The following is a 56,586-nucleotide window of genomic DNA, read 5'->3' on the forward strand; positions in this document are numbered from 1 at the left end:
GCGCCATAGTAGCTGCCATACCCCATGCCGACACTGGCGCCGGGGCTGGTATTGCTGCAACCACCCAGGCCGAGGGCGGCCAGGATGAGCATGAGGGAAGGGGAAACGCGCATGAGAGCTCCTTGTCATGGACAGGCGAGGGCGAATCGTCAGCCGGGCACAGATCCGGGTGCACAGTGGGATGGGAGCCATGCATGCTGCGCCGCAGCCCACTCAATGAGCCACTATAAGCCAAATCCCGGGCGGGGGGCAGCCCCGGCTGGCCCTGCATGCAGCAGCATTGCGAGCCACTACTGTATGAACGTACAATAGCTTATCTTCCCTTTGTCCCTTGCCTCGACCATGACTCCAGCGCTCGCTCCCACCGACGGTTTTATCCTGACTCGCCACAGCCGGGACGTGCGCGGGCGCGGCAACGGGCGCGATGGCACCGAGATCGTGTTCTGGCTATGGAGTGAGCAGGGGCCGGTGCGGCTGGTGGTGGCAGATCAGGAGCCACTCTTCTTCCTGCCCCAGGCGAAGATGGAGGAGGCAGTGACCCTGTTCAAGGGAGCCGGGGTGCGTGGCCGCTTTCGTCGTCTGCCCATGCACACCTTCGATGGGGAGGCGGTGGTTGGCTGTTATTTTTCCACCCTGAGCGCCTATCACAGGGCCATCGAGCTGCTGCTCATCCGTGGCCTGGCGCACTTCGAATCGGATATTCGCCTGCCCGAGCGTTACTTGATGGAGCGCTTCATCACGGCGGGCATGCGCTTTGGCGGCAAGACGGTCAAACGCGGTGATCACTGGTCAGTCAGCGAGGCACGCTGCGCGCCCCAGGCCGTGACACCGACCCTCTCCTGGGTCTCCCTCGATGTGGAGTGCGCCATGGACGGCGCCCTCTTCTCCATAGGGCTCTATAGCGAGCAAGATGCCCGGGTCATCATGATAGGGACGGCCCCCGATGACGCCGCGTCCTGGGAGACCCAGGTCGAGTGGGTGGCGGATGAGCCCGCGCTGCTTGGCGCCCTCGAGAGCTGGTTTGTGCGCCATGACCCGGATCTGGTGCTCGGCTGGAACGTGGTCAACTTCGACTTTCGCCTGCTGCTGCGTCGGGCCGAGCTGCACAAGCGGCGATTGCGGCTCGGCCGTGGCCGTGAACTGGCATTCTGGCGCGCCTCCCGGGGCGATCCCCAGACCGGCAGCGTCATCTTGCCGGGGCGCATGGTGCTCGACGGCATCGACACCCTCAAGAGTGCGACCTGGCAGTTTGCCAGTTACAGCCTGGATGCGGTGGCGAGCGAGCTGCTTGGCCGTGGCAAAGACATTGAAGACGTGGCGAACCGGGGTGAGAAGATCACCGAGCTGTTTCACTCCGACAAAGAGGCGCTGGCCCGCTACAACCTCGAAGATTGCAAGCTGGTGTGGGAGATAGTCGAACACTGCGCCCTGATCCCCTTTGCCATCGAGCGAGCCAATCTCACCGGGCTGGAGCTTGACCGGGTCGGCGGCTCGGTGGCGGCCTTCACCAATCTCTATCTGCCGCGCTTGCACCGCGGCGGCTATGTGGCTCCCAACCTGCCCGCCGATGGGGGGCTGGCGAGCCCCGGCGGCTATGTGATGGACTCCAAGCCCGGCCTCTATCGCCAGGTGCTGGTACTGGACTTCAAGAGCCTCTATCCCAGCATCATTCGCACCTTCTGCATCGATCCCATGGGACTGATCGAAGGGCTCAAGGCCCCCGATGACGCCATTCCCGGTTATCGCGGTGCCTTCTTCTCCCGGGACAAGCACTTCCTGCCAGATCTTATCGCCACCCTGTGGGCGGCGCGGGACAGGGCCAAGGCGGCCAATAACAAGGCGCTCTCCCAGGCCATCAAGATCATCATGAACTCCTTTTATGGGGTGCTGGGCTCGGGGGGCTGCCGCTTCTACGATCCCAGGCTGGCCTCCTCCATCACACTGCGCGGTCACAGCATCATGCAGCAGACCCGGGAGTGGATAGAGGCGCGGGGCTACAGCGTCATCTACGGGGATACCGACTCTACCTTCGTGCATCTGCCCGAAGAGATGAGTCCGGCCCAGGCGGACGAGATAGGCCGCTCACTGGCCCAGGAGATCAACCACAACTGGACCCAGTTGATCAGGGCGGAGTTTGATTTGCCCTGTCACCTCGAGATCGAATACGAGACCCACTACCGCCGTTTCCTGATGCCCACCATCCGCGGCCTGGAGAAGGGCAGCAAGAAGCGTTACGCCGGGCTGGTGGGGCAGGGGGAGTCGGAGCATCTGGTGTTCAAGGGGCTGGAGACGGTTCGCACCGACTGGACCATGCTGGCCAAGCAGTTCCAGACCCGGCTCTACGAGCTGGTGTTCCACGATGAGGATCCTTGCGACTATGTGCGCACCATGGTGGATGAGACCCGCAGCGGGCGCCACGACGAGCTGCTCATCTATCGCAAGCGCCTGCGCCAGAAGCTGGAGGAGTACCAGAAGAATGTGCCACCCCATGTGCGGGCGGCGCGCCTCGCCGATGAGGAGAACCTGCGCCGCGGCTTGCCTCAGCGTTACCAGCATCGCGGCAGCATTGCTTATCTAATGACGCTCGCAGGCCCGGAACCCCTCGAATACAGGCGCAGTGCCATCGACTATGAGCACTACATCGACAAGCAGCTCAAACCCATTGCCGATGCCATCTTGCCCTTCATCGGTGAATCTTTCGAGCGGATCTGCGGCCAGCAACTGGATCTCTTCTAACCGCTCTGCCGCCGGGCCCTGTGCCATCCTTAAGGTCCTTGAAACCGGTGCGGCGCTCAATGTGCCGCCCTTCCTACGCTGGAGGCCTTATGGCTTTGACGCTTCGAGAGGTGACCCTGGTGGCCGCCATGGTACTGAGTAGTGGGGCCCTGGCCCATACCCTGAAACCCGGTTTATGGGAAATGCAGACCAAGATGGAGGCCGGATCCGGCGAGTTGGGCCAGGCCATGGCCGCCATGCAACAACAGTTGGCGGCCCTGCCCGAGGGACAGCGCAAGATGATGGAGGAGATGTTGGCAAAGCAGGGTGTTGGCATTCAGGGCCTGGACGCCGCCGGGGTGCGAGTGCGTCACTGCCTCAGTGCGCAGATGGTGGCCCAGGATAGGCTGCCTTTCGAGAAAGGCGAGGGCTGCCAGCGTCAGTTACGCAAGCGCAGCGAGACCTTGATGCAGTTCACCTTCAGTTGCAGCGACCCCAAGGCCCAGGGGGAAGGTGAGGTGAACTTTATCAGCCCCACCGCCTATCACAGCCGCTTTAGCCTCGACATCGAACATGAGGGCAAGATGGAAAAACTCACCGGCACCAGTCAGAGCCAGTGGTTGAGCGACGACTGCGGCGATATCAAGGCGGTGGAATAAGAGGCCAGCGCAGCACTGAGCGCCTGGTTCCCAATCAGCGGCACAAACCAACGAGGAAACATGGCCAGACAGAGGACGCTGGATAACGCCATGGGCGATCTGTTCGAGCAGGAGACGCAGTCTCGCTGGCTGGCCCCCGGCGCCCTGCATCTGCCAGGGGGCCTCGATAGCCTGGGGCCTGGGTCAGCCTGGTTATTGGCCTGGATTGGGGCGGTAAGCAGCCAGGCACCCTTTCGCCACCTCAGGACGCCGGGAGGGCAGAGCATGTCGGTGGCCATGACCAATGCCGGTCCCTGTGGCTGGGTGTCGGATCGGCGTGGCTACCGCTATAGTCCCCTCGACCCCCTCAGTCAGCAGCCCTGGCCCCCCTTGCCGAGGGAGCTGCTCACCCTGGCCAGCGACGCGGCACAGGCGGCAGGTTTCGCGGATTTTGAACCCGATGCCTGCCTCATCAACCGTTACCTCCCCGGGGCGCGCATGTCCCTGCATCAGGACAGGGATGAGGCCAGTTTTGCCCATCCGATCGTCTCTGTCTCTCTGGGATTGGCCGCCGAATTTCAGCTGGGGGGGCTGACGCGAGGGGATACGGTGCAGCGGCAGAGGTTGCGCAGCGGCGATCTGCTGGTATTGGGCGGCGAGGCGCGACTGCGTTTTCATGGGGTGGCCCCCGTCAAAGCGGGCGCCGAAGGTGAGCTGCGTTTCAATCTCACCCTGAGACGGGCCCAGTGAACCTTGGAGTCTGGAGGCAGGCGAGTGGGCCGGATTGCCGGTTTGCATGAACCGCCATTGTCTGCGCAGCACACATAAAAAACCCTCCGGCTGGAGGGTTTTTTTCAGATAACGGCTGTCATCAGAACAGGGTGGTGGAGAGGTCGTACAGCTCCTGATTGAAGGGGCGCTTCAGATTCTCGATGCAGTCGATGATGTCGTGGTGCACCATCTCGTTGCCCTGGATACCGACGCAGCGGCCACCTTGACCGGCCAGCAACTGCTCAACGGCGAAGGCGCCCATGCGGCTGGACATGATGCGATCACGGGCGGTCGGCGAGCCGCCGCGCTGGATGTGACCCAGGATGGTGGCGCGGGTCTCGCGGCCCGTCATGGCTTCAATGTCCTTGGCCAGGGCGTTGACGTCGGTGACGTGCTCACAGATGGTGATGATGGCGTGCTTCTTGCCCTTGGCTTCGCCTTCCCGGATCTGGGTCAGCAGCTTCTCTTTGTCAAACGCCACTTCCGGCACTATCACGTACTCGGCGCCACCGGCCACGGCGGCCGACATGGCCAGATCGCCACAGTGGCGACCCATGATCTCGACCACAGAGATACGGTGGTGGGAGCTGCAGGTGTCGCGCAGACGGTCAATGGCATCCACCACCACGTTCAGGGCGGTATCAAAGCCGATGGTAAAATCGGTGCCGGCGATGTCGTTGTCGATGGTGCCCGGCAGACCTATGCAGGGGAAACCCTCTTCGGTCAGCTTCTTGGCGCCCATGTAGGAGCCGTCACCGCCGATCACCACCAGGGCGTCGATGCCGTGGGACTTGAGATTCTCAATCGCCTCGGCGCGTACCTTGGGATCTTTGAAGGCCGGGAAACGGGCGGAGCCCAGGAAGGTGCCGCCGCGGTTCACCACGTCGGAGACGCTGTGACGCTCGAGTTTGACGATACGATTCTGGTGCAGACCGAGGTAGCCATCATAGATGCCATAGACTTCCAGGCCATGGTGCAGACCGGCGCGCACCACGGCGCGAATGGCTGCGTTCATACCCGGTGCATCGCCACCACTGGTCAAAACACCAATACGTTTGATTTGCTTGGTCATGAGTGCCTCTGGATCTCAAGTTATCGAATGGATAAGCCTGTTTGACTATATCGGCTTTCGTATCGGCTTGTTGGTACCGCCAAGGGTTCGCCATACGAAAACCGGCAAAGGAGGGGGCCTGGGGCCCCCTCTGGGCTCATTACTTGGCAGCGCCAGCAATGATCTGGGAGAAGTCGTCCACTTTCAGGGACGCGCCACCCACCAGGCCACCGTCGATGTCCGGCTGACCGAACAGATCGCTGGCGGTCGCGCCAGTGACGGAACCACCGTACAGGATCTGTACCTTGGCAGCCACAGCGCCATCAAATCCGGCCAGGTACTGGCGGATGTGGGCGTGAACGGCCTGGGCGATTTCCGGGGTAGCAGTCTTGCCGGTGCCGATGGCCCATACCGGCTCATAGGCAACGACGGCGTTTTCGAAGGAGGCGATGCCACAACGGTCGATGACCGCTTTGAGCTGAGTCTCGACCACGTTCTTGGTCACGCCAGCTTCGAACTGCGCCAGGGTCTCACCGATGCAGAGTACGGGGATGAGGCCCGCTTTCTGGATGACTTCGTACTTGGCAGCCACCAGGTCGTCGGTCTCGGCGTGCAGGGTACGGCGCTCGCTGTGGCCGACCAGGGAGTAGGTGCAACCGAAGGCTTTGAGCATGGAGGGGGCGTTCTCGCCGGTGAAGGCGCCAGACTCGTGCAGATCGGCGTTCTGGGCACCGTAAGCAATCTTGCTGCCGGCAGTCAGCTGCTCAACTTGACCCAAAAAGATAACCGGTGGGCAGACGGCGACTTGAACGGAAGGGTGCGCGGCGGCAGCCGGGATCAGACCCTTGATCAGCGCTTCGACAGAAGCTTTGGTGCCGTTCAGTTTCCAGTTACCCATTACCAGGTGCTGTCTCATCTTTTAATACTCCTAGGCGTTTGATTGCGCGTCATTATATGAATTGAACCGAGCCCAAGATAGCTGACCCGGCGGCAAATGACGTAATTTTTTTTCCCTTTCCTGATCCAAATCAGGAAAGCTCCTCCCGACTGTTCACTCGTTGACCTGACCACGCAGCCGGGCCCAGAGCTGACCTATCCACTCGTGGATGGCCGCTTCCGAGTACATCAGGTAGCGCCCCTTGGGCAGGTAGCTATAGAGCGGCTGAGGCTGCTGGCTCTGCTTGGCGGTGTAGTCGGTGGGGGCGGGCAGCGCATTCAGGCCCTGCTGGCGATAGAGTGCCAGGGCCCGGGGCAAATGGGTGGCCGAGCTCACCAGCGCCACCCGCTTGCCCTTAAGGTGGGCACTGATGCTGACCGCCTCGTCATGGGTGTCTTTGTTGTTTTCAAACAACGTCATTCGGGATCTCGCTATCCCCAGGCTCGCCGCCATGCGGGCGTTGACCTCGGCATTGGACAGGGGATCCCCGGACACATAACCGGAGAAGATGAGCTCCGCTTCTGGGTAGGCCTGGGCCAGCCGCACCCCTTCCAGGGTGCGGGCGAGGGCTATGTTGTTCTGCCAGGAACGCTCGGGCACCGCCGGATCGCTGACATGGCCGTTGCCGAGCACCACTATGGCCTTGATGCCCGGATGTTGGCTCACGTCGAAGGGCGGATAAGTCTGCTCCAAGCCTCTGGCCAGCTCATAGCTCACCGGCCGCATCCCCATCAGGGCGATGAGCAGCAGCGAGCAGGTCGCCAGCAGCTTGCCGCTTTTTTGAAAACGGGTGAACCAGAGCAGCAAGAGAGCCAGCAGCAAGAGGGAGAGAGAGAAGGGGAGCGGCATCAGCAACTGGCCCAGCCACTTTTTGAGTTCAAACATGGAGTTCTCCAATTTTTCCTGACACAGAGGCAAGTGACGCTGAGAGTAAGGGGGGCGGGGCAAATTGCCAAATGATGCCGAACTCGCACAGGCCACAGCATGCTGGAGAGAGCGGTTATTCGAGCCACTTGCGTAGCGCCAGCGACGCCAGATCAATGAAAGCTCGCAATCTGGGAGGCATAAAACGTTGCCGTGGGTAGACGATGTGGATGGGATCCGCCTTGCCATGCCATTCGGGCAGGACAGGCACCAGTTTCCCCTCTTCGCAGGCCTGGCGACACAGGTAGGAGGGCAACAGTGCCACTCCGCCGCCCGCCTGCACCATGGTCATGATCAGGCCGACATCGTTGATCAGTGTCTGCCGGCCCAGAGAGACAGTCACACTGTTGGCGGCCCCGTCGTGGAGTACCCAGGCCTCCTTGCCCAGGGGCGTAAACTGCAGGCAGGCATGCTGCCGCAGCGTATGAGGTGCTTCTGGCACCCCGGCGCTGGCGAGGTAATCCGGGCTGGCAAACAGGGCCCAGCGCGCGATGCCCACCTGCTTGGCGATCAGGGTCGAGTCCTTGAGAGGGCCGGTACGAATGGCGACATCGACCCCCTCGGCGACCAGATCCACATAGCGGTTCATCAGCACCAGCTCCACATCGACCTTGGGCCACTGGCTGCGCATCTGCCCCAGGATGGACGACAGGATCTGGTTGCCGACATCCACCGGAGCCGTGATGCGCAGCAGCCCGCAGGGCTCTTCCCGCGCCTCGGTCACCGCCGCCTCGGCGTCAAGCACATGCACCAGGCCGGCCGAGGCGTGGTCGTAATAGATCTGTCCGGCATCGGTCAGGTGCAACCTGCGGGTGGTCCGCTGCAAGAGGGTGACGCCCAGACGCTTCTCCAGCATGGCCACCCGATGGCTGACGGTGGAGGTCGGCAAGCCCAGCAGACGCGCCGCCGCGCTGAAACTGCCCGCTTGCACGACCTTGACGAATACCACGACCTGATTGAAGTCCATCTTCCAACTCATTAGAAAGTGTTTTCTTATTTAACCATCTAGTCCGGTAAATGACTACTTTCTACACTGTCTCCATTGATTCAACGGAGGCATTGAGATGAAAGAACTGGCATTTATCAAGCGCAGCAACGAGAGGCACTGGGTCGGCGATGGCTTCCCGGTCAGGAGCATCTTCTCCTATCAGGATATCGCGGAGGAGATGTCCCCCTTCCTGCTGATGGATCATGCGGGCCCGGCCAATTTCCCGGCCACCTCCCATCAACTCGGCGTCGGCCAGCACCCTCACCGCGGGTTCGAAACCGTGACCATCGTCTATGAGGGCGGCGTCTCCCACAGAGACTCCTCGGGGGGCGGCGGCACCATAGGTCCGGGTGACGTGCAGTGGATGACGGCCGCATCCGGCCTTATCCACGAGGAGTACCACAGCCCGGCATTTGCCAGGACGGGCGGCGCCTTCGAGATGGTGCAGCTGTGGGTGAACTTGCCCGCCAAAGAGAAGATGACGGCCCCTGGCTACCAGGGCATCACCGCCGACGAGATCCCTCGGGTGGCACTGCCAGAGGGCGCAGGGGAGGCTCGCATCATCGCCGGGCAGCTCGGCGATACCCGCGGCCCTGCCCGCACCTTCACCCCGATGAACGTCTGGGACATGCGTCTGAAGGCCCATCACCGGGTGACGCTCGAACTGCCGGAAGGACACACCACGGCGCTGTTTGTGCTCAAAGGCGCCATTCGCCTCGGCAACCGCCACCCTGTCCGCACCGCCGAACTGGCAGTCATGGAGCGCCGCGGCAGCCAGCTGGTGATCGATGTCGAGGAAGATACGAAGCTGCTGCTGCTCAATGGCGCCCCCCTCGATGAACCCATCGTCGGTCACGGCCCCTTCGTGATGAACACCCAGGAAGAGATAGTGCAGGCTATCAATGACTACAACAGTGGCCGTTTCGGCCAGATAGGACGCTGAACCTCAGCCCCAACAAATGGAGAAAATCATGAGCAACCCAGCCAATTTCGACGGCGCCAGACCCGTCCTCAACCCAGATGACGTAGCTATGCTGCTGATCGACCACCAGAGCGGCCTGTTCCAGACAGTGGGCGACATGCCGATGCCGGAACTGCGCCTGCGCGCGGCCGCCCTCGCCAGCATGGCGACGCTGGCCAATATTCCGGTGATCACCACGGCATCTGTCCCGCAAGGACCGAATGGCCCGCTGATACCGGAGATCCACGAGAATGCGCCGCACGCACAGTATGTGGCGCGCAAGGGCGAGATCAACGCCTGGGACAACCCCGATTTCGTCGCGGCGGTCAACGCCACCGGCAAGAAGCAACTGATCATCGCAGGCACCATCACCAGCGTCTGCATGGCCTTCCCTGCCATCAGCGCGGTCAACGCGGGCTATCAGGTGTTTGCGGTTGTCGATGCCTCGGGCACCTACTCCAAGATGGCCCAGGAGATCACCCTGGCTCGCGTGGTTCAGGCGGGCGTGGTTCCCATGGACACTGCGGCAGTGGCTTCCGAGCTGCAAGGCAGCTGGAACCGGGCAGATGCGATGGAGTGGGCGGCTATCTACACCAAGATCTTCCCCGCCTACCAGTTGCTGATCGAGAGCTACGGCAAGGCACAAGCCGTGGCGAAAAACAACGAAGTGCTGGATTCCCAGCGCTGATACCCGCAACAACCAAGGAGAACCATCATGGCTAAACCCTACGTCAAACTCGACAAGCACAACGCGGCAGTACTGCTGGTGGATCACCAGGCAGGGCTCTCTTCGCTGGTGCGTGACATAGAGCCGGACAAGTTTCGCAACAACGTGCTGGCGCTGGCCGCGCTGGCCAAGTACTTCGAGCTGCCGACCATACTGACCACCAGTTTCGAAAACGGGCCCAACGGCCCGCTGATGACAGAGCTCAAGGAGACCTTCCCGGACGCCCCTTACATTGCCCGCCCAGGACAGATCAACGCCTGGGATAACGAGGAGTTCGTCAAGGCGGTCAAGGCTACCGGCAAGAAGCAGCTGATCATCGCCGGCATCGTCACCGAGGTGTGCGTGGCCTTCCCGACCCTGTCCGCCCTCGAGGAGGGGTACGAGGTGTTTGTCATCACCGATGCCTCGGGGACCTTCAATGAGATCACCCGTCACTCGGCCTGGGATCGGATGTCATCCGCCGGGGCGCAGCTGATGACCTGGTTTGGGGCCGCCTGTGAGCTGCACCGCGACTGGCGCAATGATGTGGAGGGCCTGGGTACCCTGTTCGCCAACCACATCCCCGACTATCGCAATCTGATCAACAGCTACACCACAGTCCAGAGCAGCAAGTAACCTGAACCAGCAACCTGAATAAGACCCCGGGCAACCGGGGTCTTCTGCTTGACGCCATCCATCATCCCTCCCGTTAAATGGCTCCCCACCGCGCTTCTCAGAGTGGTTTGCTCGCGCGAGTAGTTCTGGCATCCCCATCCAAGAGGTGCAGGGGTCGGGCTCTTGTCTGCGACAGGTCGAGCAAACCGGAGTTGCAACAAGGTGTGGTGACCCGATCCAGGCTGCCACGACACTCTTCCTTGAGTTTTCAGGCAATCCGGGATGTGACAGAATACCCCTCTTTTTTTCGTATGGCCCATCCCAGAGTGGCCCATGCCTGTATCGACAAGGCTGAGTTTGTCTTGAAGCAAGATCAGAGTTTTGACGGCCGCGCCGACAAGTTTGCCCGCAACATTTATGACTCCAGCAAGGGGCGCATTCGCACCACTGTGGTGTGGAGCGACATCGAAGCCTGCCTGGCCCGACTCGGCAATCGGCCCTTGCGCATTCTGGATGCCGGTGGCGGCTTCGGTTATTTCGCCCAGAAGCTGGCGGCCATGGGCCATCAGGTGGAATTGTGCGATCTCTCCGAGGAGATGCTGGCCCTGGCCCGGGTTCAGATCGCCGAGAAGGGGCTGGAAGACAGAATTCGTCTCATCCAGTGCCCCATTCAGGATCTCAAGGCCCATGTGAGCGGCAGCTTCGATCTGGTGCTCTGTCACGCCGTGTTAGAGTGGCTGGCCGAGCCACGTCAGACCCTGTTAGGTCTGTTTCCTTTCGTCCATGCAGGGGGCATACTGTCGCTGCTTTTTTACAACCGTCATGGCTTGCTGTTCCAGAGTCTGGTGGTCGGCAATTTCGACTATGTGCGCCAGGGGCTGAACAAGAAGCGTCAGACCGCCTTGACCCCCACCAATCCACAGTTGCCTGAGCAGGTCTATGACTGGATTGGGCGAGGGGGGCTCAAGATCATCGGCAAGACCGGGGTGCGAGTCATTCATGACTACATGCGCCACAAGCAGGATCAGGTCGAGAAGTTTGACGATCTGCTGGCCATGGAGCAGCACTATTGCCGCCAGGAGCCCTTCGTCGCCCTCGGCCGTTACATCCATGTGATGGCGCAAAAGCCAGCCAGTTGATGTCAGTTTTTATGCTAGCGGGATCTAGCCGCCCGGGGTCATCCACAGTGCCCCGTGGCCCATACCACAGCGAGGGAGTGCGCCATGCACCAGGTGCAGGTCGCTCCCTCGGATATAACAACGAGATGATAACGTCATGATGAGTACATCCCGTACCCTGCCGGAAACGGTGGCATGGGTCAGGCAGGAGGGATTGGCCTTGAGCCTGCCCACCGACAGGTTGGCCTTTCTGATTGCGATAAAAACCTTGTCCGAAGATGAGTCGGACTTGTCGGAAGCGGCGCTGCACGATGCCTTTGGCTATGTGAGCAACGCCTTCGGTCAGATGGATGAGACCCTGACCGGTCGCGCCAACAATGCCATCAACGATCTCATTCGCCAGCAACTGCTGTCGCGTTTCAACACCGACATGGTGGCCGGCGAGAGCCTCTATCGCCTGTCGCGCCTTGGCATGAGCATCGTCGACTTCTTCCTCGACCAGCGTCAGGTCGATAGCATCAAGCTCTCCATCCTGCTCGAACACCTGGCATCCGAGCTCGACACTGCCCGCAAGGCGGCCCTCGAACTCGATACCCGTGAACAGTGGGATGCCGAGGTGCTGCCCAGGCTGAGTTTCTCTTTGGAAGAGACCCTGGGGCGCATCGACCTGACCCAGCGCGCCATGGATGAGCAGCAGAATCAGGTCAAGAGCGAGATAGCCGCGCTGCTGACCCAGAACTGGATCGATGCCATTCACAACTGTGAAAAGCTGCTGCGCGAGACGGGCCAGACCCTGCGCGAGCTGCAAGACACCCTGGACGCCGCCGGCCACCGCCTGCAGGCGGGGCTGCTCAATATTCAAGAGGCCGCTCAGGGGAGGGACGACTTGTTCCACGTCGAGGAGCTGACCCACGCCCTGCAGGGGCGGCTCGATGTCATTACCAGCTGGGGTCAGCAGTGCATCGAGCTCTGGTCCCGCTACGACAGACATGTTCACAAGTTCATCCGCAACGCCATCGACATGGACAAGAACCGTGCCTTCAGTCAGCGACTGCGCGAATCCATCCGCAACTTCGAGCAGCACAACTTCTTGCTCAGAGTCGCCGAGGAGCCCCGTCTGCTGGAGCTGCGCGACGAAACCATCACCATCCATGACGATGATGTGACCGGTGAAGTGCCGCTCGAGATGGAGTACATGGAGATGGTGGACATCAACCAGGCGCTGGCCGAGCGCATCGAGCGCTATCTTGCCCGTTATCCCGAACAGGGCCATCAGCTGGACTTGGCCGATGTGCTGCGGGAATATCTGCTCGATTTCCCGGCCCACGCCCACTTCGACGTGGCGCGTCTTCTGATCGACCAGGCCGTGCGCCTGGGCCATGCCAGCGGTGAGCACATGCTGCACCGTCAACCCGCATGGAAACCCATTAACCAAGCTGGATCCAAGGTTCAGGCCTATGTCATTGATCAATTCTGAGTTTCCTTTGCCGCTGCGGCTCGCAGAGGCCATCGCCAACCCCTTGTTTCCGCGCATCGATACCGCCTTGCGATCGGGTCGTCACCTCAGTGCCGATGAGTTCGAACAGCACGCCATGCTGGTGGAGTTTCACGGCGAGCTGGAGAATTTCTACGGCCGCTATCAGGTCGAGCTCATCAAGGCGCCGGAAGGCTTCTTCTACCTGCGGCCACGGCCCAGTGCCGACATCGGCACCACAGTGCTCTCCGAGCTCGATATGCTGGTGGGCAAGGTGCTCTGTTATCTGTTCCTGAGCCCGGACCGCCTCGCCTCGGAGGGGGTGTTCACCATGAGCGAACTGCAGGAGGAGGTGCTGAGTCTGGCGGACGAGAAGCAGCTGCTGCGCATGGTCAACAGCCGCTCCGGTGGCACCGATCTGGACAAGAAGAAGCTGCTGGAAAAAATTCGTACCGCCATGCGCCGTCTCAAGCGTTTGGGGATGGTGAGCTCCCTGGGTAACAGCGACAAATTCCGGGTCAACGAGACCGTGTTTCGCTTCGCCGCCGATGTGCGCTCCGACGAGGATCCCCGGGCCGTGCAGCTGCGCATGATCCAGGAGGGAGAGGCCATCTTCCACGACGACGAGATGCCAAGCAGCGATTCGTTGTTCGAGGATGTCGAGGGGGATCTCGACGAAGAGCAGCTTGAGCTGGAGGTGGAAGATGATCTGCAATCCTAAATTCCGGGCTCTGACGGAGCCTGCCGGTGTGATGGTGCTTATTGGTGTGATGGAGCGTGTGGCGTGAGAGGCAAATTCAAATCCCTGACCATGGTCAACTGGAACGGCTTCTTCGCCCGCACCTTCGATCTCGACCAGCTGGTGACCACCCTCTCCGGCGGCAACGGGGCGGGCAAGTCCACCACCATGGCGGCCTTTATCGCGGCCCTCATTCCGGATCAATCCCTGCTCCATTTCCGCAACACCACGGAAGCGGGCTCCAGCAGCGCCTCCCGTGACAAGGGGCTCTACGGCAAGCTGCAGCGCGGTCACTGTTATTCGCTGCTGGAAGTGATGAACAGCCGCGAGCAGCGGATCTGGGTCGGCGTCCACCTGGAGCAGGTGGCGAATCGCGACAACAAGGTCAACATCACCCCCTTCGCGCTGGTGGATGTGCCGGAGCAGCTGCAACCCACCGATCTGCTGCTGGAGAAACTCGAGGATGGCAAGGGACGGGTGCGCGCCTTTGCCGATCTGAAGGGGGCCGCCGCCGAACTTGGGGCCATGAAGGTCGCCAAGTTCAATACGGTGACCGACTATCACAACTTCATGTTCGAGTTCGGCATCACCCCGAAAAAACTGCGCGACCAGAAGGATCGCGGCAAGTTCTATCGGCTGATCGAGGCCTCGTTGTATGGCGGCATCTCTTCGTCCATCAGCCGATCCCTGCGGGAATACCTGCTGCCGGAGAACTCAGGGGTGCGCAAGGCGTTCCAGGACATGGAGGCGGCCATCTACGAGAACCGCCGCACCCTGGAAGCTATTAAGGAGACCCAGGGGCAGCGGGATCTGTTCAAGAACCTCATTACCGAGACCACCCACTATGTGGCGGCCGAGTATGTGCGGGGCGCCGCCGAGAAGAGCCGTCTCTCCGAGCTGGCCCTCAAGGCGCGCGCCGAGCTGGCCGGCAAGCGTCGCCTCTTGGCCGAAGAGAAGCAGCGCGCCATCTATCTGGCGGACGAGGCGGAGCAGCTCACCCACCGCGAAAAATTGCTGACCGACGAGCTGGAGTCCGCCGCCGAGCACCTGGCCAAGGTGATGGCTGCGGTCAGTTTGCAAAAGAAAATCGATGTGTATCGCGCCGATCTGGCGGAGCTGGTCGACAAGCTTGAGCAACAGCAAGCGATTGTGGAGGAGATCCACGGCCAACTGCTGGAAGTGGAAGAGCGCAAGGAGCTGGCCCAGGGGGAGGTTGACAGCCTCAAGACCCAGCTCGCCGACTATCAGCAGGCGCTGGATATCCAGCAGACCCGCGCCATCCAGTACCGTCAGGCGGTGCAGGCGCTGGACAATGCCCGCACGCAGTGCGAACTGCCCGAGTTGACCATGGAGCAGGCGAATGAAAGCCTGCATCAGTTCCGCGCCGCCGAGCAGAGCTTAACCCGCCGAGTGCTGGGGGCCGAGCAGCAGCTGGCGCTGGCCAAGGCGGCGGTGGCCGAGCATCAGGCCGCGCTGACGCTGCTTTTGAGCATTGCCCCCGAGACCGCCCGCGAGGCCGCCTGGCCCACGGCCCAGGCGCTGCTCAAGCGTCATATCGAAGACAAGGCCCGCATTGCGCAGGGGCAGGGGCTGCGCGCCGCCCTGGCTCGCCTCGAGAAAGAGCGCGACAGCCAGCAGGCACTGCTGCGCTTGCGTGACGAGCTGGCCCAGATTTGCGGCCAGCAGATCGCGAGCCAGGACGAGCTGGAGCTGTTTCTTGAAGCCCAGCGCAACCGTCAGGAGGAGCTCGCCGATCAGCAGGCGGAGGCGAACCAGCGCCGCGCCAGCCTGGAGCATCAGGGCGTCCAGCTCGGCCGCGATATCAGCGATCTCACCAAGCTGGCGCCGCGCTGGCTGAAATCCTTCGAGAAGCTCGAACAACTGCGCGAGCAGAGCGGATTGCCCCTCGCTACCGCCGAGGAACTCTCGGCCGGCATGCAGACAGTGCTCGACAAGGAGCGGGAGTTCGAGCAGCAGAGCAACCGCATCCAGGGCCAGAAGCAGGCCCTGGAGCTGCAAATTCGTAACTTGCAGCTGGGGGCCGGCGAGGCGGATCCGCGTCTGGCCCGCGTCGCCGAGCAGGTGGGGGGCGTGCTGCTCTCCGACGTCTATGACGACATCTCCATCGACGATGCTCCTTACTACTCCGCGCTCTACGGCCCGGCTCGTAGCGCCCTGGTGGTGCTCGACCTTGAGGGCGCCATAGAGCGGCTGAAGAAGCTGGAAGATTGCCCGGAAGATATCTACCTCATTCAGGGCAACCCCGACTCCTTTGACGAGGATCTGGTGGAAGCCGACGAGCTCGGTGACGCCGTGCTGGTGCGCACCAGCAAGCGTCAGGTGCGCTTCTCCCGCTACCCCGAGCTGCCGCTGTTTGGCCGCGCCGCCCGGGAAAAACGCATAGAGCAGCTCGACCTTGAGCGGGAAAATCTTATCGAGGGCTACGCCAAGGCCGCCTTTGAGCAGCAGAAGTACCACCGCCTCTACGGGCATTTTCGCGACTTTATCGGCCAGCATCTGGATATCGCCTTCCGCCCCGATCCGGAAGCCGAAGTGCAGGCCAAACAGGCCGAGCTGCGCACCCTGCAAGGGGCCATCGCCGAGTGCGACAAGCAGCTGGCCGAGGCCAAGGCGGCCACCGCCCAGCTGACCCGATATATCCAGCTGGTGCAGGGGATGCTGCCCTTCGCCCACCTCTTTGCCGAGACAGATCTGGCAGCCCGTCTCGAGGCGGCCCGCGCCGATGTGGAGGCCCTTAAAACAGCCGAAGCCTTTATCGCCCAACACGGCAAGGGGCTGGAAAAACTGGAAACCCTGGTGCAGGTGCTGCGCCAGGATCCCCAGGATCTCGCCGCCCTGCAGGCCGCGTTCGACGAGGCGAGCGAACTGCTGGCCGAACAGAAGCGCCGTTGCTACGCGCTTGATCAGTTGGTGGCCCGTCTGCCGCACTTTGCCTATCAGGACGCCCAAGACTTGCTCGGCAAGGCCTCGGAGATGAGCGAGCGGCTCAAAGAGAAGCTCAAAGCCGCCGAGCTGGCGGCCCGCACCGCCGGTGAGCAGCACAAGCAGATTGCCCTGCGTCACACCGAGGCGTTGCAGCTGCGCACCGCGCTGAACTCGAGTGTGGAGGCCAAGGGCCAGACCCTGGCGGAGTTTGAGCAGGAGCTGGGGGCCATGGGGCTCACCCTGTCGGACGACATGGAGGAGAAATCCCGCGCCCACAAGAAAGAGATCGAAGAGCTGCTCATTCGCACCCGCTCCCGTCGCACCAGCGCCGAGGCCCAGTTGCAGGTGACCAAGCGCGAGATTGAATCCCTCGGCGGTCGTCTCAAGCTGGAAGGCAAGGACTACTTCGGCGCCCGTAAATCTCTGGTGGGTCACAAGGCGAGCTGGTCGCGGGTGGTGCGGCTGGCGCGGGAGACAGATGTCGAGAAGCGCCTCAACAAGCGCGAGCTGGCTTATCTTGACAGCGACGAGCTGCGCTCCATGTCGGACAAGGCCCTCGGCGCCCTGCGGGTGGCGGTGGCCCACGACGAGGCCCTGCGCGATGCGCTGCGTCTCTCCGAGGGCAACCGCAGCACGGAGCAGAAGGTCGCCTTCTACGTGCAGGTCTATCGTTACCTCAAAGATCGCATTCGCAACGACATCATCCGCTCGGACGATCCTGTGGAGGCCATCGAGGAGATGGAGATCGAGCTGGCGCGGCTCGCCGACGAGCTCAAGCAGCGGGAGAACCATCTGTCGCTCTCCTCCCACGAGGTGGCGGCCAAGATAACCAACATCATACGCCGGGAGCAGAACCGCATCCGGGTGCTCAACCAGGGCCTGCAGAACATCGCCTTCGGCCTGGTGCGCGGGGTGCGCCTCAACGTCAACATCCGCGAGGCCCACACCCGCCTGCTGACCGCACTGGCCGATCAGAGCGCCATGCACAACGATCTGTTCGCCGACAAGGAGCTCAGCTTCTCCGAGGCCATGGCCAAGCTGTTCCAGCGCCTGAACCCGCAGATAGAGCAGGGGGAGCGCAACTATCAGGTGATGGGGGACGTGCTGCTGGACTATCGCAACTACCTGGAGCTCGAAATCGAGGTGCAGCGTGGTGCCGATGGCTGGCTGCGGGCCGAGAGCGGGGCCCTCTCCACCGGCGAGGCGATAGGTACAGGTCAGGCCATCCTCTTGATGGTGCTGATCAGCTGGGAGGAGGAGTCCCGCCGTCTGCGCGGCAAGGACATCGCCCCCTGCCGCCTGTTGTTCCTCGACGAAGCGGCGCGGCTGGATGGCAAGTCCATCGCCACCCTGTTCGAGCTGTGCGAGCGCCAGGACATGCAGCTGCTTATCGCGGCGCCGGAGAACATCAGTCCCGAGAAGGGCACTACCTACAAGCTCATCCGCAAGGTGCAGGGCAAGCACGAGCACGTGCACGTGGTGGGGCTGCGGGGCTTCGGTTTCACCGATGACAAGCTGATCGCCTGAGTCCTTCCCCTGACAGGGGCTGACGGAGCAATACGCAAAACGGGAGGCCTGGCCTCCCGTTTTATATGGGAAGTATGCGACAGTGGCGGCCTGTGATGGGAGCCTGACCGGCTATGAAGGGTTGGTCGCTGTGGCAGGTCTGCCGGACATCGGATCGAGGAGTCAAGAATGAAGTGGAATGTGCAAAGAGGGTTGCTGTTGTCGTGCTGCCTGCTGCTCGCGGCCTGCAGCAGTCAGCCAGAGGCGGGCAAGAGCGGCAACTGGCGGGGTTATACCCAGACGGGGCTGGCCTCCTACTATGCCGATCGTTATCACAACAAGAAAACCGCCAGTGGTGAACTCTACAAGAGCAATGCCAACACGGCGGCCCATATGGCGCTGCCCTTCGGCGCCATGGTGCGGGTGACCAACCTTGCCAATGGCAAGAGTGTGGTGGTCAAGGTCAATGACAGGGGCAATTTCCCCAGAGGCCGGATCATCGATCTCTCAAGAGCGGCATTTAGCAGCATAGGCAACACCCGATCCGGCCTTCTCAAGGTCAAGGTCGAGGTGTTGTAGGGGGCGGCAGGAGCTATAAGCCTGGCCTATTGCACAGTGGGAAACGGCAAGGCCCCGGACATTGCCTCTCAGCATTGACAGCCTCCAGCCTCCAGTCGTATCTGTGTTATTGCGTGACTGCCGCTCAAGGCACTCGGCTTGTCTCTTGCTGCCCCTTGCCAGGGCGCCTGGGCGAGCATTCCTTCACCACCTATTGCCTTGACGTTGAACCCTGGTTTGCAGGCCGTGATCGCTCGCCGTGATCATCTGCCCCCCTGTCATGGCGACGTCGCTCGCCCTGTGATCAAGGGGCCAGGTGAAGCAGCCCTTCAAGGAGGGCCCGTGACGGTGAATCATGGGTTAACCACACCACTATGTCCAAGGAGCAATATGAACAGTGAGAGCAAGGCCTTTCTGGTGATAAGTGCCCACCGCTGCGAGTATCCAGACCCCATCACCTTTCGCAAGGGGACCCCGCTCGTCGTGGGCGACCGCTATGAAGGGGAAGAGGAGTGGCACGACTGGTTCTTCTGCCATTGCGACGGGCAACAAGGAGGCTGGGTACCGGCCCAGATCATAGGGTCGATGGACGATGGCACGGCTTTCGCTCGGGAAGATTACACGGCCAGGGAGTTGAGCGTGCAAGCGGGTGACTGGCTCAATGGCGATCGGTTTATCAACGGCTGGCTCTGGTGTGTGAGGGGTCAAGATGGCGCCTCCGGCTGGGTGCCGCTGGCCAATCTCAGGGAGGCATAGGCGCCCTCATGGGCAGTTGCCGATCTGCTCTGTTGTTCAAGGGCGTTGTTCAGCAGGATGGATAGTCTGTCCAGATTGTCTGTCTATTCGAATCAATCCCCCGTGATTACACTGGCTCTCATGGTGAAACATGTGCTCCTCGCGCGGTGACAAGCCGCAGTGAGGGGTGTTTCGAATAGCCCCTTGATAACGGAGTGTAATGAAGATGACAACAGACAAATTGGTATCCATCGCCGTGCTGACGGCGAAGCCAGGGATGGGCGAGCGCCTGCGCCAAGCGCTGCTCGCGTTGATCGGCCCCACCCGCCGGGAGCCCGGCAACCTCGATTATGTGCTGTTCGAGCTCAAAGACGAACCCGGCACCTTCTATATGCGCGAGGCCTTCGTCAGTCAGGCCGCCCTGGATGCCCACTGCGAGACGGACTATTTCCAAGGCTTCGCCCGCCAGGCGGACGAACTGCTGGCAGAGCCCCTTCGCCTCATCTTCATGGACGAGGTGAGCCCGCCATCGGCCATGGGGCAGGGCTGAGAGCCTGCCCGTTCGCTTGCCCCATGTTCCCGAACGGTGCGGCTTCGCTATGATTGAGACGGCGCAGTGACAGAGCCTGAGGGCAGGGCATGCAGACCCTGGCAGTCACTAGCCACAAGTGACACGGGGCCGATAGTTGGCCGTCATGGGAGGCGTCATGAAGAGAACCCTGATCCTGGTGCGTCACGGCAAGTCGAGCTGGGAAGAGCAGGGGCTGCCTGACAGGGCACGGCCGCTCGCCGAGCGTGGCCTGCGCGACGCCCCCCTGATGGGCAGACGGCTGGCGCACGATAAGGTGCGGCCCGATCTCATCCTCTCGAGCCCCGCCTGCCGGGCCTTGTCGACGGCCCATATCATCGCCGAGACGCTCGGTTACCGGCCAGAGGAGATAGTCACGGACGAGCGGCTCTATGGCGCAGATGTGAGGACCCTGCTTGAGGTGATGGGGGAGCTGGGTGACGAGTTCAGATGCGTCATGCTCTTTGGTCACGATCCCGAGTTCACCGACCTTGCCCACCGCTTTTCCGGCAAGATCACCCGGATGCCGACCTGCGCCGTCGCCCGCTTCACCTTTGACGCCCCCTCCTGGTCGGCCGCCGCGTCGCAAACGCTGCTGACGGCCGTGCTCGACTATCCGAAAAAGGGGTAAGTGAATGGCAAGAGGAAGCGCAGGGTAGTTGCTCACCGGGGTTGGTGAAGAAGCCGGCAAGAGATCAAACAAGAAGGGGAGCCCAGGCTCCCCTTCACATTCCCGTCATGTCGCCTATTTGGCAGCGATCGGCCCCTTGGTGCCCGCATCGTTATCGACCCAGCCATCTTCTCCCTGGATGCGACGATCCCCCTGTATGGTGTAGATGACCATGCCCTCCTTGAACACCAGGGCCCCGTCAGATTTCTTGGCACTGACCTGCTTGTCGTTGACCCACACCTGATCCTTGTCATCGATGCGGATGGTGGCCACGGTGGCGCCCGTCTCGGGGAAGGTGGCGACCCAGTTGCCGGCGTAGGGGCTGGCGCTGGTGGCCGCCGCCGGAGCATCACCGAACCCGGCGGCCGCGTTCTGGGCCTTGGTCTTGTGAATGTCGCAGCCCTGGGCCTCGCTCACCTGGGTGCAGCCGGAGCGCTCCAGCTGCTGGGCATATTTTGCGTTGATGGCGTGAGCCGGGGCCATGCCAAGCAGGGACAGGGTGACGATCAGAGCAGCATTCCTGGACATAGTGGATCCCTCAAATGTGAGTCTTGCCGGTTCATCGCAGCCTTGACTGCCATGAGCAACAGCCTGGGTTCGCGGTAATATCCTGGGTGCGAGGTGGCAGGCCTCTCTCACGTTAGCACCTGAAACAGGGCTCGAACAGGTAGTTGACAAACAGATGCGATCCACGGGGAGCCCCTGAACTGCGGGATCAACTCTGGGTTCGCCGCATTCCGGTGTCGAGATAGAGGCTGCTATGGTGGACGCTGTGGCTGACGAACATCACCTGATGACGGCTCTGATCCGACAGTATTATGATGTCGCCAGCACAGACCGGGCAGCTGAACGCCATCTCGTGTTCGGGGGCTGCCAATTGATCGGCCTGCTCCTTGAAATCCAGGGTGTAAGAAAACATATGGCTCTCCAACTCGCACATATACAGACACGGCTCCCCAACTCTAGACCCTGGAGTAGCCCTTCGCGGCGCCCGTTCGGCGCCAATGGCAGGGTTATTTACCGCGCAAGCAGGTGCCCTGCCTGGTTTTTACCCATTGGGAACCGTTTTGCAGCTATCCCAGCTTGCTCGCTCCCCCGTATCAATGGACACAAGGAGTTGTCATGACGCAACCCGATCACCCGACCCAGGCGGACGGGGTTATCACCACTGAGTTGACCCGCATCGCGGCCTTTGCCGATGGCGAGCAAGGTGGCAATCCAGCAGGAGTCTGGATTGGCGCAAGCTTGCCTGCGGCGAGCGAGATGCAGCGTATCGCCGCCGAGGTGGGATTCTCGGAAACCGCATTCGCGGCGCCCCTCTCCGCACCCCCGTCGTCAGGGGGAGCACACCCCGCACCGCGGGAGTGGCGGGTGCGCTACTTCTCCCCCGAGGCAGAGGTACCCTTCTGTGGTCATGCCACCATAGCCCTGGGGGTTGCCCTGGCTCGGCGCTTCGGGGCCGGGGATGTTGGACTGAGCCTCAGCCAGGCCGCAATCCGGGTGTCGGGCTGGCAGGATGAGGCGGGACAATGGCTCGCGGCCTTGCAATCCCCTTTGACTCGCAGCCAGCCGGCACCTGCCGATGTGGTGCGCGAGGCCCTGGCGCTGTTTGGTTATCACGCGGCAGATCTCGATCCGCGCATTCCCCCTGCACTTATCCATGGCGGTGCCGATCATCTGGTGCTGGCCTTGAACAGCCGTGAGGCGCTCAGGGCCATGGACTATGAATTTGCCCAGGGCCAGATCCTGATGCGCCGTGAAGGTTGGGTGACCATATTGTTGAGCCACGCAGAGAGTCATCAGCTGTTTCATACCCGTAACCCCTTTGCCTATGGTGGTGTCTATGAAGACGCGGCAACCGGGGCGGCCACCGCGGCTTTTGCCGGGTACCTGCGTGATCTCCGGTGGCCCCACGGTGGCATGATTGATCTGATCCAGGGGGAAGACATGGGCATGAGATCGCGCCTGCATGCCGAGATCCCGGCCGAGCCAGGCAGTTCGATCCGGGTATCCGGCAAGGCCCGGCTGATGTGAGCCCACCGCCCTATATCCAAGCAACGAGGGGAAAGCCGATGACATTTTTCGAGCGCGTCGAGATCCGGGCATTGAGTGAACGTCTGCTGGCGTTGGCGGCGGGGCAGGGGGTTTTGCTCACCAGCCGTGCGGGTCGCGAGCTGGAGGAGATGTTGAGAAGTGTTTGTGGGGTACAGCCGATAGGGCGGGGTGCGCGGCGTCAGTTGACCGAGCGGGGGCGTGAATTCTTGATAGAAAAGCTCGCGCAAACAGCAGACGAGTCGCCCTGGTCGGGTGAGGCGGTATTGGCGGCGTTAGGGGGGCAGTTACCCGCGAGTATTAACAGTGCGACCCTGAGTGGGCTCTGGTTGCAAGATTGTAAAGCCATCTTGTCTCCTGCCCACTTGGCGCGGGCTGAGGCGCTGGGGGTGAGGGTATTCAATGATGAAGTGATCCGGCTTCGCAGTGCTTCATCGCTATCTCTGTTATGGAAAGATGGCAGCCGTTATTGCGCAGATGAAAGCCTGAATATGTTGGGTGAGATTGCCTTACCAGAGCGCGCCTTGGCCAGGTTGCAAGGCGTCGAGTGGCAAGGTAAGCAGATTATCACGGTGGAGAACAAAGGTGCCTTTGTGGATTACCCCCTGCAACAGGGGGAGTTGCTGCTCTATGTGCCGGGTCGCAATACGGTGTTGGCCAAACAAGTGATCCCTTTACTGCCTGCTGCTATTGCCTGGGCTCACTTTGGCGATCTGGATCAGCGTGGCGTGGATATTGCCAGCGGGCTGGCCGTCGCCATGAACAGGCCTCTAGCACTCTGGTTGCCAGAGGATCTCATGGAATATGCATGCCGCTACGCTCGCCCCTTGATCCGCCAGTTGGAAGGGCAGAAAAGCAGCAGAGGGAAGATCCCCTGGCGACTCGCTAGCGTTCAGTCGAGTGGGATGTTGATAGAAGCCTTGACTCATCTGATAACCCATAAAGCATGGCTGGAACAGGAAGTCCTGGTGTCGGCCAGACGTTGGACGTCATGGTCTCTTCGTGAAACCCCGATGTCATTACACGGTAAAAACTGACTTCTTCCGGGGCATCCATTACCGCGACTTTTCAAAGGCGTCGCCACGGAAATGGCTCCAGTGATCGACGTCTTGGGAAATACCCAGAGACATGTTCTGTGGTGGTTGCCGGGTTCAGGCTGGGACTAGGTAAGGACCAGAGAGGATGGACACAACCTCAAGGCCGCCCGCTCAGCAAGATGGCGCCACCGAGTGTGATAAAGATCCCACCGGTAAGGCGGGTAAAGAGTCGTTGACTGCGGGCCGGGTTGAAATAGCGACCGGCCCGTCTGGCCAGGGCGACATAGCTCAGATGCACCAGGCTGACGATGAGGCAGATGGTCAGATACATGACAGAAAACTGCAGCGGCAGCGGGCTCTGATGGTCGAGGAACTGGGGCAGCAGAGCACAGAGGAAAATAATGGTCTTGGGGTTGCTGGCAGAGACCAGAAAGGCCTCACGCCACAGGGAAAAGTGCTGTCTGGGTCTGCTCGCCGAGCCGGTCAGCACCACACCCTGTTGAGTCGAGCCGGCGGCCCGCAGCGCCTTGTAACCGAGATAGATGAGGTAGCCGCCACCCGCCAGCTTGAGGGCGAGGAACAGAGGAGGCAGGGTCTGCAACAGGGCGCCAACGCCCATGGCGACCAGCAAGATAAGGATGGCCTGACAGAGCAGATTCGCGCTGATGGTGAGCAGCGCCGCGCGCCAACCGAGTTGCAGGCCATTTTTGACGACCAGCAAGACATTGGGGCCCGGGGTCAGCGTTGCCAGCAGATAGGCAAGCAGGAACAACATCCATATGTCCAGGTTCATATTTATCCCTTGTAAAAAACGCATCATGCCTCTGTGCCAAGGGGATAGTCCAGCAAGATAGGTGGCGGCTCGACCCGGGCCGCACCTGGGCACTTCCAACTCTCGTCTGCCACACAAATATGGTCTGGCACCTGGCCTTGGGGCGGGGTGATGCGAGCTGAGGTCCTGGCGATGAAACGCCGAATAGAAAAAACCGCCCTCAGGCGGTTTTTCATCATGGCAGCCCTTATTTCAGGGCTTTCTTCAGCTTCTTGATCTTGCCTTCGTGCTTGGCGATCTTGGCCTGACGAGCTTCAATTTTCTTCTTGATGTCTTTCTTGGATGCCTTAGCCATATTTCATTCTTCCTTAATGTCGGCACAGGGTGCCCTGGGTTGTCTCTCCATCGACGGCTTGACTGATGATGAGGGTTAATTATCGTCTTGCTGTGAGCGAATATATTGCCGAATGAAGCGGCGGATCTCTCGGGAGGCCGAGCTGTCTTGCTGCTCACAAAGGTCGATAAATTGATCCCGCTCCTCGCCCGAGAGGCGGATGATTAATTGGGCGTCCTTCTTGGGCTTGCTGGCCCGCTTGCGTGGCACCTGTTCCATCTGGTTTCTCGCGTATCGCCAATGTATATACACTGTAGTGCAAATATCCGCCACGTCAAGCTTGAACTATGTGCCAAGTGACGCTGGCTTTCCGAAGATGTGGATGCTGTGTCGCGAACCGCTATGGCGCTGGCCACTCATCCTCGCTGAGGAGGACAATAAAAAAGCGCCCGGAGGGCGCTGCTTATTTTCAGTGTAACAGTATGGTTTATCAGGCTTTCTTCAGGTAGGCGGCGACCAGTACTATCTGCACGCCATTGACCTTGCCTTCGATATGCAGGGGATTGTTGGTCAGGCGTATGCCCTTGACCAGGGTGCCGCGTTTGGCGGTAAAGCCACCCCCCTTGACCTCCAGATCCTTGATCAGGGTGACGGCGTCACCCTCGACCAGCACGGCACCGTTGGAGTCGACGGTCGCGACGCTATCGTCATCTTCCGCGCTGATACCGGCTTCGGCCCAGCTCCTGGTCTCCTCTTCCATGTACATCATGTCGAGCAGGTCCTGGGCCCAAACTTCGCCCTGGCCAGCCAGATACTTGAGTTGGCGCCATGCCAGTACCTGCACCGCCGGGACCTGGCTCCACATGCTGTCCCCCAAGCAGCGCCAATGGTTGACGACTGTGGTGTCAGGCTCTGCCAGCTGGCCAAGGCAGGTTGTACACAGGGCGGCACTGTGATCATCATCTTGGGTAGGAGAGTGAGGAACCTGATAGGCAGTCAGGGCCTGTTCGGCACTGCACAGTTCACATTTGGCGCCAGCGCGCCCCTGCAAGATGGCATTGATGGTCATATCAAGGAGTCCCGGATGATGAGAGGCCCGCTGGGCCTGATAAGTGATTCGAGGCGCGTCTTGGACGAGCGCCATAACAGGGGCCGTAATATAGCATAAATCCCCTCTATTTGTCAGGGGAAAGCGTCAGGGCCATGCAGCCGCCGGGGCCCTATATGGGGGGAGGGGATTGCAATTATCATTCAAGCTGGATAAGGCGCGATATGAATCATTATTTATCCCCCATGCAGGAGGATGACCTGCTGGTTTGTCCCTGCGTGCTGTCGACAATATATCCAGTGAAAATGGAGTCCCCTTTACCGGGTCATGGTGCGTCATGGTTTGACGGTTATTTTCCCGCATCAAACGGAGGTGTGGAATACACATCGGCCCGCTTGTGCTGGCCATAAAAATAGCCAGCAGGTATCTTTCTAAGCACAAAGAAAATATGTATCTATCTGTTTTTATTTAAATTTAAGTTCCACTTTCTATCCATGGACAGACGGCCATTGCCCAGCGTATCCATGGATACCGGCCTGTGCTCCCATGCTATCCATCACGCTTATTCCTTAGGTTGTCGATTTATTCAACGTTATTTCAATCGGTCAGCGCCTGCGCTGTCACTGATGCGCAACAAAATCCTGTAATTGTTAACCAGCTCGCGGCATGAAGGGAGCCAAACTGGCACATTAGCGCGGTATTTGGCTCAGCCAATACAGCTGAAATAAGGTGCTGCCCGCCTGGCGGGTCATTAACAAATTTACCAATAAAAAGGAATACTGGCTTATGTCTGGACGACATTCACTGATAGCGGCGGCCGTTGGCTTGGCCCTGTCAGGGCAAACCCATGCCCAATTGCTCATCACCGAGTACCTGGAAGGAACCGGTAACAACAAGGCCATCGAGCTGAGCAACCTGGGTAGCACGGCGCTGAACCTCGCCGACTACCGCCTCGCCCTCTATGCCAATGGTCGCACCCTGGCCCAGGGCCCGACCAACAGCCTCACCCTGCAAGGGCAGCTTGCCCCGGGGGCGAGTCTGGTACTGGCCCACCCGAGCGCCAGTGCCGATATCCTCACCAAGGCCAACCAGACCAGTGGCAACCTCACCTTCAACGGTGACGACGGCCTGGTGCTCTATCGTGGTGATGAACTGGCCGACAGCCTGGGACAGATTGGGGTCGATCCCGGCAGCGCCTGGCAGTCGGGTTCGGTCAGCACCCTGGACATGACCCTGCGCCGCAAGGCCACGGTGAACCAGGGCCGTGTGGATGCCGGATCCCCCTTCGACCCCGCCCTGGAGTTCAGCGCCTTTGCCAAGGATGACGCCAGCGGCCTGGGTTGCAACGGCGAGTCGGCCTGCGACGACAGCACACCCCCCAATGCCTTTATCTGCCCGGTCGATGGGTTGACCCCCATTCCGGCCATTCAGGGCAGTGGCGCCACCAGTCCGCTGGTGCCCGCCGGTCGCTTCGAATCCGATATCAGCTATGCCACCCGTGGCCGGGTGACCCAGGTGGTCAATGGCCTCTACAAAGGCTTCTTCATCCAGGAAATGCAAGGGGATGGCGATGAGCGCACCTCGGATGGCCTCTTCGTCCATAGCACCCAGAGCAACCCCGCCATCAAGCCCGGGGTCGAGGTCTGTGTGCAGGGCAAGGTGGCCGAGTACTATAACCAGACCCAGATAGGTGCAACCGATCTGGTGGTGACCGATGCCAATGTCCAGCCGCCAGGGGCGGTGGATCTGCTGCCCGATGGGGGCGAATCCCTGCAGGCACTGCTCGAGCGCCACGAAGGGATGCGGGTGCGGCTGGTGCCAGCCTCCAGCCTGGTGGTGACCCGTAACTTCAGCTTCGATTACGACGGCAAACGCAACAACCTGGTGCTGGCCTATGGGGCGCCACTCATCAAGTCGACCCAGAAGTTCCCGGCCATGAGTCAGCAGGCGAGCGACTGGGCCGCGCGCAACCTTGCCAACCAGCTGGTGGTCGAGACCGATGCCAAGGCGCCGGATGGCGTGCTGCCCTGGTACCCGGGCTTCCATCCTGAGCAGGGTTATCTGCGCATCGGCGACAAGCTCAACAACCTCGAAGGGGCCATCGGTTACTCCTACAGCCAGTACCGTCTGGTGGCCGATAACCAGATTGGCAGTGCCGACGTGGACCATGGCGGCTGGGACAGGAGTGACACCCCAGAACTTGCCATGACCGGCGATCTGCGCATTGCCAGCTTCAACGTGCTCAACTTCTTCACCAGTGTGGTGGGGGGCGATGCCAACCCGACCGGCAGCAACCGCGGCGCCCTGACGGTCCCTGAGTTCGAGTTGCAGCGCACCAAGATAGTCAGCGCCATCACCCGCCTCAACGCCGATGTGGTGGGGTTGATGGAGATAGAGAACAACGGTTATGGCGAACACTCGGCCATCGCCAATCTGGTGGCGGCGCTCAATGGGGCCCTGCCCGACGAGGCGGATCACTATGCCTGGGTAGCCTCTCCGGATGGCCAGCCTATCGGCACCGATGCCATCACCGTCGGTCTCATCTACAAACCGGCCAAGGTGCAACTTGCCGGTGGCGCCGAACTTATCCCGCTGCCGGTACAAGTCGCCGAGACCCAGGACGCGGCGGGCAAGCCGGTGAGCATTCGCCAGGGCATGCGTGAATCCCTGCTGCAACGCTTCACCTCCCCCAAGGGGGATGTGCCGCTGACCCTGGTGGTCAACCACCTCAAGTCCAAGGGGTCGGCCTGCTTTGAGGATTATCCGGATTACGCCAGCGCCGATCCCCTCGATGGTCAGGGCCACTGCAATGCCCTGCGGGTCTCCGCCGCCAAGGTGCTCGGCGAGCAGCTGGCCACTGAGACGGGGGATCTGTTGCTGCTCGGCGACCTGAACGCCTATGGGCTGGAAGATCCCATCCGGGTGCTGACCGATTATGATCCGGCTGCACAAGCGCGCCAGATCCTGAGCGCCTCCTTCACCACCCTGGCGGGGCAGCCTTATGAAGAGCAGGGCGGCGCCCTTGGCAAGGGGGCGGGGCTTGTCAACCTCAATACCCAGTTCCACGGCACCGACACTTACTCCTACAGCTACGAAGGGGAGCTGGGCAATCTGGATCACGCCCTGGCCAATCCCTCCCTGGCCAGCAAGGTGGTGGGCATAGAGGATTGGCACATCAACTCGGCGGAGAGCAACTTCTTCGAGTACGGGGTCAAGTACAGCGGCCAGTTGGCCAAGTCGGAAGGTCCCTTCAGTGCCTCGGATCACGATCCTGTGCTGATTGCCATCGACTATCCCGAGCCGCCTGCCGGGGTCATTGCCCTCGACAGCGCCGTGGCCCAGGTGGAGGAGGGTCAGACCCTGACCCTGACCGTGAGCCGCAAGGATGGCAGCCATGGGGCGGCCAGCGTCGACTACCGTCTGGTGTTTGGCAGCGCAGGGGCCGCCGATGTGGCCCCGGTTTCCGGCACCCTCAACTGGTTAGCGGGTGACGCACAGAGCAAGAGCATCAGCATTCCGGTCTTTAGCGATGGCCTGCACGAAGGGGACGAGCAGTTCACCCTGATGTTGCAAGATGCCAGCGGCGCCACCCTGGGTGAGCAGAGCCAGACCCTGGTCACCATCAAGGACAAGGCAATGGCGGCCACCATCGCCATGGCACAAGGGGAGATGCGAGTCAGCGAGGGGCAGTGGTTTGCCGAGATCCCGCTGGTACGCAGCGGCGACCTGAGCCAGCCTGCCCGGGCCCAGCTTGCCTTCCAGGGCCAGAGTGCTTATTGGGGTCTGGACTTCCTGCCCTGGCTCAGTCCTTCCGTGAGCTGGGCGGCGGGCGAGGGCGGCAGCAAATCGGTCAAGGTGCTGATCCTTGATGACTGGTTTGTCGAGGGGACTGAACAGTTCACCGCCACCCTGCGTCAGGTGCGCGGCGCCGTGGCGGGAGAGCAACGCCAGACCCGAGTACAGATAGCAGACAACGACAAACCCTGGTGGCCCTTCGGCCGCAAGTAAGTGGATGAGGGTGTGACAACGGGAGCCATAGTGGCTCCCGTTTTTTATGGGCTTTCTGTTGGGCCTGAGCTGGCGTTGCGCTTAGCTCTGGCTGTCGATGACCAGCTTGCCATCCTTGACCGGAATGGTTTTGCCCGGCTCGCGATCCATGCGGATCACCCCTTCCTGACCGGCCAGCTTGTAGCTGACGTCATAGCCCAGGGTGCGGGTGCTGCTATCTTGCACCGTCTTGCAGCGCTGCTCGGTGGTGGTGTAGGTATCATTGTTTTGCATGTTGCCTTGCACCTGATTACCGGCGTAGCCGCCCGCCGCCGCCCCGGCGACCGTGGCCACCGTCTTGCCGCTGCCACCGCCAAACTGATGACCCAGTACGCCGCCGAGGGCGCCACCGACCACGGTGCCGAGGATCTTGTGCTGATCCTGTACCGCTTTGCGGTGGGTCACTGTGACGTTGCGACACTCCTGACGTGGGGTCTTGATGGTCTCGGTGACCGGCTTGCTGGCCAGTACTTCGGCGAACTGGGGCTTGGACTCAAACAGTGAGCCGCTTGCCACCGCCGAGAGGGTCACTGCCGAGGCTATACCGATGCCGAGACCGGCTAACAGGGACTTGTTCATCTCTCTCTCCTTACTATCCGTTGCTGCCTATGGTGAGGCTTGCCGCTATCTTGGCAGTTTACGCAATAGTCTCAAGGCAAAGCCCCCCCGATTGCGACAAGGATTGACTGCGCCAAAAACCGCCGCCTGCAAAGGGTGTCTGTAAATCGCGACAAGCCAGGCCCGGATAGCTGCATCATCCGGCGGAGTAGACCGGTGGCGGGTGATGAAAGAGGGAGAGGTGACGAGCCGGTATCGCTACCTCGACCGGCCAGGGTTGAGACGCCAGATGGTTTATCTATGTGCAGAGGCAAGGATGAGGCGGCCAACGCGGGGGGAGAGTGCCTGCGGATAGTATCAAGAGAGCGATGAACGGGGCCCTGTCGCCATGGCCCCGGCAAGCTGGTTCAGCGGGGCGACTTGGTGCCCTTGACCCGCTTGTTCAGCGCCTCCCACAGGCCGGTGATGAAGTAGTAGAGTCCTCCCGCTTCGGTCGCCTTGGTGTACTCCTCCAGAGGTTCCAGCATGCCGCTTCGGAATTTTTCGAGGGCCTCCTGGTCACTGTCTGCCTGTATGTAATCCCCCACCACCTCGAACCCCTGGGCCAGCAGCTGTTCCTTCTCCGGCAAAAAGGACGGCGATGACATCAGCAAGAAGGTGACACTGGCGGGATCCTGACCCTGACGGAAGAACTGGTATTTGCTCATACAACCTCTGGATATGGATAGCCAGGCGATATTATCCCCGCTGGGAGCCAGCCTTGGCAGGCCCCATCTGTGGCGTCAAACGGAGTCAGCTGTTCAGGTTGACTTCAGGCTGCGGGTGAATGGTTGCGGGGTTGTGTTGCCCTGCGCCAAGGCGCGCGCACTCAGCCTTGGCGCGGTTTTTTCTTGCCAAATAGCCGGGGGGCATGGAGCAACAAATAAATGAAGGCGCCGTGGGCGGCGGGGGCACCATAGGGGCGGCTGGGATCTGCCATGTTGAGCTGGTGGGATCCGGCCGCCGCGCGGGTATCGGGGGCCAGTATGGGCTCGCCGATGACCTCGAAGCCCTGGGCCAGCAGTGCCTGCTTCTCCCTGAAAAAGTCGGCGGCGGCCATGTCGAGCAAGGTGAAGGCTTCGGGTGCTTCCTGGGTGGCAAAAACCTGGTATTTGTTCATGGAGCCTGGGGTTAGGTGGCAAGGGACAGTGGCCATTATCGTCGCGAGCTCATTGAGAGGCGACTCCCTGTCTAGGGGGGCGCCAGCCTTGGTATTCCGGCCCGATCGGGGGCGCAGAGTCCCCTGAGGCGGCTTGACAATGGTAACTCCCGCGAAGCGGGCGCAGGCGCACAAAAACGGGCCCGAGGGCCCGTTGTTATGTCGATAATGTGATGAACTATCGCCTATTTGGTGTGGCGCTCATGGAGGCGCTGCACCACATCTTTCAGGCCCAGCCCCTCGTTTTGCAGCAGCACTGTCAGGTGATAGAGCAGGTCAGCGGATTCGTTGATGAGCTCTTCTCTGTCTTTCGCCATGGCGGCCAGCGCCACTTCGACCCCCTCTTCCCCGACCTTCTGGGCGATGCGCTTGGTGCCCTTGGCATAGAGGCTGGCGGTGTAGCTGGTGGTCGGATCCGCCCCCTTGCGCGCGGCCAGGATCTGCTCAAGCTCGACGAGAAAACCGAGCGGCGGCAGCGGGTGGGCATCGAAGCAGGAGGGGGTACCCAGGTGGCAAGTCGGGCCGATCGGGTTGGCGGCGATGAGCAGGGCGTCGCTGTCGCAGTCGGTGCTGATGGCGGCGAGATTGAGCACATGGCCCGAGCTCTCGCCCTTGGTCCAGAGGCGCTGCTTGCTGCGGCTAAAGAAGGTGACCTGGCCGCTGGCCAGGGTCTTTGCCAGCGCCTCGCGGGTCATGAAGCCTTGCATCAGCAGCTGACCGCTGGCGGCGTGCTGCACCATGGCGGGGATCATGCCATCGCACTTGGCCCAGTCGAGCCGGTCGATGAGGGTGGGATCAATCAATGGATTATTCACGGATAGCGACTCCTTGGGTGCTAAGCCAACGCTTCAATTCGGGTATGGGAATGAGACCTTTGTGGAACACCGAGGCGGCCAGGGCCCCGTCCACATCGGCATCGATAAAGGCATCGCGAAAATGCGCCATGGTACCGGCGCCACCCGAGGCGATGAGGGGCACCTTGCACTGGGCGCGCACCAGCTTGAGCTGATCGAGATCATAACCCTGGCGCATGCCGTCCTGATTCATGACGTTAAGCACTATCTCACCTGCGCCGCGCTGTTGCACCTCTTTGACCCAGTCGAGGGTATTCCAGGCGGTGGTGCGGGTGCGGCTCTCGTCGCCGGTGAACTGCTTGACCTGATACTGGCGGCTCTGTTCATCAAAATAGGAGTCGATGCCAACCACGACACACTGGACCCCAAAGCGTTCGGCCAGGCGGGTGATCAGGGTCGGATCGGCCAGGGCAGGGGAGTTGATGGAGACCTTATCGGCGCCGAACTCCAGGATGCGCTTGGCATCGTCGACACTCTTGATGCCACCGGCGACGCAGAAGGGGATGTCGATCACTTCCGCTACCCGGCTCACCCAGCTCTTGTCGACCACCCGATCATCGCTCGAGGCGGTGATGTCATAGAACACCAGCTCGTCGGCGCCCTGCTGGGCATAGCGACGGGCAAGATCAACGATACCGCCCATCACCTCGTGATTGCGAAACTGCACCCCCTTGACCACGACGCCATCTTTGACGTCGAGACAGGGGATAATACGTCTTGCCAGCATCAGTTGCCTCCTTGTAGTGACGAAGCGGACTCGCCCTGACTTGCCCAGCAATTGATGGCGTCGCTCACGCTGAACTTGCCCTCCAGCAGAGCGCGGCCGAGGATGATGCCCTTGACCCCCGAGCCCTTGAGCGCCTCTATGTCCTCAATGCCGCCGATGCCGCCCGAGGCTTGAAACGCCACGTTCGGGTAGCGGGCGCAGAGATCGCGATAAAGCTCGACGTTGCACCCCTTGAGCGTGCCGTCCCGGCTGATGTCGGTGCAGAGCACATGCTTGAGCCCGGCGGGGAGGAAGCGCTCGATCAGGGCCTCTATGGTGATGCCGCTGTCTTCCTGCCAGCCTGCCACCGCTATCTTGCGATTGCCTTGCGGGTCTATGTTGACGTCCAGGGCGAGCACTATCTGCTCGGGGCCGTATTTTTCCATCCAGCTCGCCACCAGCTCGGGGGACTTGACCGCGGTGGAGCCAATCACCACCCGATTGGCACCGGCGGCCAGCAAGTCGGCCACATCCTGTTCGCAGCGCACGCCGCCACCGACCTGCACCGGTGCCTCGGTGGCCGAGAGCAGCTGCGCGGTGAGGGCGAGCTGACGGGCCTTGGCGTCTTTGGCGCCATCGAGATCGACCAGGTGCAGCTGCACCGCGCCTTGGGAGACATATTCATCGAAGCGCGCCTGGGGGGCACTGGCGTATTCGGTCTTCTGGTCGTAATCGCCCTGATAGAGGCGCACCACCTGGCCGTTAATCAAATCAATTGCCGGAATAATCATCCTTGTCATAGCTCCAGGAAGTTTTGCAGTAAACGGGCACCGGCGGCGCCGGAGCGCTCCGGGTGGAACTGGGCACCAAACACATTGTCCTGATGGGCGATAGCGGTGAAGGGTACCCCATAGTCGCAGCGGGCCAGGGTCGCCTCGGTCACTTCCAGGGCGTAGGAGTGGACAAAGTAGAAATAGCTGCCGCTGGGGATCCCCTTGAGCAGAGGGTGTGTCTCATCGTGCTCTATCTGGTTCCAGCCCATGTGGGGCAGACGCAGGGTGCCCACCTCCATCAGTTTGATCTTGCCGGGAATGATGCCGAGACAGGGGAGCTCGGCGCTCTCATTCATGGTCTCTTCCGAGGCTTGTGCCAGCATCTGCATGCCCAGACAAAAGCCGAGCAGGGGCTGGCGGGCTTCGCGGATGAGCGGCACCAGCTCGCGCTCGTTCAAGTTGCTCATGGCCGCTACCGCCGTGCCCACCCCGGGCAGGATCAACTTGTCGGCGGCGCGGATATCGCGGGCGTCGCAACTCACCTTGGGGCTGACCCCGAGTCGTTCGAAGGCCATGCGCACCGAGGCCAGATTGGCGCAGCCAGTATCGATAATGACCAGATTTTGTGTGCTCATCAGCAGCTCCTTCTTGTGGGCAGGCCCCTGTTTGGCACTGTCGCGGCGCTATCGATAACGGTCAGGTTGCACGCGCCCATCACAGCACCCCCTTGCTGGAGGGGAGATCCGTGCCTTCCACCCGGATGGCCTGGCGCAGGGCGCGGCCGAAGCCCTTGAACAGCGCCTCCACCTGGTGGTGACTGTTACCTGCATCCACCGAGAGGTGCAGGGTGATGGCCATGGCGTCCGACAGGGAGCGGAAGAAGTGGGGCACCATCTCGGTGGCCATCTCGCCCACGCTGTCGCGGCCAAAACCGGATTCGCAGCGGAACACGAAGTAGGGGCGACCACTCAGGTCCAGGGCGGCGCTCACCTTGGCGTCGAGCAGGGAACTCTGGGCTGGCAGGCGAGGCTGGGCATCGATCAGCGCCTCGACCTCGTCCATCGCCAGCACGAAACCAAAACGGCCAATGCCGCGTTTGTTGCCAAGGGCCTCGCGCAGGGCCTGACCCAGGGCCAAGCCGACATCTTCCACCGTGTGGTGATCGTCAATGTGCAGATCGCCGCTTACCGCCAGTTGCAGAGTGAAACCGGCGTGGGTCGCTATCTGATCGAGCATGTGATCGAAGAAGCCGATGCCGGTGCTGATCTGGTTGCCGCCGCTCTTGTCCAGGTCCAGTGCAACCCGGATGCGGGTCTCCTTGGTGTTGCGCTCCACCAGGGCGGTGCGCCCCTTGCTGAGCAGCTGATCGCGGATGGCGAGCCAGTTGTGATCGCCTGGCTGATAGCGAATGCCGCCAATGCCCATGTTCTCGGCCAGCTGGATATCGGTCTGCCGGTCGCCAATCACAAAGGAGTTGGCAAAATCGATGCGACCCGAGGCGAGATACTCCTTCACCAGCCCCAGATGGGGTTTGCGGCAGCTGCAGCCATCGGTGGGGAAGTGGGGGCAGATGAGCACCTTCTCCCAGTGCACGCCCTGGGACTCGAAGATGTGCATCATCAGATCCTGGGGCGGCTGGAAGTTTTCAAGGGGCAGGCTGGCAGTGCCCAGCCCATCTTGATTGGTGACCATCACCAGCACATAGCCTGCGGCCTGCAGCTCGCGCAGCACCGGGATCACCATGGGCTCGAAGCGCAGCTTGGCGAGGCTGTCCACCTGCTTGTCGGTGACCGGCTCTTCAATCAGGGTGCCGTCACGGTCGATAAATAAAAATGGGGTCTTCATCTCTCTACATCCTTATAAGCGGCTGACGGGGGCAGTGTCGTCCGCGCTGTTGCTGGCAGACATCGTGTTGGCAGTGAGGTCCCGCAATACCTTGAGCACGGCATCCATCTCATCCTGATAGCCGACCGTGATGCGAATGCTCTCTCCCAGGCCCGGTTTGTTGGAAAAGTCCCGCAAGATGATGCCGGCGGCCTTCATGGCGGCGAAGACGCGCGCGCCATCATGGAAGCGCACCAGGATGAAGTTGCCCTTGTCTTCGAAGATCTCGCGCACGCAGGGCAGGGTGGTCAGGGCGAGCTTGAGCGCAGCCTTCTGCTCATTGAGGTCCATGACGCGGGCCTGCATCAGCGCAAGACCGGCCGGGGTCAGGGCCTGGGCGGCAATCTGCGCCACCGGATCGGGGATGGGGTAGGGGGCGATCACCTTGGCGAGCAGGGCGATCACTTGCGGCGATGCGAGGGTAAAGCCGCAGCGGATCCCGGCTAGGGCGAACGCCTTGGAGAGGGTGCGGGTCACCACCAGATTGGGGAAGCGGGCCAACAGATCCACCACAGAGGCGTCCGGGCAGAACTCGATATAGGCCTCGTCCACCACGACAATGGCGCTATCCCGGGCGGCTTCCAGCAACGCGATGAGGCCATCGCGCCCCACCAGATCCCCGGTCGGATTGTTGGGGGAGCAGAGGAACACCAGCTTGACCTCGGAGAGGGCATCGCGAATGGCGGGCCAGTCCGGCTGACGATCCGTGGTCAGCGGCTGTTCGACGATGCCCACGCCGCAGGTCTCGGCGCTGATGGCGTACATGCCATAGGTGGGCGGGCAGATGAGGATCTGATCCTGACCCGCCTCGCAGAAGGTGCGAATGAGCAGCTCGATGGCCTCATCGGCACCGCGGCTCACCAGCACCTGATCGGCGTTGACCCCGGCATAGGCCGCGTAGCCATCGACCACCTGGGCTGGCTGGCATTCGGGATAACGGTTGAACTTGTTGCTCTGCACCGTGAAGGCGGGGGAGAGCGGAGCCTCGTTGGCATTGAGCCAGACGTGGCCGCTGCCGCCGATGCGGCGGGCGGACTGATACGGGGTGAGGGCGCGCACCACACGGCGAGCCAGCTTGGCGATGCTCATGACAGATCCTTTTGTTGCAGCTTGGTGGCGAGGGCGTTCAGCCGGAGGGTGACGGCCTGCTTGTGGGCATCGAGCCCTTCCGCCTGGGCAATGCGCTGGACGATGGGGCCCAGATCGCGCATGCCTTGCTCGCTCAGCTCCTGCACCGTGAAGCGGCGCTGATAATCGGCCAATCCCAGGCTGGAGCAGGTGCGGGCATAGCCGTAGGTGGGCAGGGTGTGATTGGTGCCGCTGGCATAATCCCCCACCGATTCGGGGGTCCATTGTCCCAGGAAGATGGAGCCTGCGTTTTCGAGCCGGTCGAGCAGCTCCCGGGGGCTGCGGGTCTGCACTATCAGGTGCTCAGGGGCGTAGGCATTGGAGATGGCACAGGCCTCCTCCAGGCTGTCACACAGGAGGGTGAGACTGCTTGCCAGGGCCTGAACGGCGATGTCCCGGCGGCTGAGCTGCGCCAGCTGGCTTGCCAGCTCGATGTTGACGGCCTCGGCCAGGGCGGCGCTGGTGGTGACCAGTACCACCTGGCTGTCCGGGCCGTGTTCGGCCTGGGAGAGAAGATCCGAGGCGACGAAGGCGGCATTGGCACTCTCGTCGGCAATCACCAGCACCTCGGAGGGGCCAGCCGGCATGTCGATGGCAGCGCCGCGCCAGTCCCGGGAGACCTGGCCCTTGGCCTCGGTCACATAGCTGTTGCCCGGGCCGAAGATCTTGTCCACCTTGGGGATGGACTCAGTGCCGTAGGCCATGGCGGCGATGGCCTGGGCGCCGCCGATGGCGAACACCTTCTCGACCCCGCAGGCGCGGGCGGCGAACAGGATCTCGTCGCTGGCTGGCGACGGCGTGCAGAGCACCACCTCGCGGCAACCGGCAATGGCGGCGGGAATGGCCAGCATCATCACGGTGGAGGGGAGGGGCGCGCTGCCCCCCGGCACATAGAGACCGACCCGGTTGATGGGTTGAGTGCGCAGCTCGCACAGGACGCCGGGCTGGGTCTCTACCCGCAGCACAGGCTGCACCTGCGCGCGGTGGAAGGTGCGAATGTTCGTGGCGGCGGCCAGGATGGCGGCCTGGATGTCGTCATCGAGCCGGGCGCAGGCGGCATCGATTTCCGCTTCGCTCACCCGCAACTGTTCACGGGGGGCGCGCTCGAAACGCTGGCTCAGTTCGCGCAGGGCGTCATCGCCCCGGGTTTTGACCGCGGAGATGATCTCCGTCACCACGGCGCCGACATTGGCTTCATCGTCCAGGGCCGGGCGGGTCAAGGCCTCGGCTTGCTGGGCGGGGGTGAGCTGGTTCCAGATGAGGGTCTGCATGGTGCCCGCCTTTATTCCATCATCTTTTCGATGGGCAGCACCAGAATGGAGCTGGCGCCGAGGGCCTTGAGCTGCTCCATGGTCTCCCAGAACAGGGTTTCGCTGGAGACGACGTGCAGGGCGACCTGATTGGTGTCACCGGCTAGCTGCATGATGGTGGGGCGCTCGGCGCCGGGCAGCAGGTCGGTGATGGCATTGAGCTTGTCTTTGGGGGCGTGCAGCATGATGTACTTGCTCTCGCGCGCCTGCTGCATGCCCTGGATGCGGGGCAACAGCTTGTCGATGATGGCTTGCTTGGCGGCGTTCAAGGGATTGGGAGCCTGCACCAGTGCCGCCTTGGAGCGGTAGATGACCTCCACCTCTTTCAGGCCATTGGCCTCGAGGGTGGCGCCGGTGGAGACGAGATCGCAGATGGCATCGGCGAGCCCTGCGCGGGGGGCGACTTCCACCGATCCCCCCAGCATGACGCTCTTGAACCCGAGACCTTGCTCGTCGAAGAAGCGCTTGAGCAGGCCGGGATAGGAGGTGGCGATACGCTTGCCAGCCAAGCTTTGGGGGCCTGTGTAGCTGGCATCTTCCGGCACGGCCAGGGAGAGACGGCAACCGCCGAAATCGAGCTGTTTGAGGGTCTTGACCTCGAAGGGCAGGCCCTGGGATTGGCGAATGAGCTGCACCTCTTCCAGCACGTTCTCACCTATGATGCCAAGGTCGACCACCCCCTCCATCACCAGACCCGGGATGTCATCATCACGCACCCGCAGAATGTCGATGGGCATGTTTTCGACGTGGGCGATGAGGCGCTGTTCACGCAGATTGATCTTGAGGCCGCAGCTCTTGAACAGGGCCTGGGAGTCCTGGCTCAGGCGACCGGATTTTTGCATGGCGATGCGCAGACGTTGTGTTTCCATTGCTCGATTTCCTTCTAGTCAAAAACGAAAAAACCCTCGGAAGTGTGTGCTTCCGAGGGTTTATGAATCTTGCGGTCCTTTTGGAAGTCACCTGTTAAGTGTCTTCCAGCAGCCAACCTCCTGAAAGACTATTCGGGATGATGATGGTGGTGATGAGTCTTCAGTGAGGTGAACTTCATGTAAACAATCCTTTACAAATAAGATGTCGTAACTGACGCCCGGTTTACATTACCGACCTTGACGAAAATTGCAACCCGGGATTGTAAATTTCAAGAAGAAAGTAAGGAAAGGTCGCCGCTGGTCGATAATAAGACAATGTCACTACGGAGGATATCCCATGCCCAATCAGGATCTGCTCTTCCCTATCTTGCCGAGGGCCCCGGCCACCCCGGGCAGTGATGCCATTCGCCGTGAGGTGAACCCCATCGATCACAAGCACAGTGCCCACGAGATAGGCACTGAGCGGGATGGGGGCCAGGGTACCCCTCAGGAGCCGCCGCATCCCAGGACGCCACCGCCAGTCAGTCAGGGCGATGCCGATGAGCCAGGGGGACACAAGCCGGATCCGGACCACAAGATCGACTTGTTCGTCTGAGCGTTTGGCTTGCCCCCGCTTTTGGCTATAATCGCCCCCTTTGCTTGCGGGAAACCTCCTTGACCATCCAGACCCTGTTCTCAGAAGGCGGCCCTCTTGCCCGTCATATCGACGGTTTCCTGGCCCGTGCCCCTCAGTTGGAGATGGCTGAGGCGGTGGCAAACACCATCAAGGACCACGACCGTCTGCTGGTCGAAGCGGGAACGGGCACCGGCAAGACCTACGCCTACCTGGTACCTGCCCTGGCATCGGGCAAGCGGGTGGTGATCAGCACCGGCTCCAAAAACCTGCAGGAGCAGCTCTTTTACCGGGACTTGCCCACCATCACGGGGGCGCTCGATTATCACCAGCCCGTGGCCCTGCTCAAGGGGCGCAGCAACTACCTCTGTGTCGAGCGCATGAACCGCTTGATGAGCGAATCCCATCTGCAAAAGCCGGAGGTGATGAGCGACCTGGTCAGGGTCAAATCCTGGTCGAGCACCACCAATACCGGCGATGTGGGGGACATTCCCGGCCTGCAGGAGAACGCCGAAATCTTGCCCCAGATCACCAGCACCAATGACAACTGCCTCGGTCGGGATTGCCCCTATTACGACGATTGTCACCTGGTGATCGCCCGGCGCCGCGCCATGGATGCGCAAGTGGTGGTGATCAATCACCATCTCTTCTTCGCCGATATGGCGGTGAAAGACACGGGATTTGGTGAGTTGGTGCCGGAAGCTCAGGTCTATGTATTCGACGAGGCGCACCAGCTCGGCGAGATAGCCACCAACTATTTTGGCAAGTCGGTATCGAGCCGCACCATCCAGGACCTGGCTCAGGATATCCAGCTTGCCTACCGGGCCGAGGCCCATGACATGGGGCAGCTTGGCAAGGCGGCGGATCGGCTCAGTATTGCCAGTCAGGATCTGCGCCTCGCCTTCGGGGTCGATGGCGGGCGGGGCAACAGCCGGGATCTGCTGCGCCAGCCCCAATGGGGCCAGGCCCTGGCCCGGCTCAATGATGCCATCGAGTTCTGCTATGAGGTGCTCAAACTCGCCTTGGGGCGCGGCGAGCAGCTCGATCACTGCTTCGAGCGACTCTGTGAGCTCAGGACGCGACTCGGGGAGGTGCTGGCCATCAACCAGACCGGTTACTCCTACTGGTACGAGTGTACCCGGCTCCATTTCTCCCTCAATCTGACCCCCTTGTCGGTGGCCGAGCGGTTTGGCGCCGAGGTGATGCGCCCCGAGGTGGCCTGGATTTTTACCTCGGCCACCCTGACGGTGGACATGGGGTTCGATCACTTCAAGGCGGAGCTGGGACTGGCGGGCAGCCGTGAGCTTATGCTCGACAGCCCCTTCGATTACAGCGAGCAGGCGCGCTTGTGCGTGCCGCGCCAGCTGCCCGAGCCCAATGCCTTTGGTCGGGGCGAGATGCTGGCGCTGCGGCTCATCCCCCTCATCAACAAGACGCCCGGGGGCTGCTTCTTCCTCTGCACCAGCCATCAGGTGATGCGTCAGGTGGCCGAAGTGCTGCGCCGGGAGATAGGGCGCACCGTCTTGCTGCAAGGGGAAGACAACAAACAGCGACTGCTGTCGACCTTTGTCGAGAATGGTCGCGCCGTGCTGGTGGCGACCAGCAGCTTCTGGGAGGGGATAGACGTCAGGGGGGCGGCACTCTCCTGTGTTATCATCGACAAGCTGCCGTTTGCGAGCCCCGACGACCCCCTCCTCAAGGCGCGGGTCGACGACTGCAAGCTCAAGGGGGGGGATCCCTTCGCCGATATCCAGCTACCCAAGGCCGTGATCGCCCTCAAGCAGGGGGTGGGGCGGCTGATACGTGATCGCCGTGATCATGGCGTCCTGGTCATCTGTGATCCCCGCATGGTCAACAAGCCCTATGGCGCCACCTTTATCAAGAGCCTGCCAGCCATACCGCGCACCCGGGACCTGGATTGCCTTGGCGAATTCTTTAGCGGTTTGGCCGAGGCGGCGCGCCCGGACTCGGCCCAGACCGATCTGTTTCAATGATGCCTTTTAGAGAAGAGTTGCGAATGAACGAGTTGAAGATCCTGGCCCTCGATACAGCCACCGAAGCCTGCTCCGCCGCCTTGCAGGTCGGAGAGTCCATCTATGCGCGCTGGGAAGAGGCGCCGCGCGATCACACCAAGAAGATATTGCCCATGGTACAGGCCTTGCTCGATGAGGCCGGGATCACCCTGAGCGAGCTCGACGCCATTGCCTTTGGCCGTGGTCCAGGCTCTTTCACCGGGGTGCGGATCGGGGTTGGCGTGGCTCAAGGCCTGGCGTTTGGGGCCGGGGTGCCGCTGATTGGCATCTCGACCCTGGCGGCCATGGCCCAGGGGGCCCACCGCCTGGAGGGGGCCGAGCGGGTAGTCAGCGCCATCGATGCCCGCATGGGGGAGATCTATATCGGCCGCTATCTGTTGCAAGATGGTCTCATGGTATTGGACGGCGAAGAGCGGGTCACGGCCCCCGAGGCCGTGGCGCAAGAAGAGACCCTTTCCGGTCTCTGGTTTAGCACGGGTACAGGATGCGAGACCTATGCTGATCTCCTGAATGGTCTGGCCGATGACCAGAGACCCTGCCCGGCGGCTCGTCTGCCGGCTGCCCAGGACATGTTGCCACTGGCCAAGGCCGCCTGGCTGGCTGGCAGTGCGGTGGCCCCGGAGCAGGCGACCCCCGTATATCTGAGAGACAAGGTCACCTGGAAGAAGCTGCCCGGACGGGAGTGAGCCGGTTTTGCAGTCGAACCAGAGCAAAGGAGAGGGATATGAACACATGCCATCTGTTTACAAAGAGCCTGCTGCTGGGCCTGGCCGGTCTGCTGCTGGCCGGTTGCAGTTCAGTGCCCAAGGAGCTGGCCTATGAGCCGCAGGCGGACTTGGTTGCCTATCAACCTGCCCTGACGGGCCAGGAGGGCAAGCCGGCCCGCTGGAGTGGAGTCATTGCCGCTGTCCATAACGAGCAGACGCGCAGCCTCATCGAGGTGGTCTATCTGCCCCTCAAGAGCAATGGCGTGCCCGAGCAGACGGAGCAGAGCCCTGGCCGCTTCCTGGCGGTGATGCAGGGTTTTGTCGATCCGACCCTCTATGCCAAGGGGCGCAGCCTGACGGTGCTTGGCACTCTGGACAAGCCGGTTGAGAGCAAGATTGGCGATCACAAGTATGAGTTTTCGGTGATCAGGGTAACCGGCAGCAAGCTGTGGCCCCCCATCAAAGAGGTGGAGGTTCGCTACATGGATCCCTACTTCAATGACCCTTTCTACGATCCCTTCTGGCCGCGCCGGTCGATGCGCCACTGGTGATACCGCGCCATGGATGAGAGAGCCGCACTGGGAAATCTGATGAGAGAGGGGCAGTTGCGGCTGGCCGATGGGCGCCTGATCGCCTATCTGGAGTCCGGCCAGCCGGGACAGCCTCTGCTGCTGGCACTGCATGGCTGGCTCGACAATGCCGCCAGTTTTTTGCCTCTTGCCCCCCATCTGGCTGGTTTTCATCTCATCTGCGTCGATCTGCCGGGCCATGGCCAGTCGGATCACAAGTCTTCTCCCTATGTCTTTATCGACTGGCTCGACGATCTGCACCAGATCATCGATGCGGGAGGCTGGCAACAGATCAACCTGCTCGGTCACTCCCTGGGGGCCTTGATCGCCTCGGCCTATGCCGGGGTCTTCCCGGATCGGGTCGCGCGGCTGATCATGCTGGAGGGGCTGGGGCCCCTTAGCCAGTCCGATGACGTGGTTCCCGAGCAGATCCGGCGTGCCATTCTCAACCGCTCTCGTACCCGGGAGCGAGCCAGTCAGGGCTTTACCAGCCTGGAGGAGGCGGTGGCGGCCCGTTGCAAGGTGGCCGATATCTCCCCCGAGGCGGCGCGGCTCATCTGTGCGCGACAACTCGTTGCGCGAGCCACCAGGCTGCATTGGCGCAGCGATCCCAGATTGCGGGATCTCTCGCCGCTGCGCATGAGTGAGGGGCAGGCGAGGGCGCTGATGGCGGCGATTGCCTGTCCTGTATTGTTCATTCAGGGTGAGCAAGGCTTTGCCCAGCTGACGGCGCAATGGCAAGCCCGCCAGGGATGCTTCGCTGACATCCAGCGACGCTGGGTGGCGGGAAATCACCACTTTCATATGGATAATCCCGTGCAAACCGCTGTTGCTATCGAAAAATTCTGTCAAATTCGCTAGAATCCCCCGCTTTCAATCTTTCAGGTTTGCCTCGTCCCTCACATTTCACGCTTGTTAAGTGGCTGTTAATTTCTATTGTCGTATGTAAAGATGTCCGGCATTAGAGCTCGAGCTCAAAACAAATGATTAAAAATGAACGTGGACAGGGATGGAGGCAACACAGTGAGCGCACAGGTGCGAGTTATGCATGAGCATAAAGATGAGCATGAGAACATCATGCCGCAGCAGTCCGACTTGACCACAGGGTCAGTCGATATGGATGAGCATGAGCAAGCCATGTTGCAGCCGCCGGTCGAGCCGACCGTCACACCGACCGAGAAAATCTGGCTAACACGCTACCCGGACGGCGTGCCTGCCGAGATCAATCCCGATATCTACGGCTCTCTGGTCGAGATGTTCGAAGCCTCGGTGAGCGAGTTCGCCGACCAGCCCGCCTTCGTCAACATGGGCCAGACCATCACCTATCGCCGGCTCGAGGAGCAGTCCCGCGCCTTCGCCGCCTACCTGCAAAACGAACTGAAGCTGGAGAAGGGTGACAGGGTCGCGGTCATGATGCCGAACCTGTTGCAGTACCCCATTGCGGTGTTTGGCATACTGCGCGCCGGCATGATAGTGGTCAACGTCAACCCCCTCTATACCCCGCGCGAGCTGGAACACCAGCTCAAGGATTCGGGTGCCAAGGCCATCGTCATCGTCTCCAACTTCGCCCATACCCTGGAGAAGGTGGTCTACGACACCCCCATCAAGCATGTGATCTTGACCCGGATGGGGGACAACCTGGGGCTGGCCAAGGGGACCCTGGTCAACTTCGTGGTGAAATACGTCAAGAAGCTGGTGCCGAAATACAATCTGCCCCACGCCAGCACCATGCGCCATGCCCTGGCCAAGGGCCGCTTCCTGCAGTACATCAAGCCCGAGATCCATGGGGAGGAGATCGCCTTCCTGCAGTACACGGGAGGGACGACCGGCCTCTCCAAGGGGGCCATGCTGACCCACCGCAACATGATTGCCAACGTCGAACAGTGCCTCGGGGTCTATGGCCCCGTGCTGCAGCGGGGCAAGGAGTTCGTGGTCACGGCTCTGCCGCTCTATCACGTCTTCGCGCTCACGGTAAACTGCCTGCTGTTCATGCGTCTCGGGGGTTACAACCTGCTGATCAGCAACCCGCGCGACATCCCGGGGTTCGTCAAAGAGATCAAGAAGTACCCCTTCACCTGCATCACCGGGGTCAACACCCTGTTCAATGCCCTGGTCAACAATGACGAGTTCCAGAGCATGGATTTCAGCAAGCTGACCCTGACCATCGGCGGCGGCATGGCGGTGCAGCGGGCGGTGGCCGAGCAGTGGAAGACCATGACGGAGACGCCGCTGCTGGAGGGGTACGGCCTGACCGAATGCTCCCCGCTGGTCAGCGTCTGTCCCTACGACTTGACCGATTACAACGGCTCCATCGGCCTGCCGGTCTGCTCCACCGATATTCGTCTGGTGAATGATGCCGGTGAGCCCATTCATACCCTGAATACACCCGGGGAGATGCAGGTCCGTGGTCCCCAGGTGATGACTGGCTACTGGCAGCGTCCCGAGGCCACCGCCGAGGTGATGCAAGATGGCTGGCTCTGCACCGGGGACATTGCCGTGTGCGACGAGCAGGGTTTTTTCAAGATCGTCGATCGCAAGAAGGACATGATCCTGGTGTCGGGCTTCAACGTCTATCCCAACGAGATTGAAGACGTGGTGGCGCTCCATCCCAAGGTGCTGGAAGTGGCGGCGGTCGGGGTGCCTCACAAGGTGTCCGGCGAGCTGGTGAAGGTATTTGTGGTCAGAAAGGATCCAGGCTTGACCGAAGAAGAAGTTATTGCCCATTGCCGTCAACATCTTACTGCCTATAAGGTGCCTAAGCTGGTAGAATTTCGCGACGAACTGCCCAAGACCAATGTGGGCAAGATCCTGCGCCGCGTGCTGCGCGACGAGGAGATCGCCAAGCAGTAACCTATCCAGGGCGATGCGAAACCGTGGGTCACGCCACGGTTTTTTCTTTTGGGCCAACCGACAAGATGCAGGCAAAGATGCAATATCAACTCATTTCACAGCAAGCCGAGCTGGAAGCCTACCTCGCCACTCTGGCCCAGGTGCCACTGGCCATCGATACCGAATTCGTGCGCACCCGCACCTACTATCCCCAACTTGGTCTCTTTCAAATCTTTGATGGCCATCAGCTGGCCCTGCTCGATCCCCTGACCCTGGATCTCGCGCCCCTGTGGGAGCGTCTGGGCCAGGATGGCCAGATCTCCATCCTCCATGCCGCCGGGGAAGATCTCGAACTCATTCAGCACCAGGCCGGTCATCTGCCCAACCGCGTCCATGACACCCAGCTTGCCACCGCTTTCCTGGGTTATGGGGTCTCCGTTGGGTTTGGCGCCATGGCCAAGGATTTTCTCGGGGTGGAACTGGTCAAGGATCAGGCCCGTACCGACTGGCTGGCCCGTCCCCTGACCGATCGTCAGCTCGAGTACGCGGCGGCGGATGTGCTCTATCTGATGCCGCTCTACGACACTGTCATGGCCAAGCTGCACGAGAGCGGCAAGTTTGCCTGGTTCGAGGAGGAGTGTCAGAACCACTGCGCCCGCCGGAGCCAGGGGAGCGATCCCTATCAGGCCTACCTCGACATCATCAACGGCTGGCAGCTGGGTCGGCGCGAGCTGGCCATCTTGCGCGAGCTGGCCGCCTGGCGGCAAAAAGAAGCGGTGCGCCGGGACTTGGCCCTCAATTTCGTGGTCAAGGAGTTGCACCTGTTCAAGGTCGCCGAGCGTCGTCCGACCTCACTGCGCGAGCTCAACGAGCTGGATCTCTCCCCCATCGAGATCAAGATCCACGGCAAGCGGCTGCTCGACATCGTCGCATCGGCTCAGCAGAGCGACCCTGAAGGGTGGCCCGAACCCATCCGTCGTCTGGTGGATTACCCCCAGTACAAGGCGGAGCTCAAGCGCATCAAGGCGCTGGTGGAAGAGAAGGCCAAGGCCAGCAATATTCCCCCTGAGCTGGTGGCCAGCAAGAAGACCATTCACCAGTACTTTACCTGGAGCTGGCGGATGAGCGCAGAGGAGCGGGCACGCGGGCCCAAGCCCATGTTGCTGCAAGGCTGGCGTCATGAGCTGGTCGGTCACCTGCTGGCCCAGTGATGGGTGCAGGGATGGCCGAGCCTGCTCGCGCCCTCTGCCGGGTTGGTCGCGATCGGCATGAATAGAAAACGGGCCCCTGTCTTGGCAGGGGCCCGTTTTGTTTGACGCTGGTGGGGTGTGTCGTTCGAACACTTTGGTCGATACGACAGGCGGGGTTGGGACCCGCAGCGGGCAGTGATGCCCCTACAACTCGTGGCCGTGAAAGCCCTTGCGATAGCGCAGTTCGCAGCGCGGACAACGTTGTTGGGTGGGATCTTGCTCCAGCTTGGTCAGGTTTAGCGGCTCCTCGCAATCGGAGCAGAGGCCAAACAGTCCCAACTCTATCTGGCAGAGGGTCGCGTCGATCCGCTTGAGCGCCGTCACGTTTTGTTCTACTTGCGGCAGATCCAGCCGACTCGTCAGATCCACCAGCTGATCCCGTTCACAATGGCTGGCCCGTTCGGCCCAGTCTTCCTGGCGACTTGCCTTGAGCTGACCTATCAGCTCCTCTCGAATTCGTGCCCAGTCGGCAAGCAGGCGATCTCGCCAGCCCGCCAGCTGATCTTGCGTCATTTCACACACGGATGCCCCCAACAGACGGTTATAGAGTCAGGGCAGTATAGGGAGTCGATAGGAGAGTCAAGATGACATGCGTCAAGTAAATGACGGGTTCTGGCCCCTATTCCCGCCTGTGGGGGCAGGCAGGAGAGGGGAATGACCTCCAGAGGGAGGGCTCAGGGGTGGCGGTCGCTCTCTTGCAGCAGACGAGCGCGGATCTCCTCTGCGCTCTTGAGTACCCGGATATCGGTGAACAGCAGGTCGGCCTGGGGATATTCGCGTTTGAGGTAGGAGAACCACTGCTTGATGCGGCTCGGGTAGTAGTCCGCCTTCTCGCCGGCCAGATCCTGCTCCGTGTAGCTCACCATGAGTCGCAGTGCCTCGGCCCAGCTCATGTGGGCGCAGCCTGTCTTCATGACGTTGGCCAGATTGGGCAGGGAGATGGCGCCGCGTCCGACCATCAGGCTGTCACAGCCGGAGACCCGGGCGCAGGTGAGGGCATCCTGCCTGTCCCAGATCTCGCCGTTGGCGGTCACCGGAATGGGCAGGGCGCGGCGGATGGCATCCACATACTCCCAGTGGGCGGGGGGACGATAGCCTTCGCGCTTGGTGCGGGCGTGGGCCGCCAGCTCATTGGCCCCAGCCTGGTAGACCGCCTGGGCATTCTCGAGATAGAGCGCCTTGTCATCGTAACCGAGTCTTATCTTGGCGCTGACCGGCAGATGGGCGGGCACCGCCTCACGCACCGCCTTGACGATGCGATAGACGGCTTCTGGCTCCTTGAGCAGCACGGCGCCGCCCTTGCTCTTGTTGACCGTGGGCGCGGGGCAGCCGAAGTTGAGATCCACCCCGGGGGAGCCGAGGCTGACGGCGCGCAGTGCGTTTTCGGCCAACCATTCGGGGTGCTGACCCAGCAGCTGTACCCGAACCGGCGTGCCGGCGCGGGTCTTGCCCCCCTGCTTGAGCTCGGGGGCGAGCCGATGGAACACCTTGGCCGGCAGCAGCTGATCGACCACGCGCACAAATTCGCTGACGCAGAGGTCATAGTCGTTGACCGAGGTGAGCACCTCCCGCATCAGGTGATCGAGCACCCCCTGCATGGGGGCCAAAATTACGCGCATAACCGGTTTTCCGAAGGCAAGGGCTGAAAAGGACGCCAGATTGTAGTGGGAACGCCTGCGGCTGTCAGCTTCGACATGGTCGCAGGCACCTCGCTGGCGCACAAAAGCAGCAGCCAGGGGCGGCGAGTCAGCGGATGGCTCTGGTGAAGGGGGCTTGCCAGGGCGCCGCTTGTCAGCAGAGGGCCACCTCGCGCGGGATGGCCTATCTGTCTGGGGGGCGTGTCTGCTAGGATGGACCCTCGAGTCAAGATCCCATGGTAGCGAGGCGAGCGCGCATGAAATCCTGGTTGTTGTTTTGCCTGGGGTGGCTCAGTTTTGTCACTGGCCTGCTTGGTCTGGTATTGCCCCTGTTGCCCTGCACCCCCTTTATGCTGCTGGCGGCGGCCCTGTTTGCCCGCTCGTCCCCGCGTTTTCACCACTGGCTGCTCTATCATCCCTGGTTTGGCCCGCCCATCCGGGACTGGCAGGAACACAGGGGGATCCGCCGGGATGCGAGGCGGCGCGCCATTATCTTCATCCTGATAAGCTTCGCCATCTCCCTGGCCCTCACCCCCATGATGTGGGTGCGCGGATTATTGCTCGCCATCCTGGCGATACTGCTTGGCTGGTTAATGCGCCTGCCCGTGCTGGAGCCAGTTGCAATGGAGAAGTGAAGTGCCTAAGCTACTGCGGCAATCATGCTATGGAGTTGGCCTGTCGTTTTTGCACTTTGGGTGTCTCACCTTGAACTGCACGATGGGCCTTTTTGTTTTCCCGAGGGCCAGGTCTCACGTACCGGACCCGGGTCAAAAATAAGCGGTCAAATAATGAATCCGGATATTCTGAAATTTATCGAAGCTAGCATCAAGACCATCCCCGACTATCCGAAGCCGGGCATCCTGTTTCGCGACATCACCAGCCTGATAGAGAACGCTGAGGCCTTCAAGGCCACCATCGATCTGCTGGCTGAACATTACCGCGATCAGGGGATCACCAAGATTGTCGGCACCGAGGCCCGCGGCTTCATCTTCGGTGCACCGGTCGCCTTCGCCATGGGGCTGGGGTTTGTCCCTGTTCGTAAACCGGGCAAGTTGCCCCGCGCCGTGATCGAGGAGTCCTACTCGCTGGAGTACGGTACCGATACTTTGCAACTGCATACCGATGCCATCGTGCCCGGTGACAAGGTGCTGGTCGTGGACGATCTGCTGGCCACCGGCGGCACCGTCGATGCCACCGTCAAACTGATCCGCCGTGCCGGTGGTGAAGTCGCCGATGCGGCCTTCATCATCTCGCTGCCCTCCCTGGGGGGCGATGCCCGCCTGACGGCGGCCGGTATCAAGGTCGTCTCGCTGGTCGAACTGGCTGGCGAATAAGCGGCGTTAACCGTTTGCATGAAACAGGGAGCCGCGCCGAGTCGGGCTCCCTGTTTTTATGAGGGCTTGTGGGATAACGCCGATCGCCATGGACGCGGGCAGGTTGAACCCTGCAAGATAGCCTGCTCCCTCGTCTATCGGGTTGAATTTCAGTCAGTTATCCCAGGCTTTGCCGCAACTTGGGCCATCGCCGTGACAGCACCCCCGCCATTTGTGTTAGCATTCTGCCTCAATGCCTTGTCTTCCCCGCATCCAAAGGTTCTATGAGCTATCAGGTTCTGGCGCGTAAATGGCGCCCCCATACATTCGAGCAAGTGGTGGGCCAGCAACATGTGCTGACCGCCCTGACCAATGCCCTGGATCAGGGCCGCCTGCACCATGCCTATCTGCTCAGCGGTACCCGTGGCGTCGGCAAGACCACCATCGCCCGCATCCTGGCCAAGAGTCTCAACTGCGAACAAGGGATCAGCAGCACCCCTTGCGGGGTCTGCGGCACCTGCAAAGAGATCGATCAGGGCAACTTCGTCGATCTGCTGGAGATAGATGCGGCGTCGCGCACCAAGGTGGAAGACACCCGCGAGCTGCTCGACAACGTGCAATATCGTCCGGCCCGCGGCCGCTTCAAGGTCTACCTCATCGATGAGGTGCACATGTTGTCGCGTCACAGCTTCAACGCCCTGCTCAAAACCCTGGAAGAGCCGCCCCCCTATGTGAAGTTCCTGCTGGCCACCACGGATCCGCAGAAGCTGCCGATCACCATCCTCTCCCGCTGCTTGCAGTTCCACTTGAAGAGTCTGGATCAGAGCCAGATCGCCAAGCAGCTGGAGTGGGTATTGGGGGAGGAGGGGCAGCCGTTCGAACCCCGCGCCTTGCTGGCATTGGCCAAGGCGGCCGATGGTAGCATGCGCGATGCCCTGAGCCTGACCGATCAGGCGCTGGCCCATGGCAACGGCAGCGTGGGGCTCGCGAGCGTGCTGACCATGCTGGGTACCCTAGACCATCATCATCTGCACCAGCTGCTGGAGGCCATCCTGCGTCAGGATGCCCCGGCCACCATGGCCAAGATCACCGAGATCGCCACCCTGGGGCCCGATTTCGATCAGCTCCACGCCGAGCTGGAAGCCCTGCTTCATCGCGTTGCCATGGCCCAGCTGCTGCCAGCCAGCGTGCAGGAGCAGGGGGCGGATGCCGATGCCTTGCTGCAACTGGCCGGGGCCATGAGCCCGGAAGAGGTACAGCTCTGCTACCAGATCGTGCTGGGGGGGCGCAAGGACTTGCCATGGGCTCCGGATGGTCGCACCGCCCTCGAGATGACCTGCCTGCGGATGCTCGCCTTCTCGCCGCGCAGAGCCCAGCTCCACCCGGCGAGCCTGGCCCCCTTGCCAAGCCAGGCGGGGCAGGGGGCCGCTCCTCTGGGGTTGGGAAAGTCCCAGGGGGTGACCGCTTCGCCGACGCTAGCCCCCCAGGGCACTGAATCAACATCGGCCCCCTTGGCTGACCAGGCAGAGGCTGCCGCCGAGTCTGTGGCGGATCTCCGCCAGGCTGGCATCACTGCCGAGAACGACACAGCGCAGCAGGCTGACCTGAGCCCCTCTTCGGCGGCACTGGTCAAGCAGGATGGCGATGATGAATCGTTTGAGCCCGCCCTCTCTCCGCTCTTTGCCGAGCAGGAGGCGTTGCTGCAGGCGGCGGATCAGATGGGCTATCAGCCATCTCCTGCCCCTGTGGCAGAGGATCCGGCCCCGGATCCCGGTTTGGATGAGATCAGCGCCTCGGGGACGATGGCCAGCCCGGACATCCCTGTTCCGGCCCATGGGGAGCCTGCGATGCTTCATCCCGCGGCCACTCAGGACGCGGAACCTGTGTCCATGGCGCAACCCATACCGCAACCCATGGCACAGCCCCCGGAGGCAGCGACGGGCAGTGACGGCAGTGGCGGCATCCTGAGCCTGCTCGGTACGCGCAACATGCTGCGCAGCCGCTTGCGCGCCTCTGATACCGATGCTGCGCCGCGCACCGCAAGAACACCGAGTGCTCCCAAGGCCGGGGCGGGGCAGACGGCTGCCCCGCCATCCCCGGTCAGCCCACCTGCGGTGCAGGCCGGGCCTGGCTTCGTCCAGACGGCCATGGTGGCGCCTGCCTCTTCTGTTCCGGACGATTGGTCCTACGACGAGTTGCCGAGCCATGACGACGAAGAGGACAATCAGCAGGATTATCAGGAGTACCTGGCCCAGGGGGAACAGGGGGTTGTTACACCTCCGAGCCAGGCCGAGCGCGGCAGGGCACCAGCCCCGGCGCTGAGCCAACGGACGCCCCCCTGGGATCCCCAAGGACCCTCGACCGGTATCCAGCAGCCCATTGTCCGTGACGCGGCGGCGGCTTCCCCCCCTGCCGCAGGGCAGCCCGCTCGCCCCGCCGCAGCGCAAACCGTGCTTGAGCCAAGCCGGGCGGTACCGGCACAGATGGAGGCTACGGCCCCGGTGCTGGAGACCATCGACTGGGACTCCATTGATAGCGATCAAGCGCAAGAGGAGCCGGGGGACGAACCCAGTAAGCTGCTCCCTGCCAGCCTGCTCGACAATTGTGGCGATCCCTGGGGCGAGCTGATTGCGCGCACTCGGGTGGGGGGCCGTCTGCGGCAGCTCGCCATCAATGGGGTGATGGTGCAAGAGGGATCCCGGGTGCTGTTGACCCTCAAGCCCGAGCAGCGCCACCTGGTCAGCGATCGTGCCCTGATGGAGCTTGCCGCCATCATAGGGCCAGCACTCGGTGGCGAGGTGCAGGTCGAGGTGACGCTTGGGACAGTGCCCGATCGTGAGACGCCCCTTGAGATAGAGCAGCGCCTCTATCTTGGGGTGCGCGAGCAGGTGAAACGGGATCTTGAGCAGGATCCCAACATACAGCTTTTACGTCAGCGGTTTGGTGCGGAGCTCCATATGGACAGTATTGAGCCCCTCAATCGCTGAATCTGGTGCGGGGAGCCCGGCTCCCCGCTTGAAATGCCGCTCGGCCGTCCCCATCTAGGACAGACGAGCCTAACGCCCGGCCAGGTCGCCGGATTTCAACGCGAGAGACGACATATGTTTGGTAAAGGTGGAATGGGTAACCTGATGAAACAGGCCCAACAGATGCAAGAGCGCATGCAGAAGATGCAAGAGCAGCTGGCCCTGCTGGAAGTGACAGGGGAAGCGGGCGCTGGCATGGTCAAGGTCACCATGACCGGCAGCCACAGCGTGCGTCGCATCGAGATCGACCCTTCCTTGATGGAAGATGACAAGGAGCTGCTCGAAGATCTGGTCGCGGCCGCCTGCAACGACGCCGTGCGCCGGGTCGAAGAGCAGAACAAGAGCAAGATGGGCGAGATCACCGGTGGCATGCAGTTGCCCCCTGGTATGAAGCTGCCGTTCTAAGCGAACCACTAAGCGAGTAAGAAGAGGGGCCCTGGGCCCCTCTTTCGTTGTGAACGCGCCCCTATGATGGCGGGTGCAATTTCTGGCAAGGCCGTTACAATGGCGCCCTCTTTTCGCCTCCCGACTCCCGAGACTCCTGTGCTGGCCCAACGTTTCGAACGCCTCGATCACCTGCTGACCGCTTCCCGTGCCTGGTGGCAATATCAGCCCTATCATCACCTGACCCTGGCGTTTGCCGGGCAGGCACCCGATCTGGCCGCCTTGCTCAATGGGTTGAGTCTCGAGGAGATCAATGGGCTCGATGGTGACATGGGGGCACTGGCCACGCTGCTGGCTCCCTGGATCCCGGGGGGGGCCGAGTTGCACCGCTTGAGCGAGCTGGTGAGATTCGAACCCGAGCCCATCGATTGCGGCAAAGGGATGGCGCTGCACATGCCGGGGCGAAAACAGGCCCAGATAGAGGCCTTTACCGGTTGCCTGCCACCCCATCAGGGGCCCTATCTGGAGTGGTGCGCCGGCAAGGGACACCTTGGGCGGCTGGTCTCTGTCCATCGCAGTGCCGCGATAACCAGCCTGGAGCTGCAGGGGCCGCTGTGTGAGGCGGGACGCATCCTGGCACTGCGCGATGGGGCCCGGATGCACTTCATCGAGGCCGATGCCTTCGCCGCCGAGTCGGCCGCGCTGATCGCCCCCGAACACCATGCCATGGCGCTGCATGCCTGTGGCGAGCTGCACACTCATCTGCTCGAAGGGGTGGTTGAGCGCGGCGCCAGCGGCGTCTCCCTCTCCCCTTGCTGCTATCACCTGATCCGGGGCAACGACTATCGTCCTCTCTCCCGGGCCGCCAAACAGAGTGCCCTCCAACTGACCAAGGCCGACCTGCGCCTGCCCCTGCAAGAGACGGTCACCAGTGGCGCCCGCATCGCCCGACTGCGCGAGCTGGAAGTGGTGTGGCGGCTGGGTTTTGACTGCCTGCAACGCCAGGTACGGGGGGTGGATGAGTATCTGCCGGTGCCCAATATTCAAAAGAGCCTGCTGAGCGACAGCTTCGAGGCTTTCTGCCGCTGGGCCGCCGAGCGCAAGGGCATAGTGCTGCCCGAGGCCATCCATTACGATGATCTCCTCGGTCAGGGGGAGGCACGTTATGGGGATGTTGCCCGGATGGAGCTGGTTCGCCACCTGTTCCGCCGCCCGCTCGAGATCTGGCTCGCCCTGGATCGCGCCCTCTTCCTGCAAGAGCGGGGCTACAGGGTGGAAGTGGGGGAGTTCTGCGCCAAACCCATGACGCCGCGCAACATCTTGATCCGCGCGGTACGTGCTTGATCGTATAGGGCAGTTCCTGAGCTGACTGCCACCCCCCAACGCTCCTGGTATTTCATCCTGAAACAGGGGCTACTTTTGATCGCCCCCATCACAGTGATCTGCAGCTGCAACGCTCTGTTGATCAAAACAATGGTCTGCTGTCAGAAGGGATGAGGGAGGGGACACAAGGGCGCTCGCACGGTGGGAGTGGCCGATCCCATGGGGCATAGCACAGAGTGAAATGGCTCACATATTGGTAACATTTCTTAATTTTCTCTGTAAATTTAGTTATCAGGCAGCCTATGCTCGGGATGAAATTTCACCCAGAGACAAGGATTGTTGCCCATGTTGAAGCTCACATATTGCGCGGGGCTCGTCGCCGCGGCCTGTGCCTTGCCAGGCCATGCCGCCATGAATATCCAGCCGGATCCTGACAACGCGGGGGGCTATGTGATCGCTGCCGCCGACGTGGCGGCGGTGGCGCAGGCCAAGACGGCCAATCCCATGTATGCGCTCTGGTCCAAGGCGTTGGCCACCCGCTCCAACACTGTGGTGGATGCGATTTTCCCGCGAGATGCGAGCAACCCCGATAACGTCAAACGGGTTGAACGTGTCTTCCCCGAGTCCGAATGGGACTTTCTGACCCAGATGGCGGCACCGGAATATACCTATCTGCGCTTCCTGCGGGCGGTTGGCAAGTTCCCGGCTTTTTGCGGTGAATACACGGATGGTCGCAACGCTGATGCCATCTGCAAGAAATCCATCGTCACCGCCTTCGCCCACTTCTCCCAGGAGACGGGGGGCCATATCGCCAAGGAGAATATCTCCGACAACCCGCAGGCGCTGGAGGAGTGGCAACAGGCCCTGGTCCATGTCCGTGAAATGGGTTGGTCCGAGGGACAACTCGGCTACACCACGGGCTGTGGCCAGAATGACTGGCAGAACAAGAAGTGGCCCTGCGCCACCGGCCAGGGCTATTTCGGCCGCGGCGCAAAACAACTCTCCTATCACTTCAACTACGGCGCCTTCTCCGAGGTGATGTTTGATGGCGATGCCTCGGTGTTGCTCAACAACCCCGGCCTGGTGGCCGACTCCTGGTTGAACCTCGCCTCCGCCATCTGGTTCTTCCTGACCCCGCAAGCCCCCAAACCGGCCATGCTGCACGTGATCGACAGAACCTGGGTACCCTCCCAGCGCGAGGTTGCGGCAGGCATCGGCTATGGCTTTGGCACCACCATCAACGTCATCAATGGCGGCATAGAGTGCGGCGAGCAGAACAAGACGAAAGGTCAGCCAGTCAACCGCATCCGTTACTGGGAAGGGCTGGCGGCCCATTACCAGATCCCGGTCGCGAGCGATGAGAAGAATACCTGCTGGCAGCAGACCCCCTACGGCAGCCTGAACCTCAATGGCGCCACCGATGTGCTCTATACCAACTGGGACGGTAACTGGAAATATTACGCGGACAGGCCGGGTGGCTACTCGTTCGAGTGCGAGCTGGTCGGTTTCCAGACCGCTTATTCGGCACTGGTGCCGGGGGATTACCAAAAATGCGTGACCAACTTCTATGGATCCCATGCCGGTTGGCCCAAGGTGCGTATCGTGAGTGAGCTGGCCCCCACGCCGACAGACCCCAGCACGCCACCGGTTGGCGGTGTGCCCGCCTGGGGGGCAAGCAAGGTCTATGTTGCCGGAGACAAGGTGAGCTATCA

53 protein-coding genes and 1 other annotated feature (2 of these 54 only partly in view) are annotated in these 56,586 nt (G+C 61.6%); of the genes, 30 read left to right on the top strand and 23 right to left on the bottom strand.

All coding sequences use genetic code 11. From position 1 onward, the window contains the following. On the bottom strand, positions 1-113 hold the 5' end (the start) of the coding sequence (locus BN1130_RS16020) for a hypothetical protein (RefSeq protein WP_157014055.1). 514 nt of this gene lie to the left of the window's left edge; 113 of the gene's 627 nt are visible here — the first part of the coding sequence; its start codon is at positions 111-113; its stop codon lies off the left edge, out of view. A 229-nt stretch (positions 114-342) separates the two neighbouring features. On the opposite strand from BN1130_RS16020, the gene BN1130_RS16025 reads away from it, so the two are divergent. The 3 genes from BN1130_RS16025 to alkB all read left to right on the top strand — a co-directional run bounded on the left by BN1130_RS16025 (position 343) and on the right by alkB (position 4,103). Further along, positions 343-2,736 (top strand): DNA polymerase II, encoded by a 2,394-nt coding sequence (locus tag BN1130_RS16025; RefSeq protein WP_042043266.1) that lies wholly within the window; start codon positions 343-345, stop codon positions 2,734-2,736. Between the two features lie 89 nt (positions 2,737-2,825). Further along, positions 2,826-3,374 (top strand): DUF3617 domain-containing protein, encoded by a 549-nt coding sequence (locus tag BN1130_RS16030; RefSeq protein ID WP_042043162.1) that lies wholly within the window; start codon positions 2,826-2,828, stop codon positions 3,372-3,374. A gap of 60 nt (positions 3,375-3,434) precedes the next feature. Next, a complete protein-coding gene (gene alkB / locus BN1130_RS16035; RefSeq protein WP_232302027.1) occupies positions 3,435-4,103 on the top strand; it encodes a DNA oxidative demethylase AlkB in 669 nt (222 codons plus the stop codon). A 121-nt stretch (positions 4,104-4,224) separates the two neighbouring features. Here alkB and pfkA read toward each other — a convergent pair whose 3' ends face one another. From pfkA to BN1130_RS16055, 4 genes are all read right to left on the bottom strand, one after another. Beyond that, complete coding sequence (gene pfkA / locus BN1130_RS16040) at positions 4,225-5,196, bottom strand: 6-phosphofructokinase (protein ID WP_042043164.1); 972 nt, start codon at positions 5,194-5,196, stop codon at positions 4,225-4,227. A gap of 139 nt (positions 5,197-5,335) precedes the next feature. After that, positions 5,336-6,091 (bottom strand): triose-phosphate isomerase, encoded by a 756-nt coding sequence (gene tpiA / locus BN1130_RS16045; protein WP_042043165.1) that lies wholly within the window; start codon positions 6,089-6,091, stop codon positions 5,336-5,338. A 135-nt stretch (positions 6,092-6,226) separates the two neighbouring features. Further along, the gene (elyC, locus tag BN1130_RS16050) at positions 6,227-6,997 is read right to left on the bottom strand and encodes an envelope biogenesis factor ElyC (protein WP_042043167.1); all 771 of its coding nucleotides are present in this window, start codon (positions 6,995-6,997) and stop codon (positions 6,227-6,229) included. 115 nt (positions 6,998-7,112) lie between these two features. Further along, on the bottom strand, positions 7,113-8,003 hold the full coding sequence (locus BN1130_RS16055; protein ID WP_042043169.1) for a LysR family transcriptional regulator: 891 nt from the start codon (positions 8,001-8,003) through the stop codon (positions 7,113-7,115). A gap of 97 nt (positions 8,004-8,100) precedes the next feature. Here BN1130_RS16055 and BN1130_RS16060 point away from each other — a divergent pair, with 97 nt between their 5' ends. The 11 genes from BN1130_RS16060 (at position 8,101) to BN1130_RS16110 (ending at position 20,581) form a co-directional block, all read left to right on the top strand. Further along, entirely contained in the window at positions 8,101-8,967 is an 867-nt protein-coding gene (locus BN1130_RS16060) for a pirin family protein (RefSeq protein ID WP_042043170.1), read from the top strand. A 28-nt stretch (positions 8,968-8,995) separates the two neighbouring features. Then, positions 8,996-9,673, top strand: coding sequence for a hydrolase (locus BN1130_RS16065; RefSeq protein ID WP_042043172.1), 678 nt, complete (start codon positions 8,996-8,998; stop codon positions 9,671-9,673). Positions 9,674-9,700: 27 nt separating this feature from the next. After that, the gene (ycaC, locus tag BN1130_RS16070) at positions 9,701-10,327 is read left to right on the top strand and encodes an isochorismate family cysteine hydrolase YcaC (RefSeq protein WP_042043175.1); all 627 of its coding nucleotides are present in this window, start codon (positions 9,701-9,703) and stop codon (positions 10,325-10,327) included. Between the two features lie 341 nt (positions 10,328-10,668). Beyond that, complete coding sequence (gene cmoM, locus BN1130_RS16075; protein ID WP_042043267.1) at positions 10,669-11,445, top strand: tRNA uridine 5-oxyacetic acid(34) methyltransferase CmoM; 777 nt, start codon at positions 10,669-10,671, stop codon at positions 11,443-11,445. A gap of 136 nt (positions 11,446-11,581) precedes the next feature. Beyond that, on the top strand, positions 11,582-12,901 hold the full coding sequence (gene mukF, locus BN1130_RS16080; protein WP_042043177.1) for a chromosome partition protein MukF: 1,320 nt from the start codon (positions 11,582-11,584) through the stop codon (positions 12,899-12,901). After that, the gene (gene mukE, locus BN1130_RS16085) at positions 12,882-13,619 is read left to right on the top strand and encodes a chromosome partition protein MukE (RefSeq protein WP_042043179.1); all 738 of its coding nucleotides are present in this window, start codon (positions 12,882-12,884) and stop codon (positions 13,617-13,619) included. Before mukF ends, mukE begins: the two co-directional genes overlap by 20 nt. A gap of 63 nt (positions 13,620-13,682) precedes the next feature. Continuing rightward, positions 13,683-18,110: a chromosome partition protein MukB gene (gene mukB / locus BN1130_RS16090; protein WP_084218235.1), complete on the top strand. Its 4,428-nt coding sequence runs from the start codon at positions 13,683-13,685 to the stop codon at positions 18,108-18,110. A gap of 168 nt (positions 18,111-18,278) precedes the next feature. Further along, positions 18,279-18,668, top strand: coding sequence for a septal ring lytic transglycosylase RlpA family protein (locus BN1130_RS16095; RefSeq protein ID WP_042043180.1), 390 nt, complete (start codon positions 18,279-18,281; stop codon positions 18,666-18,668). A 369-nt stretch (positions 18,669-19,037) separates the two neighbouring features. Then, complete coding sequence (locus BN1130_RS16100; protein ID WP_042043181.1) at positions 19,038-19,403, top strand: SH3 domain-containing protein; 366 nt, start codon at positions 19,038-19,040, stop codon at positions 19,401-19,403. Between the two features lie 199 nt (positions 19,404-19,602). Further along, the gene (locus BN1130_RS16105) at positions 19,603-19,932 is read left to right on the top strand and encodes a putative quinol monooxygenase (protein WP_042043183.1); all 330 of its coding nucleotides are present in this window, start codon (positions 19,603-19,605) and stop codon (positions 19,930-19,932) included. A 157-nt stretch (positions 19,933-20,089) separates the two neighbouring features. Then, positions 20,090-20,581, top strand: coding sequence for a SixA phosphatase family protein (locus BN1130_RS16110; RefSeq protein ID WP_042043185.1), 492 nt, complete (start codon positions 20,090-20,092; stop codon positions 20,579-20,581). Positions 20,582-20,695: 114 nt separating this feature from the next. Here the strand turns inward: BN1130_RS16110 and BN1130_RS16115 are convergent, their stop codons facing one another. Then, the gene (locus BN1130_RS16115) at positions 20,696-21,148 is read right to left on the bottom strand and encodes a hypothetical protein (RefSeq protein ID WP_042043188.1); all 453 of its coding nucleotides are present in this window, start codon (positions 21,146-21,148) and stop codon (positions 20,696-20,698) included. A 187-nt stretch (positions 21,149-21,335) separates the two neighbouring features. Further along, positions 21,336-21,539, bottom strand: a complete 204-nt coding sequence (locus tag BN1130_RS16120; protein WP_042043189.1) for a hypothetical protein — start codon at positions 21,537-21,539, stop codon at positions 21,336-21,338. Positions 21,540-21,742: 203 nt separating this feature from the next. On the opposite strand from BN1130_RS16120, the gene BN1130_RS16125 reads away from it, so the two are divergent. Both BN1130_RS16125 and BN1130_RS16130 read left to right on the top strand, forming a co-directional pair. Then, positions 21,743-22,654, top strand: coding sequence for a PhzF family phenazine biosynthesis protein (locus BN1130_RS16125; RefSeq protein ID WP_042043192.1), 912 nt, complete (start codon positions 21,743-21,745; stop codon positions 22,652-22,654). A gap of 38 nt (positions 22,655-22,692) precedes the next feature. Further along, on the top strand, positions 22,693-23,709 hold the full coding sequence (locus BN1130_RS16130) for a Wadjet anti-phage system protein JetD domain-containing protein (protein ID WP_042043193.1): 1,017 nt from the start codon (positions 22,693-22,695) through the stop codon (positions 23,707-23,709). Positions 23,710-23,866: 157 nt separating this feature from the next. Here BN1130_RS16130 and BN1130_RS16135 read toward each other — a convergent pair whose 3' ends face one another. From BN1130_RS16135 to BN1130_RS16145, 3 genes are all read right to left on the bottom strand, one after another. Next, positions 23,867-24,502: a LysE family translocator gene (locus BN1130_RS16135; RefSeq protein WP_042043194.1), complete on the bottom strand. Its 636-nt coding sequence runs from the start codon at positions 24,500-24,502 to the stop codon at positions 23,867-23,869. A gap of 409 nt (positions 24,503-24,911) precedes the next feature. Next, a complete protein-coding gene (locus BN1130_RS16140; protein WP_042043195.1) occupies positions 24,912-25,094 on the bottom strand; it encodes a ribbon-helix-helix protein in 183 nt (60 codons plus the stop codon). 211 nt (positions 25,095-25,305) lie between these two features. Then, the gene (locus BN1130_RS16145; RefSeq protein WP_042043197.1) at positions 25,306-25,884 is read right to left on the bottom strand and encodes a PhnA domain-containing protein; all 579 of its coding nucleotides are present in this window, start codon (positions 25,882-25,884) and stop codon (positions 25,306-25,308) included. Between the two features lie 765 nt (positions 25,885-26,649). On the opposite strand from BN1130_RS16145, the gene BN1130_RS16150 reads away from it, so the two are divergent. Further along, positions 26,650-29,871 (top strand): ExeM/NucH family extracellular endonuclease, encoded by a 3,222-nt coding sequence (locus BN1130_RS16150; RefSeq protein WP_042043199.1) that lies wholly within the window; start codon positions 26,650-26,652, stop codon positions 29,869-29,871. A gap of 81 nt (positions 29,872-29,952) precedes the next feature. Here the strand turns inward: BN1130_RS16150 and BN1130_RS16155 are convergent, their stop codons facing one another. From BN1130_RS16155 to hisG, 11 genes are all read right to left on the bottom strand, one after another. Continuing rightward, positions 29,953-30,489, bottom strand: coding sequence for a glycine zipper 2TM domain-containing protein (locus tag BN1130_RS16155; RefSeq protein WP_042043201.1), 537 nt, complete (start codon positions 30,487-30,489; stop codon positions 29,953-29,955). A 386-nt stretch (positions 30,490-30,875) separates the two neighbouring features. Next, positions 30,876-31,175, bottom strand: a complete 300-nt coding sequence (locus tag BN1130_RS16160; protein ID WP_042043202.1) for a hypothetical protein — start codon at positions 31,173-31,175, stop codon at positions 30,876-30,878. 161 nt (positions 31,176-31,336) lie between these two features. Next, complete coding sequence (locus BN1130_RS16165) at positions 31,337-31,627, bottom strand: hypothetical protein (protein WP_042043203.1); 291 nt, start codon at positions 31,625-31,627, stop codon at positions 31,337-31,339. A 224-nt stretch (positions 31,628-31,851) separates the two neighbouring features. Then, positions 31,852-32,481, bottom strand: a complete 630-nt coding sequence (gene hisIE, locus BN1130_RS16170) for a bifunctional phosphoribosyl-AMP cyclohydrolase/phosphoribosyl-ATP diphosphatase HisIE (RefSeq protein WP_042043204.1) — start codon at positions 32,479-32,481, stop codon at positions 31,852-31,854. Continuing rightward, positions 32,474-33,247 carry an imidazole glycerol phosphate synthase subunit HisF gene (hisF, locus tag BN1130_RS16175; protein WP_042043206.1) on the bottom strand — a complete coding sequence of 258 codons (774 nt, stop codon included), beginning with the start codon at positions 33,245-33,247 and terminating at the stop codon, positions 32,474-32,476. Before hisF ends, hisIE begins: the two co-directional genes overlap by 8 nt. Continuing rightward, positions 33,247-34,017, bottom strand: coding sequence for a 1-(5-phosphoribosyl)-5-[(5-phosphoribosylamino)methylideneamino]imidazole-4-carboxamide isomerase (hisA, locus tag BN1130_RS16180; RefSeq protein WP_042043207.1), 771 nt, complete (start codon positions 34,015-34,017; stop codon positions 33,247-33,249). Before hisA ends, hisF begins: the two co-directional genes overlap by 1 nt. 5 nt (positions 34,018-34,022) lie before the next feature. After that, a complete protein-coding gene (gene hisH / locus BN1130_RS16185) occupies positions 34,023-34,634 on the bottom strand; it encodes an imidazole glycerol phosphate synthase subunit HisH (RefSeq protein ID WP_042043208.1) in 612 nt (203 codons plus the stop codon). A 79-nt stretch (positions 34,635-34,713) separates the two neighbouring features. After that, positions 34,714-35,844, bottom strand: a complete 1,131-nt coding sequence (hisB, locus tag BN1130_RS16190) for a bifunctional histidinol-phosphatase/imidazoleglycerol-phosphate dehydratase HisB (RefSeq protein WP_042043211.1) — start codon at positions 35,842-35,844, stop codon at positions 34,714-34,716. A 12-nt stretch (positions 35,845-35,856) separates the two neighbouring features. Further along, a complete protein-coding gene (hisC, locus tag BN1130_RS16195) occupies positions 35,857-36,972 on the bottom strand; it encodes a histidinol-phosphate transaminase (RefSeq protein WP_042043212.1) in 1,116 nt (371 codons plus the stop codon). Next, positions 36,969-38,282 carry a histidinol dehydrogenase gene (gene hisD, locus BN1130_RS16200; protein ID WP_042043213.1) on the bottom strand — a complete coding sequence of 438 codons (1,314 nt, stop codon included), beginning with the start codon at positions 38,280-38,282 and terminating at the stop codon, positions 36,969-36,971. The genes hisC and hisD overlap by 4 nt, the downstream gene beginning before the upstream one ends. An 11-nt stretch (positions 38,283-38,293) precedes the next feature. Further along, positions 38,294-39,190, bottom strand: a complete 897-nt coding sequence (gene hisG, locus BN1130_RS16205; protein WP_042043215.1) for an ATP phosphoribosyltransferase — start codon at positions 39,188-39,190, stop codon at positions 38,294-38,296. 24 nt (positions 39,191-39,214) lie between these two features. Then, positions 39,215-39,343: a sequence feature (His leader region), on the bottom strand. Between the two features lie 184 nt (positions 39,344-39,527). Here hisG and BN1130_RS16210 point away from each other — a divergent pair. From BN1130_RS16210 to rnd, 7 genes are all read left to right on the top strand, one after another. After that, complete coding sequence (locus BN1130_RS16210; protein ID WP_042043216.1) at positions 39,528-39,785, top strand: hypothetical protein; 258 nt, start codon at positions 39,528-39,530, stop codon at positions 39,783-39,785. A 59-nt stretch (positions 39,786-39,844) separates the two neighbouring features. Next, positions 39,845-41,797, top strand: coding sequence for a DNA repair helicase YoaA (gene yoaA / locus BN1130_RS16215; protein ID WP_042043217.1), 1,953 nt, complete (start codon positions 39,845-39,847; stop codon positions 41,795-41,797). 23 nt (positions 41,798-41,820) lie between these two features. Beyond that, positions 41,821-42,522 carry a tRNA (adenosine(37)-N6)-threonylcarbamoyltransferase complex dimerization subunit type 1 TsaB gene (tsaB, locus tag BN1130_RS16220; RefSeq protein WP_042043218.1) on the top strand — a complete coding sequence of 234 codons (702 nt, stop codon included), beginning with the start codon at positions 41,821-41,823 and terminating at the stop codon, positions 42,520-42,522. 38 nt (positions 42,523-42,560) lie between these two features. After that, complete coding sequence (locus BN1130_RS16225) at positions 42,561-43,094, top strand: Slp family lipoprotein (RefSeq protein WP_042043219.1); 534 nt, start codon at positions 42,561-42,563, stop codon at positions 43,092-43,094. 9 nt (positions 43,095-43,103) lie between these two features. Then, the gene (locus BN1130_RS16230) at positions 43,104-43,973 is read left to right on the top strand and encodes an alpha/beta fold hydrolase (RefSeq protein WP_042043220.1); all 870 of its coding nucleotides are present in this window, start codon (positions 43,104-43,106) and stop codon (positions 43,971-43,973) included. A gap of 276 nt (positions 43,974-44,249) precedes the next feature. Beyond that, positions 44,250-45,962: a long-chain-fatty-acid--CoA ligase FadD gene (fadD, locus tag BN1130_RS16235; RefSeq protein ID WP_042043269.1), complete on the top strand. Its 1,713-nt coding sequence runs from the start codon at positions 44,250-44,252 to the stop codon at positions 45,960-45,962. Between the two features lie 77 nt (positions 45,963-46,039). After that, entirely contained in the window at positions 46,040-47,152 is a 1,113-nt protein-coding gene (gene rnd, locus BN1130_RS16240; RefSeq protein ID WP_042043221.1) for a ribonuclease D, read from the top strand. 183 nt (positions 47,153-47,335) lie between these two features. Here rnd and BN1130_RS16245 read toward each other — a convergent pair whose 3' ends face one another. Together BN1130_RS16245 and dusC are read right to left on the bottom strand one after the other, a co-directional pair. Beyond that, entirely contained in the window at positions 47,336-47,704 is a 369-nt protein-coding gene (locus BN1130_RS16245; RefSeq protein ID WP_042043222.1) for a TraR/DksA C4-type zinc finger protein, read from the bottom strand. A gap of 161 nt (positions 47,705-47,865) precedes the next feature. Continuing rightward, positions 47,866-48,810 carry a tRNA dihydrouridine(16) synthase DusC gene (dusC, locus tag BN1130_RS16250; RefSeq protein ID WP_042043223.1) on the bottom strand — a complete coding sequence of 315 codons (945 nt, stop codon included), beginning with the start codon at positions 48,808-48,810 and terminating at the stop codon, positions 47,866-47,868. A gap of 275 nt (positions 48,811-49,085) precedes the next feature. Between dusC and BN1130_RS16255 the strand changes: the two genes are divergently transcribed. The 6 genes from BN1130_RS16255 to BN1130_RS16280 all read left to right on the top strand — a co-directional run. Then, positions 49,086-49,463 carry a DUF454 family protein gene (locus BN1130_RS16255; RefSeq protein ID WP_042043224.1) on the top strand — a complete coding sequence of 126 codons (378 nt, stop codon included), beginning with the start codon at positions 49,086-49,088 and terminating at the stop codon, positions 49,461-49,463. Positions 49,464-49,616: 153 nt separating this feature from the next. Further along, entirely contained in the window at positions 49,617-50,162 is a 546-nt protein-coding gene (apt, locus tag BN1130_RS16260; protein ID WP_042043225.1) for an adenine phosphoribosyltransferase, read from the top strand. A 263-nt stretch (positions 50,163-50,425) separates the two neighbouring features. Beyond that, complete coding sequence (gene dnaX, locus BN1130_RS16265; protein WP_042043227.1) at positions 50,426-53,128, top strand: DNA polymerase III subunit gamma/tau; 2,703 nt, start codon at positions 50,426-50,428, stop codon at positions 53,126-53,128. Between the two features lie 114 nt (positions 53,129-53,242). Continuing rightward, positions 53,243-53,572, top strand: coding sequence for a YbaB/EbfC family nucleoid-associated protein (locus BN1130_RS16270; RefSeq protein ID WP_005898824.1), 330 nt, complete (start codon positions 53,243-53,245; stop codon positions 53,570-53,572). A gap of 99 nt (positions 53,573-53,671) precedes the next feature. After that, entirely contained in the window at positions 53,672-54,895 is a 1,224-nt protein-coding gene (locus BN1130_RS16275; protein WP_042043228.1) for a methyltransferase, read from the top strand. A 324-nt stretch (positions 54,896-55,219) separates the two neighbouring features. Next, a protein-coding gene (locus BN1130_RS16280; RefSeq protein WP_084218236.1) for a chitinase crosses the window boundary here: on the top strand, positions 55,220-56,586 show its 5' portion. The gene runs 85 nt beyond the window's last position; only the first 1,367 of its 1,452 coding nucleotides appear in the window; it begins with the start codon at positions 55,220-55,222; the stop codon falls past the right edge of the window.

Source organism: Aeromonas rivuli (assembly GCF_000820045.1).
Lineage (GTDB): Bacteria > Pseudomonadota > Gammaproteobacteria > Enterobacterales > Aeromonadaceae > Aeromonas > Aeromonas rivuli.

What these genes read in the sequence shown, in the direction of transcription:
- BN1130_RS16025 (WP_042043266.1), top strand. Translation starts at nt 343, where the DNA reads ATGACTCCAGCGCTCGCTCCCACCGACGGTTTTATCCTGACTCGCCAC.
- BN1130_RS16030 (WP_042043162.1), top strand. Translation starts at nt 2,826, where the DNA reads ATGGCTTTGACGCTTCGAGAGGTGACCCTGGTGGCCGCCATGGTACTG.
- alkB (WP_232302027.1), top strand. Translation starts at nt 3,435, where the DNA reads ATGGCCAGACAGAGGACGCTGGATAACGCCATGGGCGATCTGTTCGAG.
- pfkA (WP_042043164.1), bottom strand. Translation starts at nt 5,196, where the DNA reads ATGACCAAGCAAATCAAACGTATTGGTGTTTTGACCAGTGGTGGCGAT.
- tpiA (WP_042043165.1), bottom strand. Translation starts at nt 6,091, where the DNA reads ATGAGACAGCACCTGGTAATGGGTAACTGGAAACTGAACGGCACCAAA.
- elyC (WP_042043167.1), bottom strand. Translation starts at nt 6,997, where the DNA reads ATGTTTGAACTCAAAAAGTGGCTGGGCCAGTTGCTGATGCCGCTCCCC.
- BN1130_RS16055 (WP_042043169.1), bottom strand. Translation starts at nt 8,003, where the DNA reads ATGGACTTCAATCAGGTCGTGGTATTCGTCAAGGTCGTGCAAGCGGGC.
- BN1130_RS16060 (WP_042043170.1), top strand. Translation starts at nt 8,101, where the DNA reads ATGAAAGAACTGGCATTTATCAAGCGCAGCAACGAGAGGCACTGGGTC.
- BN1130_RS16065 (WP_042043172.1), top strand. Translation starts at nt 8,996, where the DNA reads ATGAGCAACCCAGCCAATTTCGACGGCGCCAGACCCGTCCTCAACCCA.
- ycaC (WP_042043175.1), top strand. Translation starts at nt 9,701, where the DNA reads ATGGCTAAACCCTACGTCAAACTCGACAAGCACAACGCGGCAGTACTG.
- mukF (WP_042043177.1), top strand. Translation starts at nt 11,582, where the DNA reads ATGATGAGTACATCCCGTACCCTGCCGGAAACGGTGGCATGGGTCAGG.
- mukE (WP_042043179.1), top strand. Translation starts at nt 12,882, where the DNA reads ATGTCATTGATCAATTCTGAGTTTCCTTTGCCGCTGCGGCTCGCAGAG.
- BN1130_RS16095 (WP_042043180.1), top strand. Translation starts at nt 18,279, where the DNA reads ATGAAGTGGAATGTGCAAAGAGGGTTGCTGTTGTCGTGCTGCCTGCTG.
- BN1130_RS16100 (WP_042043181.1), top strand. Translation starts at nt 19,038, where the DNA reads ATGAACAGTGAGAGCAAGGCCTTTCTGGTGATAAGTGCCCACCGCTGC.
- BN1130_RS16105 (WP_042043183.1), top strand. Translation starts at nt 19,603, where the DNA reads ATGAAGATGACAACAGACAAATTGGTATCCATCGCCGTGCTGACGGCG.
- BN1130_RS16110 (WP_042043185.1), top strand. Translation starts at nt 20,090, where the DNA reads ATGAAGAGAACCCTGATCCTGGTGCGTCACGGCAAGTCGAGCTGGGAA.
- BN1130_RS16115 (WP_042043188.1), bottom strand. Translation starts at nt 21,148, where the DNA reads ATGTCCAGGAATGCTGCTCTGATCGTCACCCTGTCCCTGCTTGGCATG.
- BN1130_RS16120 (WP_042043189.1), bottom strand. Translation starts at nt 21,539, where the DNA reads ATGTTTTCTTACACCCTGGATTTCAAGGAGCAGGCCGATCAATTGGCA.
- BN1130_RS16125 (WP_042043192.1), top strand. Translation starts at nt 21,743, where the DNA reads ATGACGCAACCCGATCACCCGACCCAGGCGGACGGGGTTATCACCACT.
- BN1130_RS16130 (WP_042043193.1), top strand. Translation starts at nt 22,693, where the DNA reads ATGACATTTTTCGAGCGCGTCGAGATCCGGGCATTGAGTGAACGTCTG.
- BN1130_RS16135 (WP_042043194.1), bottom strand. Translation starts at nt 24,502, where the DNA reads ATGAACCTGGACATATGGATGTTGTTCCTGCTTGCCTATCTGCTGGCA.
- BN1130_RS16140 (WP_042043195.1), bottom strand. Translation starts at nt 25,094, where the DNA reads ATGGAACAGGTGCCACGCAAGCGGGCCAGCAAGCCCAAGAAGGACGCC.
- BN1130_RS16145 (WP_042043197.1), bottom strand. Translation starts at nt 25,884, where the DNA reads ATGACCATCAATGCCATCTTGCAGGGGCGCGCTGGCGCCAAATGTGAA.
- BN1130_RS16150 (WP_042043199.1), top strand. Translation starts at nt 26,650, where the DNA reads ATGTCTGGACGACATTCACTGATAGCGGCGGCCGTTGGCTTGGCCCTG.
- BN1130_RS16155 (WP_042043201.1), bottom strand. Translation starts at nt 30,489, where the DNA reads ATGAACAAGTCCCTGTTAGCCGGTCTCGGCATCGGTATAGCCTCGGCA.
- BN1130_RS16160 (WP_042043202.1), bottom strand. Translation starts at nt 31,175, where the DNA reads ATGAGCAAATACCAGTTCTTCCGTCAGGGTCAGGATCCCGCCAGTGTC.
- BN1130_RS16165 (WP_042043203.1), bottom strand. Translation starts at nt 31,627, where the DNA reads ATGAACAAATACCAGGTTTTTGCCACCCAGGAAGCACCCGAAGCCTTC.
- hisF (WP_042043206.1), bottom strand. Translation starts at nt 33,247, where the DNA reads ATGCTGGCAAGACGTATTATCCCCTGTCTCGACGTCAAAGATGGCGTC.
- hisA (WP_042043207.1), bottom strand. Translation starts at nt 34,017, where the DNA reads ATGATTATTCCGGCAATTGATTTGATTAACGGCCAGGTGGTGCGCCTC.
- hisH (WP_042043208.1), bottom strand. Translation starts at nt 34,634, where the DNA reads ATGAGCACACAAAATCTGGTCATTATCGATACTGGCTGCGCCAATCTG.
- hisB (WP_042043211.1), bottom strand. Translation starts at nt 35,844, where the DNA reads ATGAAGACCCCATTTTTATTTATCGACCGTGACGGCACCCTGATTGAA.
- hisC (WP_042043212.1), bottom strand. Translation starts at nt 36,972, where the DNA reads ATGAGCATCGCCAAGCTGGCTCGCCGTGTGGTGCGCGCCCTCACCCCG.
- hisD (WP_042043213.1), bottom strand. Translation starts at nt 38,282, where the DNA reads ATGCAGACCCTCATCTGGAACCAGCTCACCCCCGCCCAGCAAGCCGAG.
- hisG (WP_042043215.1), bottom strand. Translation starts at nt 39,190, where the DNA reads ATGGAAACACAACGTCTGCGCATCGCCATGCAAAAATCCGGTCGCCTG.
- BN1130_RS16210 (WP_042043216.1), top strand. Translation starts at nt 39,528, where the DNA reads ATGCCCAATCAGGATCTGCTCTTCCCTATCTTGCCGAGGGCCCCGGCC.
- tsaB (WP_042043218.1), top strand. Translation starts at nt 41,821, where the DNA reads ATGAACGAGTTGAAGATCCTGGCCCTCGATACAGCCACCGAAGCCTGC.
- BN1130_RS16225 (WP_042043219.1), top strand. Translation starts at nt 42,561, where the DNA reads ATGAACACATGCCATCTGTTTACAAAGAGCCTGCTGCTGGGCCTGGCC.
- BN1130_RS16230 (WP_042043220.1), top strand. Translation starts at nt 43,104, where the DNA reads ATGGATGAGAGAGCCGCACTGGGAAATCTGATGAGAGAGGGGCAGTTG.
- fadD (WP_042043269.1), top strand. Translation starts at nt 44,250, where the DNA reads ATGTTGCAGCCGCCGGTCGAGCCGACCGTCACACCGACCGAGAAAATC.
- rnd (WP_042043221.1), top strand. Translation starts at nt 46,040, where the DNA reads ATGCAATATCAACTCATTTCACAGCAAGCCGAGCTGGAAGCCTACCTC.
- BN1130_RS16245 (WP_042043222.1), bottom strand. Translation starts at nt 47,704, where the DNA reads ATGACGCAAGATCAGCTGGCGGGCTGGCGAGATCGCCTGCTTGCCGAC.
- dusC (WP_042043223.1), bottom strand. Translation starts at nt 48,810, where the DNA reads ATGCGCGTAATTTTGGCCCCCATGCAGGGGGTGCTCGATCACCTGATG.
- BN1130_RS16255 (WP_042043224.1), top strand. Translation starts at nt 49,086, where the DNA reads ATGAAATCCTGGTTGTTGTTTTGCCTGGGGTGGCTCAGTTTTGTCACT.
- apt (WP_042043225.1), top strand. Translation starts at nt 49,617, where the DNA reads ATGAATCCGGATATTCTGAAATTTATCGAAGCTAGCATCAAGACCATC.
- dnaX (WP_042043227.1), top strand. Translation starts at nt 50,426, where the DNA reads ATGAGCTATCAGGTTCTGGCGCGTAAATGGCGCCCCCATACATTCGAG.
- BN1130_RS16270 (WP_005898824.1), top strand. Translation starts at nt 53,243, where the DNA reads ATGTTTGGTAAAGGTGGAATGGGTAACCTGATGAAACAGGCCCAACAG.
- BN1130_RS16275 (WP_042043228.1), top strand. Translation starts at nt 53,672, where the DNA reads ATGGCGCCCTCTTTTCGCCTCCCGACTCCCGAGACTCCTGTGCTGGCC.